Origin of the sequence: Escherichia sp. E2586, from assembly GCF_005781105.1 — a bacterium.
Classification (GTDB): Bacteria; Pseudomonadota; Gammaproteobacteria; order Enterobacterales; family Enterobacteriaceae; genus Escherichia.
Genome location: NZ_VATN01000011.1, coordinates 57,672 through 102,452, shown reverse-complemented (window position 1 = coordinate 102,452; position 44,781 = coordinate 57,672). Strand labels below are relative to the sequence as shown.

Annotated in this window: 43 protein-coding genes (1 of these 43 cut by a window edge); 16 read left to right on the top strand and 27 right to left on the bottom strand. The window is 52.4% G+C overall.

The genetic code is table 11. The annotated features are described in order from the left end of the window. Positions 1-236: 236 nt before the first annotated feature. Genes hemG through pepQ form a run of 4 tightly spaced genes read right to left on the bottom strand, consistent with a single transcriptional unit; the run spans position 237 to position 4,229 of the window. Positions 237-782 carry a menaquinone-dependent protoporphyrinogen IX dehydrogenase gene (gene hemG, locus FEK50_RS13520; RefSeq protein ID WP_130209490.1) on the bottom strand — a complete coding sequence of 182 codons (546 nt, stop codon included), beginning with the start codon at positions 780-782 and terminating at the stop codon, positions 237-239. 11 nt (positions 783-793) lie between these two features. Next, positions 794-2,245, bottom strand: a complete 1,452-nt coding sequence (trkH, locus tag FEK50_RS13515; protein ID WP_000545680.1) for a Trk system potassium transporter TrkH — start codon at positions 2,243-2,245, stop codon at positions 794-796. A 38-nt stretch (positions 2,246-2,283) separates the two neighbouring features. Beyond that, positions 2,284-2,898 carry an IMPACT family protein gene (locus FEK50_RS13510; protein ID WP_001296979.1) on the bottom strand — a complete coding sequence of 205 codons (615 nt, stop codon included), beginning with the start codon at positions 2,896-2,898 and terminating at the stop codon, positions 2,284-2,286. Further along, positions 2,898-4,229 carry a Xaa-Pro dipeptidase gene (gene pepQ / locus FEK50_RS13505; RefSeq protein WP_130261222.1) on the bottom strand — a complete coding sequence of 444 codons (1,332 nt, stop codon included), beginning with the start codon at positions 4,227-4,229 and terminating at the stop codon, positions 2,898-2,900. The genes FEK50_RS13510 and pepQ overlap by 1 nt, the downstream gene beginning before the upstream one ends. 189 nt (positions 4,230-4,418) lie before the next feature. Between pepQ and fadB the strand changes: the two genes are divergently transcribed. Together fadB and fadA are read left to right on the top strand one after the other, a co-directional pair. Then, complete coding sequence (fadB, locus tag FEK50_RS13500; RefSeq protein WP_131162261.1) at positions 4,419-6,608, top strand: fatty acid oxidation complex subunit alpha FadB; 2,190 nt, start codon at positions 4,419-4,421, stop codon at positions 6,606-6,608. A 9-nt stretch (positions 6,609-6,617) separates the two neighbouring features. Then, positions 6,618-7,781, top strand: a complete 1,164-nt coding sequence (gene fadA / locus FEK50_RS13495; protein ID WP_130209482.1) for an acetyl-CoA C-acyltransferase FadA — start codon at positions 6,618-6,620, stop codon at positions 7,779-7,781. A gap of 275 nt (positions 7,782-8,056) precedes the next feature. Here fadA and fre read toward each other — a convergent pair whose 3' ends face one another. Next, complete coding sequence (gene fre, locus FEK50_RS13490) at positions 8,057-8,758, bottom strand: NAD(P)H-flavin reductase (RefSeq protein ID WP_130209480.1); 702 nt, start codon at positions 8,756-8,758, stop codon at positions 8,057-8,059. 45 nt (positions 8,759-8,803) lie between these two features. Continuing rightward, positions 8,804-10,297, bottom strand: a complete 1,494-nt coding sequence (gene ubiD, locus FEK50_RS13485; protein WP_000339804.1) for a 4-hydroxy-3-polyprenylbenzoate decarboxylase — start codon at positions 10,295-10,297, stop codon at positions 8,804-8,806. Between the two features lie 166 nt (positions 10,298-10,463). On the opposite strand from ubiD, the gene rfaH reads away from it, so the two are divergent. Continuing rightward, positions 10,464-10,952, top strand: a complete 489-nt coding sequence (rfaH, locus tag FEK50_RS13480) for a transcription/translation regulatory transformer protein RfaH (RefSeq protein ID WP_130209478.1) — start codon at positions 10,464-10,466, stop codon at positions 10,950-10,952. On the opposite strand, the gene tatD is transcribed toward rfaH, so the two are convergent. The 8 genes from tatD to rmuC form a co-directional block, all read right to left on the bottom strand. Further along, complete coding sequence (gene tatD, locus FEK50_RS13475) at positions 10,949-11,731, bottom strand: 3'-5' ssDNA/RNA exonuclease TatD (protein WP_131162262.1); 783 nt, start codon at positions 11,729-11,731, stop codon at positions 10,949-10,951. The two genes, rfaH and tatD, sit on opposite strands and share 4 nt — an antisense overlap. A gap of 41 nt (positions 11,732-11,772) precedes the next feature. Beyond that, a complete protein-coding gene (gene tatC, locus FEK50_RS13470) occupies positions 11,773-12,549 on the bottom strand; it encodes a Sec-independent protein translocase subunit TatC (RefSeq protein WP_000109937.1) in 777 nt (258 codons plus the stop codon). A 2-nt stretch (positions 12,550-12,551) separates the two neighbouring features. Beyond that, positions 12,552-13,067 carry a Sec-independent protein translocase protein TatB gene (tatB, locus tag FEK50_RS13465; RefSeq protein ID WP_130209474.1) on the bottom strand — a complete coding sequence of 172 codons (516 nt, stop codon included), beginning with the start codon at positions 13,065-13,067 and terminating at the stop codon, positions 12,552-12,554. 3 nt (positions 13,068-13,070) lie between these two features. Further along, positions 13,071-13,340 carry a Sec-independent protein translocase subunit TatA gene (gene tatA / locus FEK50_RS13460; protein ID WP_130209472.1) on the bottom strand — a complete coding sequence of 90 codons (270 nt, stop codon included), beginning with the start codon at positions 13,338-13,340 and terminating at the stop codon, positions 13,071-13,073. 78 nt (positions 13,341-13,418) lie between these two features. Next, a complete protein-coding gene (gene ubiB, locus FEK50_RS13455; RefSeq protein ID WP_130209470.1) occupies positions 13,419-15,059 on the bottom strand; it encodes a ubiquinone biosynthesis regulatory protein kinase UbiB in 1,641 nt (546 codons plus the stop codon). Beyond that, the gene (ubiJ, locus tag FEK50_RS13450) at positions 15,059-15,664 is read right to left on the bottom strand and encodes a ubiquinone biosynthesis protein UbiJ (RefSeq protein WP_130261219.1); all 606 of its coding nucleotides are present in this window, start codon (positions 15,662-15,664) and stop codon (positions 15,059-15,061) included. The genes ubiB and ubiJ overlap by 1 nt, the downstream gene beginning before the upstream one ends. A 13-nt stretch (positions 15,665-15,677) precedes the next feature. Further along, positions 15,678-16,433 carry a bifunctional demethylmenaquinone methyltransferase/2-methoxy-6-polyprenyl-1,4-benzoquinol methylase UbiE gene (gene ubiE / locus FEK50_RS13445; RefSeq protein ID WP_000227958.1) on the bottom strand — a complete coding sequence of 252 codons (756 nt, stop codon included), beginning with the start codon at positions 16,431-16,433 and terminating at the stop codon, positions 15,678-15,680. Between the two features lie 94 nt (positions 16,434-16,527). Continuing rightward, a complete protein-coding gene (gene rmuC / locus FEK50_RS13440; RefSeq protein ID WP_130219483.1) occupies positions 16,528-17,955 on the bottom strand; it encodes a DNA recombination protein RmuC in 1,428 nt (475 codons plus the stop codon). A 215-nt stretch (positions 17,956-18,170) separates the two neighbouring features. On the opposite strand from rmuC, the gene FEK50_RS13435 reads away from it, so the two are divergent. Genes FEK50_RS13435 through FEK50_RS13410 form a run of 6 tightly spaced genes read left to right on the top strand, consistent with a single transcriptional unit; the run spans position 18,171 to position 23,610 of the window. After that, the gene (locus FEK50_RS13435) at positions 18,171-18,938 is read left to right on the top strand and encodes an IclR family transcriptional regulator (RefSeq protein ID WP_131162263.1); all 768 of its coding nucleotides are present in this window, start codon (positions 18,171-18,173) and stop codon (positions 18,936-18,938) included. 23 nt (positions 18,939-18,961) lie between these two features. Next, complete coding sequence (locus FEK50_RS13430) at positions 18,962-19,966, top strand: 2-dehydro-3-deoxygalactonokinase (RefSeq protein ID WP_130209462.1); 1,005 nt, start codon at positions 18,962-18,964, stop codon at positions 19,964-19,966. Beyond that, complete coding sequence (locus FEK50_RS13425; RefSeq protein ID WP_130261216.1) at positions 19,956-20,585, top strand: 2-dehydro-3-deoxy-6-phosphogalactonate aldolase; 630 nt, start codon at positions 19,956-19,958, stop codon at positions 20,583-20,585. The genes FEK50_RS13430 and FEK50_RS13425 overlap by 11 nt, the downstream gene beginning before the upstream one ends. A gap of 24 nt (positions 20,586-20,609) precedes the next feature. After that, on the top strand, positions 20,610-21,584 hold the full coding sequence (locus FEK50_RS13420; RefSeq protein ID WP_131162264.1) for a tripartite tricarboxylate transporter substrate binding protein: 975 nt from the start codon (positions 20,610-20,612) through the stop codon (positions 21,582-21,584). Between the two features lie 16 nt (positions 21,585-21,600). Next, positions 21,601-22,107, top strand: coding sequence for a tripartite tricarboxylate transporter TctB family protein (locus FEK50_RS13415; protein WP_131162265.1), 507 nt, complete (start codon positions 21,601-21,603; stop codon positions 22,105-22,107). Between the two features lie 12 nt (positions 22,108-22,119). Beyond that, entirely contained in the window at positions 22,120-23,610 is a 1,491-nt protein-coding gene (locus FEK50_RS13410; RefSeq protein WP_130209454.1) for a tripartite tricarboxylate transporter permease, read from the top strand. 212 nt (positions 23,611-23,822) lie between these two features. Here FEK50_RS13410 and udp read toward each other — a convergent pair whose 3' ends face one another. Next, positions 23,823-24,587 (bottom strand): uridine phosphorylase, encoded by a 765-nt coding sequence (udp, locus tag FEK50_RS13405; protein ID WP_000045178.1) that lies wholly within the window; start codon positions 24,585-24,587, stop codon positions 23,823-23,825. Positions 24,588-24,848: 261 nt separating this feature from the next. On the opposite strand from udp, the gene FEK50_RS13400 reads away from it, so the two are divergent. Then, positions 24,849-25,664, top strand: a complete 816-nt coding sequence (locus tag FEK50_RS13400) for a dienelactone hydrolase family protein (RefSeq protein WP_131162266.1) — start codon at positions 24,849-24,851, stop codon at positions 25,662-25,664. Between the two features lie 38 nt (positions 25,665-25,702). Here the strand turns inward: FEK50_RS13400 and metE are convergent, their stop codons facing one another. Then, complete coding sequence (gene metE, locus FEK50_RS13395; RefSeq protein ID WP_131162267.1) at positions 25,703-27,964, bottom strand: 5-methyltetrahydropteroyltriglutamate--homocysteine S-methyltransferase; 2,262 nt, start codon at positions 27,962-27,964, stop codon at positions 25,703-25,705. A 117-nt stretch (positions 27,965-28,081) separates the two neighbouring features. On the opposite strand from metE, the gene metR reads away from it, so the two are divergent. After that, positions 28,082-29,035, top strand: a complete 954-nt coding sequence (gene metR / locus FEK50_RS13390) for an HTH-type transcriptional regulator MetR (RefSeq protein WP_000573618.1) — start codon at positions 28,082-28,084, stop codon at positions 29,033-29,035. Here metR and bioP read toward each other — a convergent pair. The 3 genes from bioP to pldB form a co-directional block, all read right to left on the bottom strand. Continuing rightward, positions 28,923-29,822 carry a biotin transporter gene (gene bioP / locus FEK50_RS13385; protein ID WP_001196237.1) on the bottom strand — a complete coding sequence of 300 codons (900 nt, stop codon included), beginning with the start codon at positions 29,820-29,822 and terminating at the stop codon, positions 28,923-28,925. The genes metR and bioP overlap by 113 nt on opposite strands. 75 nt (positions 29,823-29,897) lie before the next feature. Next, entirely contained in the window at positions 29,898-30,698 is an 801-nt protein-coding gene (yigL, locus tag FEK50_RS13380) for a sugar/pyridoxal phosphate phosphatase YigL (protein WP_130209446.1), read from the bottom strand. A 7-nt stretch (positions 30,699-30,705) separates the two neighbouring features. After that, positions 30,706-31,728, bottom strand: coding sequence for a lysophospholipase L2 (pldB, locus tag FEK50_RS13375; RefSeq protein WP_130209444.1), 1,023 nt, complete (start codon positions 31,726-31,728; stop codon positions 30,706-30,708). Positions 31,729-31,838: 110 nt separating this feature from the next. Here pldB and rhtB point away from each other — a divergent pair, with 110 nt between their 5' ends. Next, positions 31,839-32,459, top strand: a complete 621-nt coding sequence (gene rhtB, locus FEK50_RS13370) for a homoserine/homoserine lactone efflux protein (protein ID WP_131162268.1) — start codon at positions 31,839-31,841, stop codon at positions 32,457-32,459. Positions 32,460-32,520: 61 nt separating this feature from the next. On the opposite strand, the gene rhtC is transcribed toward rhtB, so the two are convergent. From rhtC to pldA, 3 genes are all read right to left on the bottom strand, one after another. Next, positions 32,521-33,141, bottom strand: a complete 621-nt coding sequence (gene rhtC, locus FEK50_RS13365) for a threonine export protein RhtC (protein WP_000928845.1) — start codon at positions 33,139-33,141, stop codon at positions 32,521-32,523. 63 nt (positions 33,142-33,204) lie between these two features. After that, complete coding sequence (gene recQ, locus FEK50_RS13360; RefSeq protein WP_130209494.1) at positions 33,205-35,034, bottom strand: ATP-dependent DNA helicase RecQ; 1,830 nt, start codon at positions 35,032-35,034, stop codon at positions 33,205-33,207. Between the two features lie 131 nt (positions 35,035-35,165). Further along, on the bottom strand, positions 35,166-36,035 hold the full coding sequence (pldA, locus tag FEK50_RS13355; protein ID WP_130209440.1) for a phospholipase A: 870 nt from the start codon (positions 36,033-36,035) through the stop codon (positions 35,166-35,168). A 165-nt stretch (positions 36,036-36,200) separates the two neighbouring features. Here pldA and yigI point away from each other — a divergent pair, with 165 nt between their 5' ends. Next, positions 36,201-36,668, top strand: coding sequence for an acyl-CoA thioesterase YigI (gene yigI, locus FEK50_RS13350; protein WP_044705443.1), 468 nt, complete (start codon positions 36,201-36,203; stop codon positions 36,666-36,668). A 217-nt stretch (positions 36,669-36,885) separates the two neighbouring features. Beyond that, on the top strand, positions 36,886-37,773 hold the full coding sequence (gene rarD, locus FEK50_RS13345; protein ID WP_000339103.1) for an EamA family transporter RarD: 888 nt from the start codon (positions 36,886-36,888) through the stop codon (positions 37,771-37,773). Positions 37,774-37,819: 46 nt separating this feature from the next. Here rarD and FEK50_RS13340 read toward each other — a convergent pair whose 3' ends face one another. From FEK50_RS13340 to ysgD, 3 genes are all read right to left on the bottom strand, one after another. Beyond that, the gene (locus FEK50_RS13340; protein ID WP_131162269.1) at positions 37,820-38,119 is read right to left on the bottom strand and encodes a hypothetical protein; all 300 of its coding nucleotides are present in this window, start codon (positions 38,117-38,119) and stop codon (positions 37,820-37,822) included. 626 nt (positions 38,120-38,745) lie between these two features. Continuing rightward, complete coding sequence (gene corA, locus FEK50_RS13330; RefSeq protein WP_130209436.1) at positions 38,746-39,696, bottom strand: magnesium/cobalt transporter CorA; 951 nt, start codon at positions 39,694-39,696, stop codon at positions 38,746-38,748. Between the two features lie 150 nt (positions 39,697-39,846). Further along, the gene (ysgD, locus tag FEK50_RS24525; RefSeq protein ID WP_212723238.1) at positions 39,847-39,903 is read right to left on the bottom strand and encodes a YsgD/CorL family protein; all 57 of its coding nucleotides are present in this window, start codon (positions 39,901-39,903) and stop codon (positions 39,847-39,849) included. A 161-nt stretch (positions 39,904-40,064) separates the two neighbouring features. On the opposite strand from ysgD, the gene FEK50_RS13325 reads away from it, so the two are divergent. After that, positions 40,065-40,829: a phosphodiester glycosidase family protein gene (locus FEK50_RS13325; RefSeq protein ID WP_131162270.1), complete on the top strand. Its 765-nt coding sequence runs from the start codon at positions 40,065-40,067 to the stop codon at positions 40,827-40,829. 82 nt (positions 40,830-40,911) lie between these two features. After that, complete coding sequence (locus tag FEK50_RS13320; protein ID WP_131162271.1) at positions 40,912-41,814, top strand: S-adenosyl-l-methionine hydroxide adenosyltransferase family protein; 903 nt, start codon at positions 40,912-40,914, stop codon at positions 41,812-41,814. Between the two features lie 106 nt (positions 41,815-41,920). Here the strand turns inward: FEK50_RS13320 and uvrD are convergent, their stop codons facing one another. Next, positions 41,921-44,083, bottom strand: coding sequence for a DNA helicase II (uvrD, locus tag FEK50_RS13315; RefSeq protein ID WP_000383407.1), 2,163 nt, complete (start codon positions 44,081-44,083; stop codon positions 41,921-41,923). 83 nt (positions 44,084-44,166) lie between these two features. After that, a protein-coding gene (gene yigB, locus FEK50_RS13310) for a 5-amino-6-(5-phospho-D-ribitylamino)uracil phosphatase YigB (protein ID WP_130209430.1) crosses the window boundary here: on the bottom strand, positions 44,167-44,781 show its 3' portion. 102 nt of this gene lie beyond the right edge of the window; 615 of the gene's 717 nt are visible here — the last part of the coding sequence; the start codon falls outside the window, past its right edge — the gene reads right to left on this strand; it ends in the stop codon at positions 44,167-44,169.

Genomic DNA, 44,781 nt, shown 5'->3' with positions numbered 1-44,781 from the left:
AGCAGTGCCGCTTCGCTTTTTCTCAGCGGCGCGGGGTGTGCATAATACGCTTTCCCGCTACAGAGTCAAGCATTTTTTTGCTTTTCTCTGCCGGAATTCTCAGGAGAATCCCGCTGACCCGGCGGCGTGTTTGCCGTTGTTCCGTGTCAGTGGTGGCGCATTATAGGGAGTTATTCTGAGCTGACAAGAGGAAATTTAAAATAATTTTCCGAATGCGCGTTTTTTATTCTTTATGCTTATTTCGACGCCGATCTGTTGGTTAATTGAGCGATTTCTCGGGCAAAATTCGCGACCTGCTCCCAATCGGTATAGACAACCTCTTTGCGCGTATCTGTTTCTCCGCCTGACATCTTCATAATCAGCTTGATCATAAAGCGGTCGTACCAACGATAGCGTGGATAACGCAGTGCCCCGGCAATAACGGCACAGCGATCGGGGCGCCATTGTGAACTCATCAGAAACTTTCGTGCGTAGCTGTTGGTCTGCACAGTCCGCTTCTCCGGCTTGCGTGCCACCAGGTTGACGGAGTAAAAGGCGCTCGGCATTGAGTTCAGCCGGGTGGCATGCTTTTTGACAAATGCCTGGAACGCAGAATGGTAATGACCGTAGCGAATAGAAGCGCCAATCACCACGCGATCGTAGTTTTCCCATTGTGGTTCTTCAATGCGGTGCACATTAGCGACATCCGCCTGGATCCCCAGTTCTTTCAGTTCCGAAGCCAGGTAGGAGGCAATCTCGCGCGTTTGTCCGTCCCTTGTTGAGAAAAGAATTAATGTTTTCACGTATTACTCCATCATTCACGCCAGAAAGTCGGGGTAAAGAGCACCAGCAATGTAAAGACCTCAAGACGACCAAACAGCATGTTGGCAATCAGGATCCATTTAGCCACCGGGTTCATGCTGGTAAAGTTATCAGCAACCACGCCAAGCCCTGGCCCCAGGTTATTCAATGTCGCAACAACCGAGGCAAAGGCAGAAAAGTCATCCACGCCCGTGGCGATTATCGCCAGCATACTGACAATAAACACCAATGCATAGGCGGAGAAAAATCCCCAAACGGCTTCGAGGATACGTTCCGGCAGTGCGCGATTCCCCAGCTTAATGCTATAGACGGCGTTCGGATGCACCAGTCGTTTCAGCTCACGGTTCCCCTGTTTGAACAGCAGCAGGATGCGGATCACTTTCAGGCCACCGCCCGTTGACCCGGCGCAACCGCCGATAAAAGCTGAACATAAAAGCAGTACCGGCAAAAAGAGCGGCCAGCGGGCAATGCTATCAGTCGTAAACCCGGCGGTTGTCGCCATCGACACCACCTGGAAAAATGCCTGGTTAATTGTCATCAGCGCCGAACTGTAGACATTATGAAACCACAGCACGAGGGTACAAATAACCACCAGCGTAAACTGTACGCCGATAAACATGCGAAATTCCGGATCGCGCCAGTAGACCTTCAGACTACGCCCACTTAACAGTGAAAAGTGCAGACCGTAGTTACAGCCGGAGATCAGCAGGAAGATAGCAATGATAGTGTTAATAGTCGGGCTATCGAAATATCCGACGCTGGCATCATGAGTCGAGAAGCCGCCAATAGCGATTGTCGCAAAGCTATGACCGATGGCATCAAAGGCATCCATTCCAGCAAACCACAGCGCCAGTGCACAGGCGACGGTCAGCAAGACATAAATCAACCACAGGGTTTTCGCCGTTTCCGCAATTCGCGGACGCATTTTGTTATCTTTCAGCGGGCCGGGCATTTCCGCGCGATAGAGCTGCATACCACCAACGCCGAGGATAGGCAGTATCGCAACCGCCAACACGATGATCCCCATCCCGCCAAACCATTGCAGCATCTGGCGATAAAAGAGGATTGCGTGAGGGAGCGAATCCAGCCCCACCAGCGTAGTGGCCCCCGTGGTGGTCAGGCCGGAGAAAGATTCAAAAAACGCATCGGTAATCGTGAGGTTCGGGCTTTCCGAGAAGATAAAAGGGAGCGCACCGACGCTACCCAGCACGGTCCAGAACAGCACCACGATCAGAAACCCTTCACGGGATTTCAGTTCGCCCTTCTCTTTACGGTTAGGCCACCACAACATGGAGCCAATAGCGAGGGCGACAAAAAAGGTCTGGGTAAATGCGCGGCCCGCCCCATCCCGGTAGATGAGTGCTACCAGCCCAGGGATAATCATTGTCCCTGAGAATAAGATGACCAGTAGTCCAACGATTCGGGTAATGGCGCGAAAATGCATCTCTGCCGCTTCCTTAGTTCTGCAAAACGAAGTGGGGATTATTCTTCAATCGCTAACAATTGCAATGAACCACGGCTAAAATCCGCCAGCTTTGCGGAAAATTCAGCCACTTTCGCCGCTGGAAGCGCCACCCGCAGCAGAACGAATGCCTGATAATCACTGTTGATAATTTTGCCGTCACACTGCCCCAGCAACGCTTCAATGCCGGTTAACTGACTATATTCACATTGCAAAGTATATTCGGTTAATGGCGTCTTGCGTTGGGTCGTTAGCTGGCGCAACGCCTGATTCACGCCGCCGCCATACGCTTTCACTAACCCACCGGTGCCAAGCAATATGCCGCCGTAGTAGCGCACCACCACAGCGGTAATTTCCCCGACGCCGCTGCCCATTAGTTGGGCGAGCATCGGTTTACCTGCCGTGCCCGCCGGTTCCCCGTCGTCAGAGAAACCCAGCTGTTGAGAATCATCCGGCGCACCCGCCACCCACGCCACACAATGGTGGCGGGCATCGGGGTGTTCTGCCCGCACCGATTCAACAAACGCTTTCGCCGCCTCAACGCCATCGGTATGCGCCAACATCGTTATGAAGCGGCTTTTTTTGATCTCTTCAACGACCGTGACCGGTGCCGCAGGAATTAACCAGCTTTCCATCACGCCAGTTTCAGATCCCGGGTCATGTTTTCCACGTTGTTTTCGTGGATCACCACGTTGTCTTCGATACGAATGCCGCCGAACGGTTTCAGTGCTTCAATTTTCTGCCAGTTGAAGTGTTTGCTGAACTGCCCTTCACGCCACGGTGCCAGCAACGATTCGATGAAGTAGATACCCGGCTCAATGGTTAACACCATGCCCGGCTGGAGAATACGGGTGCAGCGCAGGTACGGATATTTTGCCGGTGCCGCGAGGTGCGTACCGCTATCATCCTGCATAAAACCTGCTACGTCATGCACCTGCAGGCCCAGCGGATGGCCGATACCGTGCGGCATAAACGGTCCGGTGAGATCGTTTTCGACCATCGCTTCTTCACTCATATCGGTGATGATTTGATGTTTACGCAGCAGTTTGGCAATGCGCTGATGGAACTGGATGTGGTAATCCACATAGCTGACGCCTGCTTTCATGGTGGCGATCAGCGCCAGTTGTTCATCATTAACGTCTTTCACCAGCTGTGCGTAGTCGTTGTCGCTTTTTGCCGACCAGGTTCGGGTCAGGTCAGCCGCATAGCCGTTATATTCTGCCCCGGCATCCAGCAGGAAGCTACGCATCTCTTCCGGTGCCTGATGGTCCAGTTTGGTGTAATGCAGCACCGAAGCGTGTTCGTTGAGCGCCACAATGTTGCTGTAAGGTACGTCGGTATCACGATGACCGGTCGCGGTCAGATAGGCAATGTTGATATCGAACTCGCTCATGCCAGAACGGAACGCTTCTTCTGCCGCGCGATGACCGTTGACCGCCATTTTCTGCGCTTCACGCATACAGGCCAGTTCGTACTCGGTTTTGAAGGAGCGGTAGTAATGCAGGTAGTCGATCACCCCTTTCGGGTTGATATTGCTGGCCTCAATGCCCAGTTGCAGCGCACGTTCCGGCACCGGACCGATATAACCAATATTGCCGCGCGCAGCAGGCAGCAGGCTACCAATGCCATCGGCTTTCGGCAGCGCGATCACGTCCACATCTTCAGTCCAGAAGGCGGTCGGCAGCGGTTCGACGTTGTGCCAGTAATCAACTGGCAGATAGAACCACAGTTTCGGCTTGTTCACGCCATCCACCAGCAACCAGCAGTTTGGCACCTGAGTTACCGGCACCCACGCTTTGAATTGCGGGTTCACTTTAAACGGATAGGGATGATCGTCGAGAAAAACGTTGAACAGTTCGCCGGAGTGAATAAGTAACGCATCCAGCTTGAAGCGCGCCAGCGCATCGCGAGTCCGTTCTTGTAAGGTAGCTATATGATTTTTATAGAGCGAGGCCAGTGATTCCATTTTTTACCCTTCTGTTTTTTTGACCTTAAGTCTCCGCATCTTAGCACATCGTTCATCCAGAGCGTGATTTCTGCCGAGCGTGATCAGATCGGCATTTCTTTAATCTTTTGTTTGCATATTTTTAACACAAAATACACACTTCAATGCATCTGGTACGACCAGATCACCTTGCGGATTCAGGAGACTGACATGCTTTACAAAGGCGACACCCTGTACCTTGACTGGCTGGAAGATGGCATTGCCGAACTGGTATTTGATGCCCCAGGTTCAGTTAATAAACTCAACACTGCGACCGTCGCCAGCCTCGGCGAGGCCATCGGTGTACTGGAACAGCAATCAGATCTAAAAGGGCTGCTGCTGCGTTCGAACAAAGCAGCCTTTATCGTCGGTGCTGATATCACCGAATTTTTGTCCCTGTTCCTCGTTCCTGAAGAACAGTTAAGTCAGTGGCTGCATTTTGCCAATAGCGTGTTTAATCGCCTGGAAGATCTGCCGGTGCCGACCATTGCCGCGGTCAACGGCTATGCGCTGGGCGGTGGCTGCGAATGCGTGCTGGCGACCGATTATCGTCTGGCGACGCCGGATTTGCGCATCGGTCTGCCGGAAACCAAACTGGGCATCATGCCGGGCTTTGGCGGTTCTGTACGTATGCCACGTATGCTGGGCGCTGACAGTGCGCTGGAAATCATTGCCGCCGGTAAAGATGTCGGCGCGGATCAGGCGCTGAAAATCGGTCTGGTGGATGGCGTAGTCAAAGCAGAAAAACTGATTGAAGGGGCGATGGCGATTTTACGCCAGGCCATTAACGGCGACCTCGACTGGAAAGCGAAACGTCAGCCGAAGCTAGAACCGCTAAAACTGAGCAAGATTGAAGCCACCATGAGCTTCACCATCGCTAAAGGGATGGTCGCGCAAACGGCGGGGAAACATTATCCGGCACCCATCACCGCAGTAAAAACTATTGAAGCTGCGGCCCGTTTTGGTCGTGAAGAAGCATTAAATCTGGAAAACAAAAGTTTTGTCCCGCTGGCGCATACCAACGAAGCCCGCGCACTGGTCGGCATTTTCCTTAACGATCAATATGTAAAAGGCAAAGCGAAGAAACTCACCAAAGACGTTGAAACACCGAAACAGGCCGCTGTGCTGGGCGCAGGCATTATGGGCGGCGGTATCGCTTACCAGTCTGCGTGGAAAGGCGTGCCGGTTGTCATGAAAGATATCAACGACAAGTCGTTAGCCCTCGGCATGACTGAAGCCGCGAAACTACTGAACAAGCAGCTTGAGCGCGGCAAGATCGATGGTCTGAAACTGGCTGGCGTGATCTCCACGATCCACCCAACGCTCGACTACGCCGGATTTGACCGCGTGGATGTTGTGGTAGAAGCGGTTGTCGAAAACCCGAAAGTGAAAAAAGCCGTACTGGCAGAAACCGAGCAGAAAGTACGCCCGGATACCGTGCTGGCGTCTAACACTTCAACCATTCCTATCAGCGAACTGGCCAACGCGCTGGAACGTCCGGAAAACTTCTGCGGGATGCACTTCTTTAACCCGGTCCACCGAATGCCGTTGGTGGAAATTATTCGCGGCGAGAAAAGCTCCGACGAAACCATTGCGAAAGTCGTCGCCTGGGCGAGCAAGATGGGTAAAACGCCGATTGTGGTTAACGACTGCCCCGGCTTCTTCGTCAACCGCGTGCTGTTCCCGTATTTCGCCGGTTTCAGCCAGTTGCTGCGCGACGGCGCGGATTTCCGCAAGATCGACAAAGTGATGGAAAAACAGTTTGGCTGGCCGATGGGTCCGGCATATCTGCTGGATGTCGTGGGCATTGACACCGCGCATCACGCTCAGGCTGTCATGGCAGCAGGCTTCCCGCAGCGGATGCAGAAAGATTATCGCGATGCCATCGACGCGCTGTTTGATGCCAACCGCTTTGGTCAGAAGAACGGCCTCGGTTTCTGGCGTTATAAAGAAGACAGCAAAGGTAAGCCGAAGAAAGAAGAAGACGCCGCTGTTGACGACCTGCTGGCAGAAGTGAGCCAGCCGAAGCACGATTTTAGCGAGGAAGAGATTATCGCCCGCATGATGATCCCGATGGTCAACGAAGTGGTGCGCTGTCTGGAAGAGGGCATTATCGCCACTCCGGCAGAAGCGGATATGGCGCTGGTCTACGGCCTGGGCTTCCCTCCGTTCCACGGCGGTGCGTTCCGCTGGCTGGACACCCTCGGCAGCGCAAAATACCTCGATATGGCACAGCAATATCAGCACCTCGGCCCGCTGTACGAAGTGCCGGAAGGTCTGCGTAATAAAGCGCGTCATAACGAACCGTACTATCCCTCGGTTGAGCCAGCCCGTCCGGTTGGCGACCTGAAAACGGCTTAAGGAGTCACAATGGAACAGGTTGTCATTGTCGATGCAATTCGCACCCCGATGGGCCGTTCGAAGGGCGGTGCTTTTCGTAACGTACGTGCGGAAGATCTCTCCGCTCATTTAATGCGTAGCTTGCTGGCGCGTAATCCGGCGCTGGAAGCGGCGGCCCTCGACGATATTTACTGGGGCTGTGTGCAGCAGACGCTGGAGCAGGGTTTTAATATCGCCCGTAACGCGGCGCTGTTGGCTGAAGTACCACACTCTGTCCCGGCGGTTACCGTCAACCGTCTGTGTGGTTCATCCATGCAGGCACTGCATGATGCAGCACGAATGATCATGACTGGCGATGCACAGGCATGTCTGGTTGGCGGCGTGGAGCATATGGGCCATGTGCCGATGAGTCACGGCGTCGATTTTCACCCCGGCCTGAGCCGCAATGTCGCCAAAGCGGCGGGCATGATGGGCTTAACGGCAGAAATGCTGGCGCGTATGCACGGTATCAGCCGTGAAATGCAGGATGCCTTTGCCGCGCGGTCACACGCCCGCGCCTGGGCCGCCACGCAGTCGGGCGCATTTAAAAATGAAATCATCCCGACCGGTGGTCACGATGCCGACGGCGTATTGAAGCAGTTTAATTACGACGAAGTGATTCGCCCGGAAACCACCGTGGAAGCCCTCGCCACGCTGCGTCCGGCGTTTGATCCCGTCAGCGGTACGGTAACGGCGGGTACATCTTCTGCGCTTTCCGATGGTGCAGCTGCCATGTTGGTGATGAGTGAAAGCCGCGCCCGTGAATTAGGTCTTAAGCCGCGCGCCCGCGTACGTTCGATGGCGGTCGTCGGTTGTGACCCGTCGATTATGGGTTACGGCCCGGTCCCGGCCTCAAAACTGGCGCTGAAAAAAGCGGGGCTGTCTGCCAGTGATATCGGTGTGTTTGAGATGAACGAAGCCTTTGCCGCGCAGATCCTACCGTGCATTAAAGATCTGGGGCTGATGGAGCAGATCGACGAGAAGATCAACCTCAACGGTGGCGCGATCGCGCTGGGTCATCCGCTGGGCTGTTCAGGTGCTCGTATCAGTACCACGCTGCTGAATCTGATGGAGCGTAAAGATGCCCAGTTTGGTCTGGCGACGATGTGTATCGGTCTGGGTCAGGGTATTGCGACGGTGTTTGAGCGGGTTTAAACACTTGCCGGATGCGGCGTAAACGCCTTATCCGGCCTACGGTTCAGGACTATTTGTAGGCACGATAAGACGCGCCAGCGTCGCATCGGGCATTGTTTGCCGGATGCGGCATAAACGCCTTATCCGGCCTACGGTTCAGGACTATTTGTAGGCACGATAAGACGCACCAGCGTCGCATCAGGAATTGTTTGCCGGATGCGACATAGATCAAAATGCCACTGTATAAAGTTTTAGTTGCCGTTCTTCCCGCCTGTCAGGGGCGGGTTTTTTATGGCTTAGATAAACGCAAACGCATCGCCAAACAGGCGATCTTCCCGCGCATTACGCTCATTGCAGAACAGGTCACGGGCGATTTTCGCCATCTCAAAGCGGCCAGCGATATAGATATCATGCTCCGCCAGCGTACCGTGATCCTGCAATACCGCCGTTAATACCGTTCCAGTACGTCCACGCCAGCCCGCTTCCGGTTGTTCAACTACCGGCACCACACGCAAACCAGGATGCTTCAGAGAAAGCGCCTCAAGCTCGGACAGATCATAAAGATGTTGCTCTTCACGCCCGCCCCAGTAAATGGTGATATCGCGATTGGGATTACGTGCCAGCGCTGTCAGCAAAATCGAGCGCGCATAAGAGAACCCCGTGCCGCCCGCAATCAGAATCATCGGACGTTCTTCATCATCGCGCAGCCACGCTTCACCGTGGGGAATATCCACCACGATTTGATGATCTTTAAGGATGCGATCCATAACGGCTTTGGCGTAGAGATTGATCTCCGAAGCGCCAATGTGCAGCTCAATGAAACCTTGTTCATTCGGCGTCGAAGCCATTGAAAACGGGCGTTTGTCGCGCTCGTCCATCACCACCATCAAATACTGACCAGCACGAAAAGAAAAGGCCGCGTCTGGCACAATGCGGACACGATATACGGTATCCGTGATAGCTTCTACCGAGGTCACTTTACAGCTTAAGGTTGTCATGCGCTTTCTCTGTCGGATCGATAAATAGGGCAAAACAAACGCGCATCAGGCGCTTTTACCGTTGTTAAAAATAGCCAGTTCATCCCAGATGGCGTCAATATGCGCGACAACATCTGGATCTTTTTTGATGGGACGCCCCCATTCACGCTGGGTTTCCCCTGGCCATTTATTCGTGGCATCCAGCCCCATTTTTGAACCCAGCCCGGAGACGGGCGAGGCAAAATCCAGATAATCAATGGGCGTATTTTCTACCAACACCGTATCCCGCGCAGGGTCCATACGGGTGGTAATTGCCCAAATCACATCGTTCCAGTCGCGTGCGTTAACATCATCATCGCAGACGATCACGAACTTAGTGTACATAAACTGGCGTAAGAATGACCAGACCCCCATCATGACGCGCTTCGCATGTCCGGCGTACTGTTTTTTGATTGTCACTACCGCCAGGCGATAAGAACAGCCTTCCGGCGGCAGGTAAAAATCGACAATTTCCGGGAACTGTTTTTGCAGAATCGGCACGAACACTTCGTTCAACGCCACGCCCAGTACCGCGGGTTCATCTGGCGGACGCCCGGTATAGGTGGAATGGTAAATCGCATCTTCACGCTGGGTAATATGCGTCACGGTAAATACCGGGAAACTATCGACTTCGTTATAGTAACCGGTGTGGTCGCCATACGGCCCTTCCGGCGCCGTTTCGCCTTGCTCGATATACCCTTCCAGCACAATCTCCGCACTGGCGGGCACTTCAAGGTCATTGGAGATACACTTCACCACTTCGGTCTTGGTGCCGCGCAGCAATCCGGCAAAGGCGTATTCCGACAATGTATCCGGGACTGGCGTCACTGCACCGAGAATCGTAGCGGGATCGGCACCCAGCGCCACAGAAACCGGGAAACGTTCGCCCGGATGCGCCGCGCACCACTCCTGATAATCCAGTGCGCCGCCACGATGCGACAGCCAGCGCATAATCAGTTTGTTTTTACCAATCAGCTGCTGGCGATAAATACCCAGATTCTGCCGCTCTTTATGCGGGCCGCGCGTTACGGTCAGCCCCCAGGTAATTAGCGGCGCGGCGTCTTCCGGCCAGCAGGTCATAATGGGAATGCGGTTAAGATCGACGTCATCACCAGAGACGATTTTTTGTTGGCAAGGCGCACCACGCAATCGCTTTGTCGGCATGTTTAACACCTGCTTAAACTGCGGCAGTTTATCAAACAGGTCGCGGAAACCTTTTGGCGGCTCCGGCTCTTTCAGAAACGCCAATAATTTACCGACTTCACGCAGCGCCGAAACATCTTCCTGGCCCATGCCCATCGCCACGCGCTTTGGCGTACCAAACAGGTTGCACAGCACCGGCATCGAATAACCTTTGGGGTTTTCAAACAACAACGCAGGTCCACCGGCACGCAGAGTGCGGTCAGCAATTTCAGTGATTTCCAGATGCGGATCCACTGGGAGCGTGATACGTTTTAGCTCACCCTGCTGTTCAAGCAGCGTCAGGAAGTCGCGTAAATCGTTATATTTCATGGCGTCCATTGTAGCCTCTTAATCTTCGCCCATTATACGGCGTTCATCTTCGCGATGCTGTAAATTTGTTAAATTAGCGTGAACTCTGACGGCATAACGCAAACCGGGGAATATAATTAACTTAGCGTAAAGCTTTTGCTATCCTTGCGCCCCGATTAAACGGATAAGAGTCATTATGCAATCCTGGTATTTACTGTACTGCAAGCGCGGGCAACTTCAACGTGCCCAGGAACACCTCGAAAGACAGGCGGTGAATTGCCTGGCGCCGATGATCACCCTGGAAAAAATCGTGCGAGGCAAACGTACCGCAGTCAGTGAACCATTGTTCCCCAACTACCTGTTTGTGGAATTTGACCCGGAAGTGATTCATACCACAACCATCAGTGCTACCCGCGGCGTCAGCCACTTTGTGCGCTTTGGCGCATCGCCGGCGATAGTCCCATCTGCGGTTATTCATCAACTGTCGGTGTATAAACCGGAAGACATTGTTGATCCGGCGACGCCATATCCTGGTGATAAGGTGATTATCACCGAAGGCGCTTTCGAAGGTTTTCAGGCTATTTTCACCGAACCCGACGGCGAGGCTCGCTCTATGCTATTGCTTAATCTTATCAATAAAGAGATTAAGCACAGTGTGAAGAACACCGAGTTCCGCAAACTCTAGAACGCAATCCCAAATAACTTTTTGACATTGGCATCCGTGGTGGCAGCCAGCCATGCGGCATCTTCCCCACGCCAGTGTGCAATACGTTGCAAAATATGGGGCAGATAGGCTGGCTCATTACGCCGTGACGATGGCTTCGGCGTGAGATCGCGCGGAAGCAAATACGGTGCGTCTGTCTCAACCAGCAATTGCTCCGCCGGAATAAATGGCAACAGTTCTCGCAGCTCCAGTCCGCGTCGTTCATCGCAAACCCAACCGGTAATGCCGATATAAATTCCGCGCGCCACGCACGCCTGCATCTCTTCGCGTGTGCCGGTAAAACAGTGCAACACCGCACCAGGTAGCTTATCCAGCCACGGTTCCAGCAACGTCATAAACCGCTCGTGGGCATCACGGCAGTGCATAAATACCGGCATGTTTAACTCTGCGGCAATACGTAGCTGGGCAACAAAAGCGCGTTCCTGCTCTTCTGGTGTGGAAAAGTTGCGGTTAAAGTCGAGGCCACACTCACCAATCGCCACCACTTCTTGCTGCGAGGCCAGCGCCACAATCATTTCTTCTGTTGCGTCTTGCCACTGGCTACTGTCATGAGGATGCACGCCCGCCGTTGACCAACAGGACGAATACTGACGCGCCAGCTTTTGCGCCTGCTGGCTTTCGCGCAGGTTAGTGCCGGTGATGAGTAGCCCATTAACTCCCGCAGCAAAAGCGCGCGCTACGACATCATCACGGTCTTTCGCAAATTGCGAACTGGTCAGATTAACGCCGATATCAAACATCCTGCACTCCATATGACAACCGCCCTGACGGGCGGTTGAGTTTATTCTTCAGTTTTTTCGCTTTCTGCTTCAGCGTCGTTTTCTTCTTCCCGGTTTCGGCCTTTACCAACGTAAAAGCGCGAGAAGAAGACGCCAATTTCAAACAGGCAGTACATCGGGATCGCCAGCAGCGTTTGCGAGAAGACATCCGGCGGCGTCAGCAGCATCCCGACGACGAATGCGCCAACCAGCACATACGGACGTTTTTTGCGTAAGTCTTCTGGTGAGGTAATCCCCATCCAGCACAGCAGCACAATCGCCACAGGTACTTCAAAGGAGATACCAAACGCCATAAACAGCGCCATCACAAAGCTCAAATAGCTGGCAATGTCGGTGGATACCTGCACCCCTTCAGGCGCGGTATTGGCAAGGAAACCAAACGCCAGCGGGAAGACCACGAAATAAGCGAACGCCATGCCGATATAAAACAGCAGAGAGCTGGAAACCAGCAGCGGCACCACCAGGCGACGTTCGTGCTTATAGAGTGCAGGAGCGATAAATGCCCACACCTGATAGAGAATCACCGGCGCTGACAGAATCAGCGACACCATAAAGGTCAGCTTGATTGGCGTAAAGAACGGAGAGGCCACATCGGTGGCGATCATCGTTGAACCTTGCGGCAACTGCTTGATCAATGGCGCGGATACCAGGTGATAAATGTCATTGGCGAAATAGACCAGACACAGAAATATCACGATCACCGCGATAATGCAGTTCAGCAGACGCTTACGCAGCTCAATCAGATGCGTGATAAGCGGTTGAGTATCTTCTACAGACATGTTTACGGTTTATCACTCGACGAAGGGGAATGTGCAGCGGTTTTCGGTTCAGCGTCCGCAGCAGGTTTTACCACCGGCTCTGGCGTGGTTTCTGGCTTCTGTTCCGGCGAACTGGCCTGCGTTTGTGCAGCGGCAGGCGTGACGCCTTCATGCGCAGCCTCATTGTCTTTCACCACCGGGTTATGAATGGTGTGCGCTTCATCGCTCGCCTTTTCAGGGTCATTCGCAACGTAGGAACGCTTCATCGACTCCGCAGCCTGGCGCAGCTCATCCATTGACGCTTTCAGTTCAGGCGTCAGGTTGGTGAGACTCGCCTTTTCAACCTTTTTCAGGCTGTCCTGAAACTCCTGGAGTTTTAACTCCTGGGTCAGTTCGTTCTGCACCGTTGTTGCCAGTGAACGCAACGCACGAATCCAGCCCGCTACCGTTTTTACCGCCACAGGCAGTCGTTGCGGCCCCAGAACTACGAGGCCGATGATGAACACCAATAGCAGTTCGCTAAAACCGATATCAAACACGGATTACACCTGCTCTTTATCGTGGCGCTTTGCGTCTTCTGTTTTAGCCTGTTCCTGATTCGCATCCGCCTGCTTATCGGCGATGGTTTTCGCAGTAAAATCAGCATCCTGACTGGTTTTATCCTGCTTTGGTTCATCATCGCTCATTGCTTTTTTAAAGCCTTTGATCGACGCACCAAGATCGGAACCGATGGAGCCGAGCTTTTTGGTGCCAAAAAGCAGTACAACGATGACGGCAATAATCAATAACTGCCAAATACTGATACCACCCATACATGTTCCTCTGTGGTAGATGATGATTAAACAAGGCCGCATTATACGTTACACGGCCCGCCTTGAGCGATGAAAAAATCAGCGTGTTTTGCACCAACCGACAAACCAGGCGATCAGACCGGCCGCCATTAACCAGCCGGGCATCAGCCCCCATTCCGGTCGGCTGACCAACAAGAATGTGCCGCTTAATACTAACGTCGCACCAATCCCCAATAAGTAACGAGATTGTCCCTGACGCACATGATTCGACTGTAACTCGCGCGCAATCTTATCAACACTATGCTGTAAATACTTGCCCTGGCGCAAACTGTCATAAACCAATTCAGGCAGTTCTGGCATTTTTTCGATCCAGAACGGCGCTTTTTCCTTAAATGCTCTCACCAGCGCGGGAATACCGACCTGATCTTTAATCCACGATTCAAGGAAAGGTTTTGCAGTTTTCCATAAATCGAGCTGCGGATAAAGCTGCCGTCCTACTCCTTCGATATAGAGCAAGGTTTTCTGAAGTAACACCAGTTGCGGCTGCACTTCCATATTGAAGCGACGCGCCGTATTAAACAGATTTAACAGCACATGTCCAAACGAAATTTCCGCCAGCGGTTTCTCAAAGATAGGTTCGCAAACGGTACGAATGGCAAATTCGAACTCTTCAACGTTGGTATCTGGCGGTACCCAGCCTGAATCGACATGCAGCTCTGCCACTTTGCGATAGTCGCGGTTAAAGAAGGCGATAAAGTTTTCCGCCAGATAGCGTTTATCTTCCTTGTTTAGCGAACCGACTATCCCGCAATCAATGCCGATATATTTCGGGTTTTCCGGGTGTTCATAGCTTACGAAGATGTTGCCTGGATGCATATCGGCATGGAAAAAGCTGTCACGGAAAACCTGGGTGAAGAACACCTGCACACCGCGTTCTGCCAGCAATTTCATGTTAGTGCCGTTTTTCTCCAGCGCCGCGACATCAGAAACGGGAATGCCGTAAATGCGCTCCATCACCATCATCCCTTCGCTGCAATAGTCAGGGTAAACTTCCGGGATGTAGAGCATCGGGCTGTCTTCAAAATTGCGTCGTAACTGAATGGCGTTGGCAGATTCCCGCAGCAAATTCAATTCATCAATCAAGGTCTTTTCGTACTCGCGCACCACTTCAGTTGGGCGCAGACGGCGACCATCCGGCAGCAAACGCGGCACCCAGCGAGCCAAGCGGTAGATAAGTTTCAGATCCGCTTTAATCACCGGCAAAATGTCCGGACGGATGACTTTAATTACCACATCTTTGCCATTCGATTTCAATCGCGCGGTATGAACCTGGGCGATAGAGGCCGACGCCAGCGGCTCGATTTCAAAATCGTCAAACCACGCTTCCACCGGCAAACCGCCCATTGCAGCTTCAATCTGTTGCTTCGCCAGTCTGCCATCAAACGGTGCGACTTTGTCCTGCAAGAGTGCCAGTTGGTCAGCAATATGCGGCGGAAAAAGGTCGCGACGGGTAGACAACATCTGCCCGAACTTGATCCATACCGGCCCCAGCTCTTGCAGCGCCAGTCGTAGTCGCTCACCTAATGGTTTGTCTTTGTGCCGATTCGGCATCCAGAATAATGAGTATCGCCATAACCGCAGCGGCAAGGTGATACGCATTTTAGGGATCAGTTCATCAAGTCCGTAGCTTAAAAAAGTGCGAATGATGAAATACAGGCGCCGTACTTCACCTGGCGTCATTAAACTGCCTCCAGTTTTTCCAGCCGTTTGATTAACGCATCAACGGCACGTTCAACAGCGGCTGTCTCTTCCGCAAACCAGGCCACTTCAAGCGGACCAGGCGCCATACGCCACTCTTCGGTAATGGCTTCTGCCACATAACGTTGCTGGCGTTTAATACCATGATGCAGGAATTTCGCACCGCCGCGCAGGGCTTTGCTGATGCCTTCAGCGGCGATATCACCGGTATAAGGGGCCAGCAGTTCCGCAGGGTCGAACTCTGCCAGATCTGCCAGCGCAACGAAATTCTGTACCACCTGAATATCGCCCTGCACTTCCAGCTCACCGCTACGAATTAGTGCGGCAAGCTGCTGGCGGTCACGAAGTTTCGGCAACACGCTGGCGTAGGCGATAACGGTGCAATCAGCATCGCCAGACCATTCGCCCAGCACATCGACCTGCCGTTCACTAAACACCAGAATTAGCGACGTCGAAAAGCCTTTTACCTCCACGCGCAATACTTTACCCAGCAGACGCGAGCGGGCTGTTTTCAGCGCGGGTGAGCGATACAGGAAAGTGTTGAGCAGACTTTCAATTCCTGCCGTCACTAAAGGTTTAAAAGGCATAGTCGTACTCCTGTCAGAACTTATAACCACGATGCAGCGCCACAACGCCAGCCGTCAGGTTGTAATAATCGACACTTTCGAATCCGGCATCCTGCATCATGGCTTTCAGCGTATCCTGATCGGGATGCATACGGATGGATTCGGCCAGATAGCGGTAGCTGTCGGCATCGTTCGCCACCAGCGAACCAATACGTGGCAGCACATGGAAGGAGTAAGCGTCATAGGCTTTGCTTAACGGTTCGATAATCGGCTTCGAGAACTCAAGCACCAGCAGGCGACCGCCCGGTTTCAGCACGCGATACATCGAACGCAGTGCTTTATCTTTGTCGGTAACGTTACGCAGACCAAACGAAATGGTGATGCAATCAAAGGTGTTATCCGGGAACGGCAGCGCCTCTGCGTTCGCCTGAACATACTCAACGTTGCCAATCACACCGATATTGCGCAGTTTCTCACGGCCCATCTTGAGCATGGATTCATTGATATCGGCGAGAACCACTTTGCCCGTTTCACCAACCAGGCGGGAGAATTTCGCCGTCAGATCGCCGGTACCGCCAGCCAGATCCAGTACGGTCTGCCCACGACGCACACCGCTGCAATCGATCGTGAATCGCTTCCACAAACGATGAATACCAAATGACATCAAATCATTCATGACATCATATTTCGATGCCACGGAATGGAAAACGTGGGCGACCATATCCGCTTTTTGTTCCTTCGCGACGGTCTGAAAACCAAAGTGCGTCGTTTCTTGTGACTTATCCACCATCTCAATGCCTGCTCATCAAAAAATTGTTCCAGAAGTGTAACAGATTGGGCGTCGATGCCCTAGATTTCTACCCGGCTTAACTACCCCTAATGGGCTAGCGCGACTGCTGATTATATTCATCATCGCGTTGATAAGCTTCATCATTCGGCTGCCCCGGAACCGACCGCAGTCGATACTCTTCATCCTGGCTCACCGCCTGTTCAGCCAAGTCCGGATTAATCTCGCGTTTAATTTCTACCCCTAAACCGCGAAACGCTTCTGCCTGCGCCAGCACATTTCCGCGACCTGAAGAGAGTTTTTTCATCGCCTGCCGATAATTATCCTGCGCTTTGTCCAGACTTTGACCAATCGCGGACATATCATCAATAAACAGACGCATCTTGTCGTACAGCTTGCTGGCACGATCGGCGATTTGCTGGGCGTTACGGCTTTGATGCTCATAACGCCACAGGTTGGCGATAGTACGCAACGCCACCAGCAGCGTGGTGGGGCTAACCAGCATGATGTTGTTCTTTAACGCTTCGGTGATCAGCTCTGGCTGGCGATCAAGCGCCAGTAAAAACGCTGGTTCAACGGGAATAAACATCAGCACGTAATCCAGCGTTCGTAGCCCCGGCAGCTGTTGATAATCTTTGCGCCCAAGTAAGCGGATGTGATTACGTACCGAAGCAATATGCTCCTGCAATGCGCTTTCGCGTGTGTAGTCGTCTTCCGCGTTGAAGTAGCGTTCATAGGCGACCAACGTCATTTTGGCATCGATCACCACATCTTTCCCCTGCGGCAGCCGCACGATGACATCCGGCTGCATCCGCGAGCGAGCATCATTTTCGATGCTTACCTGGGTTTCGTATTCATACCCTTCACGCAGTCCGGAAGCTTCCAGCACCCGCGTCAGTACCACTTCGCCCCAGTTCCCCTGGGTTTTGTTATCGCCTTTCAGCGCGCGCGTCAGGTTGATCGCTTCCTGGGCCATTTGCGCGTTGAGTTGCTGTAGATTACGAATTTCGTGGGTCAGGGTATGGCGTTCTTGTGCTTCTTTACCAAAGCTGTCCTGTACCTGTCGGCGAAAACCATCCAGTTGTTCACGCAGCGGCGATAACAAGTTGTTCAGACTCTGACGATTTTGTTCATCTACCCGGCGATTACTGTGCTCAAAAATACGGTTGGCGAGATTTTCAAATTGCTCGCTCAAACGCTGCTCGCTGTTGATCATCTGGCGGATTTTATCGTCAGCGTGTTGCTGTGCGGCTTCCATCCGCGTGGTTACTTCACGCAGATCCGCCTCCAGCGAAGTATTGATACTTTGCAGACTACGCACTTCGTTATTGAGCAATTCACACTCTGCACGCCAGTGCTCACTTTGGGTAATTTGTTGTTTTGCCGCACTTAACTCCGCGACCATCTCTTCACGTTCAGCTAATTGCTCGGCTTTTTGCTGCGCATGTTGATAACTGGCAAACAGCCAACCGATGGCCACACTGACCAGCGCAATAATGGCATAAACAATGATTGAGAAATCCACAAAGCCTCCTGACGCAACAACTTACCCGCACAAAATAGAATTGTGCTGTACAAACGTCCAGTTTGAAAGAAGTTTCCTGCGAGGCGCTACGCAAAACGATCGTTTATTTTGCTTATTTTATCCCACAATATGAGACTAAGTTTATATTGTGGGACACATCACCTTTTCCCCACTTTATTCTGTGAAACACTCGGCAATATCATCAGGAGACATCTATGGCAGAAACCTCTTCAACCACCGCTGGCGCACAAACGTTATTACGCGGACTGGCGGTTATTAATGCTGTTTATAACGGTTGCCATGACCTGAAAAGCATCGGCGAGTTCACCGGCACGACGCGGAGTACAACCCATCGTTTAGTCTCTGTTTTGGTGGAGCAACGCTATCTGCGCCATGTCCCAACTCAGGGCTACCAACTGGGCGCCAAACTGATCGAACTCGGCGCCAGAGCGCTGGAAAGCACTTCATTGTATGAAGTTGCACAGCCCGTTTTGCAACGTCTGGCCCGTTACACCCTGGACACCGTGCATCTGGGGATCGTTGAAGGCGACGAAGTGCTGTATCTGGAGAAGATCAACAGTCAGCGCGGGCTGGAAATGCGCTCACGCCCAGGCCATCGCATGCCACTGGCAATCACCGGCATCGGCAAGGCGTTGATCCTCAACCGAACAGAAGAAGAGTGGCGCACACTATTTTTGACTTGTGGTGATGAAACAAAACTGGGCGCATTTATACAAAACATGCGCCGTTATGCCGCCAGTGGTTTTGCTTTTGATCTGGAAGAGAACGAGCCCACTATCCGTTGCGTTGCAGCGCCGATTTACAACGCCCGGAATGAAATTGTGGCGGCCATTTCTGTCGCCAGTACCACCACGTATATGTCGCTGGCGCGCCTGGAAGAACTGGCACCTTACGTCAAATCCTGTGCAGAAGAGATCTCCGCTGAACTGGGCTGGGGTAAGCACGTCCGCAAAGATAATTAAACCATGATTAAAGGAAACGGCTAATGTCGGGAAATACCTCATTTATTGCCCTGGACTGGGGAACGTCATCGCTTCGGGCATGGCGTTTTGGTGACTCACCAGATCCACAAGAAAAACGTGAATTCCCCTGGGGAATCATGAAATTACCCTCCCAGGCGGCAACACGTGAGGACGCTTTCCACGATACATTTTTGCGTGTCTGTGGCGACTGGCTGGCACAATCCCCCTGCCCGGTTCTGGCTTGTGGCATGATCGGCAGTGCGCAAGGGTGGCAACCAGCAGCTTATTTACCTTGCCCGGTCACTCTCGATGGACTGGCGAAGCAACTGACGCCGGTTATCCACCAGCAGCAGACAATGCTGCACATCATTCCCGGCGTGATTAAAGAAGGTGAAATGCCCGAAGTGATGCGTGGCGAAGAGACACAAATCTTCGGTGCCATCACAATGGAACCTGCTCTGCAAGACGCAATCCGTAAGGGTGTGCCGGTGCTGATTGGCTTACCTGGCACTCATGCGAAATGGGCGGTGGTTGAAAATAACACCATTACCGATTTCCGAACCTTTATGACGGGCGAATTATTTGATGTTTTATCCCGCCATTCGATTCTTGGCGCCACCATGCATTCGGGAGATGAGCCGCACTGGGATGCCTTTGCCCAAGGACTGACAGCGGCACTGGAGCATCATCAGACCGGATTATTATCGACGCTGTTTTCGACCCGTTCGCGCTTGCTGACCGATAATCTTACGCCGTCCTCACAGGGCGATTATCTTTCCGGATTACTGATAGGCCATGAATTATGTGGTCTGGCATCCAGCTTGCTGCGTGATTTACCCGCCACAACGCCGATCGCCTTAATCGGTAGCGCCACCCTGAACAGCCGCTATTCACGAGCGTTCAGCCACGTTTTTCCCGACAGACAGCTTCACGCCATTCCTAATGCCACTGAACAGGGATTATGGCGAATCGCCCACGCTGCCGGGTTACTCTCCACCAACGCCAGGGAATGTACTCATGCCATTTAATACGCTTTTGCAAAAAACCGGGTTAGTCGCCATTTTACGCGGCGTGAAACCGGATGAGATTGTCGCCATCGGTGAAAAGCTGTACGCCGCCGGATTCCGCCTGATTGAGATTCCCATGAACTCGCCGGAGCCGTTGCAAAGTATCAGTCTACTGCGCGACGCCCTGCCTAAGGACTGCCTGGTCGGAGCCGGAACTGTGCTTTCAGTAGAGCAGGTGGTTGCGGTTAAAGAGGCTGGAGGCCAGATTATCGTGATGCCGCATTGCGATACTGCGGTGATCCGTCGCGCCCGTGCGCTGGGTATGTATTGCGCGCCTGGCGTCGCTACGCCCACCGAAGCCTTTGCTGCCATTGAACATGGCGCCAATGCCATCAAGCTGTTCCCGGCCGAACAAATTACGCCAGAAGTCACCAAAGCCTGGCGTGCGGTTATTCCGCAATCCGTTCCGATGTTACCGGTTGGCGGTATCACACCGGAAACCATGGCGCGTTATCTGAGTCACGGCGCAAACGGCTTCGGCCTCGGTTCTGCGCTATATCGCCCCGGCATGACGCCAGAGCAGGTCTATGAAAATGCAGTACTGTTTATGAACGCATGGAACAATTTAAATAATAACTAACTGATAAATAAGGATATAAAACCAATGATAAAACATCTTATCTTACCGAAAAAAATGGCTGCGATGGTACTTCTTGCAGGCGCTGCCCTCAGCACTGCACCCGTACAGGCGGCTTCCTACCCAACCAAACAGATCGAGTTAGTCGTACCCTACGCTGCCGGAGGCGGTACGGATCTGGTTGCCCGAGCCTTTGCTGATGCCGCCAAAAACCATTTACCCGTCAGCATCGGGGTTATCAATAAACCTGGCGGTGGCGGCGCTATTGGCCTGAGCGAAATCGCCGCTGCCCGCCCTAACGGTTACAAAATCGGTTTAGGCACGGTTGAGCTGACCACCCTTCCCAGCCTCGGCATGGTGCGTTTTAAAACCAGCGACTTCAAACCCATCGCCCGTCTGAATGCGGATCCGGCGGCTATCACCGTCCGTGCCGATGCGCCGTGGAATAGCTATGAAGAATTTATGATTTACGCCAAAGCGAATCCCGGAAAAGTACGCATTGGTAACTCAGGCACCGGGGCTATCTGGCATCTGGCGGCGGCTGCACTGGAAGATAAGACGGGCGCGAAGTTCTCTCATGTCCCTTATGACGGCGCAGCCCCTGCCATTACAGGTCTGTTAGGCGGGCACATTGAAGCGGTTTCTGTAAGCCCAGGTGAAGTTATCAACCATGTGAAAGGTGGCAAGCTGAAGACACTGGTGGTGATGGCGGATGAGCGTGTGAAAGCCATGCCTGACGTACCGACGTTAAAAGAGAAAGGCGTTGATCTCTCTATCGGCACCTGGCGCGGTCTGATTGTGTCGCAAAAAACGCCGCAGGATGTGGTGGATGTTCTGGCGAAGGCAGCAAAAGAGACGGCTGAAGAGCCTGTATTTCAGGATGCTCTGCAAAAGTTGAATCTCAACTATGCATGGCTTGATGGCGCCAGCTTCCAGACACAAATCAGCGAGCAGGAACAGTATTTTGACGAGCTGCTAACTCGCCTGGGCCTGAAAAAATAATCCCGAGGTACGGTCGATGAACACAAAACAGTCTGTTGCTCAACTCGCCGTACCGCACCGCAAGCGCCTTTCATCCACCGTGGTGGTGGCGCTGTTACTTTGCGTAGTTGCTGGCACAGTGATGATTAATGCCGCTGATTTTCCAGCAACTGCCATTGAAACGGATCCCGGTGCAAGTGCCTTCCCTACCTTCTATGCCTGCGCCCTGATTGTGCTCGCTGTCTTGCTGGTGATACGTGATCTTTTGCTGGCAAAACCAGAATCTTGCGCCGACGCACAGGAAAAACCGGCATTCAGGAAAACGGCAACGGGAATTGCGGCAACCGCGTTTTATATTGTGGCGATGAGCTACTGCGGTTATCTCATTACTACTCCTGTTTTCCTCATCGTCATTATGACGTTGATGGGCTACAGGCGATGGGTACTCACACCGGGTATTGCGCTGTTGTTAACGGCAATCCTCTGGTTGCTGTTCGTCGAAGCGTTACAGGTGCCATTGCCTGTCGGCACATTTTTCGAATAACAGGGGCCAGCAATGTTTGAAAGTGAACTTTTAACTCAGGGTTTTTCGACATTACTCAGTAATCCTCAGGCGCTGCTGTTTGCCACGTTTGGGGTGATGCTGGGTATTGTGATTGGCGCCCTGCCCGGTTTAACAGCGACCATGGGGGTGGCGATTTTACTGCCTTTCACCTACGGCATGGAGCCTGTTTCTGGCTTGTTGATGATTTGCGGCGTCTTTTTTGGCGGCGTCTATGGCGGTTCTATCACCGCAATTTTGCTCAAAATTCCAGGCACACCCGCAGCCGCAGCCACCGCAATTGACGGTTATGAGCTGACGAAGCAGGGAAAAGCCGGGCTGGCGTTGAGTGCCGCCACGTTCTCTTCCTTTAGCGGCGGAACAATCAGCATTATTGTGCTGATGTTTCTCTCTCCGGTACTTGCCAGTTGGGCGTTGAAGTTTAGTGCTTCAGAGTCCTTCGCCCTGGCAACCTTCGGGCTGAGTATTATTGCCAGTATTTCCGGCGAGTCGTTGATTAAAGGACTGATTGCCGGAGTTGGCGGATTGCTGATCGCAACGATAGGCCTTGATCCAATGGGCGGTTTTCCACGGTTTACAGGTGGATTTGTGGAGCTGATGAATGTGCCATTTATCCCGGTGATGATTGGTTTATTTGCTGCTTCAGAGGCATTCCGCTCTATGGAGCAAAACCAGCAAATTCGTCAGGGGGCGAAGGTGGCTATCGGCAGTCTGTTACTGCCCTGGCAAACGCTACGTCGCATCGCATTAACCATTTTGCGCTCATCAGGATTAGGGGTTTTTATCGGCATGATCCCCGGTGCGGGGGCGGATATTGCAGCTTTTGTTGCCTATAACGAAACTCGTCGTTTCAGTAAGACACCAGAAAACTTTGGTAAGGGTGAAATTAAAGCTGTGGCGTCCAGTGAGGCAGGCGCGAATGGCTGCACCGGTGGCGCCTTGTTACCTATGCTGACGCTGGGGATCCCTGGCGATGCGGTAACCGCCATCATGCTGGGCGCGTTAACGTTACAAGGGATGCAGCCAGGCCCACTGATGTTTACCGACCACGGCGATATGGTTTATACGCTGTTTGTCGGCATGATCTTCTGTTACTTCATGCTGCTAGTGCTTGGGCTGCTCTCTTTGAAAGTCATCGGCAACGTGGTGAAAATCCCCGGCAATATTCTCACGCCGATGATCCTCGCGCTTTGTGTTGTTGGGACTTATGCGCTGAACAATAGCCTGTTTGATGTCGGCATTATGCTGATTGCGGGCGTAGTGGGCTATTTCATGCAGAAAGGGGGATATCCGGCGTCGCCAGTGGTCCTGGCATTGATTATGGGGCCAATGGCAGAAAGTAATTTTCGCCGGGCGCTGTCGCTTTCGGGTGGGTCACTCGACTTTCTGTATACCCGACCGATCACCCTGGCATTGCTGACTCTGGCAGCCTTTACGCTGCTGACGCCAATAATCCGCAAAATTATGCGCTTACGGCGTCAGTAACAGATATCGCTCTCCGAAGTTGGGGAGTATGAGACTGATGACAAACGCTAAATTGCCTGATGCGCTGCGCTTATCAGGCCTACCACAGAAATGCAATATATTGAATTTGAATGCTTTTGTAGGCCCGGATAAGGCGTTCACGCCGCATCCGGCATGAACAAAGCACACGTTAACAACAATCGGAATGCTCCCCGAAGTTGGGGAGCATTTTTTTATTTCAGCAGACGACGCGCCGCTTCCACTACGATTTTCACCGCATGGCTTTCGGTTTGTTTCATCGTCTCGGCGTTCGGGATCTCTTGCTGGGTACGGTTAACGATAACGCCCGCCACCATACCGGCGCGCAGGCCCTGGCTTGCACACATGGTCAGCAGAGTTGCAGATTCCATTTCATAGTTCATCACGCCCATCGCCTGCCACTCTTCCATAGAACCTTTAAAGTGACGGACTACGCGACCAGAGTAAGTATCGTAACGCTCCTGGCCCGGGTAGAAGGTGTCAGAAGAAGCCGTCACGCCTACGTGAGTGGTGGCACCAATTGATTTCGCGGCTTCTACCAGTGCAGTCGTACATTCGAAATCAGCGACAGCCGGGAACTCCAGCGGAGCGAAGTGCAGGCTCGCGCCATCCAGACGAACAGACGCCGTGGTAACCAGGACATCACCAACATTAATATGCGGCTGAATAGCCCCCGTCGTACCGATACGCAGGAAAGTGCGAATGCCCAGCTGTGCCAGCTCTTCAACAGCAATAGAAGTAGACGGACCGCCGATACCGGTAGAGCAGACAATAACAGGTTTACCATCCAGCTCTGCGCGCCAGGTGGTGAATTCGCGGTGAGATGCCAGCTTAACCGGCTTATCCATCAGCGCGGCGATCTTTTCCACACGATCCGGGTCGCCAGGGACGATGGCAAGCGTAGCCCCTTGTAAATCGTTTTTAGTGAGGCCGAGATGAAAAACATCAGACTTGGACATATACAACTCCTCTGTGAATCGGTTTAGTCAGAAGAAGCAAAAAGACACTTTACCGAAGGATTTAACATTTTTTCGTGACACCCATCACCATGACGCAAATGTGTTGCATGCATTTACCTGATAAAAGTGATTTAAATCACATAAATAACTCTTTACCGTGTGTTGTTGCATAAAAGATGAGCCGATTCAGGCAATGTGATTTGTTGCATGCTGACTATAGTTAACATTGCGCAAAATTTTTATAAGGGTACGGAGAATACCATGGCAACAACACAACAATCTGGATTTGCACCTGCTGCATCGCCCCTCGCCTCGACCATCGTTCAGACCCCGGAAGATGCGATTGTGGCAGGGTTCACCTCTATCCCTTCACAAGGGGATAACATGCCTGCTTACCATGCTCGCCCAAAGCAGAGCGATGGCCCACTGCCAGTGGTCATTGTAGTGCAAGAAATTTTTGGCGTGCATGAACATATCCGCGATATTTGTCGCCGTCTGGCGCTGGAGGGGTATCTGGCTATCGCACCAGAACTCTATTTCCGCGAAGGCGATCCGAATGATTTCGCCGATATCCCAACGCTGCTAAGTGGTCTGGTGGCAAAAGTACCTGACTCACAGGTATTGGCCGATCTCGATCATGTCGCCAGTTGGGCGTCACGCAACGGCGGCGATGTCCATCGTTTAATGATCACCGGATTTTGCTGGGGCGGACGCATCACCTGGCTGTATGCCGCGCATAATCCACAGTTAAAAGCCGCAGTGGCGTGGTACGGCAAACTGACGGGCGATAAGTCACTGAAATCACCGAAACAACCTGTTGATATCGCAACCGATCTTAACGCTCCTGTTCTCGGCTTATATGGCGGCCAGGATAACAGCATTCCGCAGGAGAGCGTGGAAACGATGCGCCAGGCGCTGCGGGCAGCAAACGCGAAAGCAGAGATTATCGTTTACCCGGATGCCGGGCATGCGTTCAACGCCGATTATCGTCCGAGCTATCATGCAGAATCTGCAAAAGACGGCTGGCAGCGTATGCTGGAATGGTTCAGGCAGTATGGTGGCAAGAAGTCGCTGTAATGAGAAAAGACCGGGTGGTATTACCACCCGGTTTGGATTTACCCCCGACGCAAATTCTGCGCCGCCTGCACCATGTTCGCCAGCGCGGCGCGGGTTTCTGGCCAGCCACGCGTTTTCAGGCCGCAGTCCGGGTTGACCCACAGACGCTCTGCCGGAATGCGTTTTGCCGCTTTCTTCAGCAAGGCTTCAATCCATTCCACACTCGGTACGTTTGGCGAGTGAATGTCATAGACGCCTGGGCCAATTTCATTCGGATAATCAAACTCTTCAAATGACTCCAGCAACTCCATGTCGGAACGCGAGGTTTCGATGGTGATGACGTCTGCATCCAGTGCCGCAATCGAATCCATGATGTCGTTGAACTCGCAATAACACATGTGAGTGTGGATTTGCGTTTCATCTTTCGCTACGGCGGCGTTGATACGGAAGGCCTCTACGCCCCACTGGAGATAAGCATCCCAGTCGCTGCGGCGCAGCGGTAAACCTTCGCGCAGTGCCGGTTCGTCAATCTGAATAATGCCGATACCTGCCGCTTCCAGGTCCGCCACTTCATCACGCAGCGCCAGCGCAATTTGTTTGGCGATGGTTTCACGGCTGACATCTTCACGCGGGAACGACCAGCAGAGAATCGTCACCGGGCCAGTCAGCATCCCTTTCACCGGTTTGTCGGTCAGCGATTGTGCATACTTCGCCCACTCTACGGTGATCGGTGCCGGGCGGCTAACGTCACCAATAACAATCGGTGGCTTCACGCAGCGGGAACCGTAGCTCTGTACCCAACCGTTTTGCGTAAAGACAAAACCGTCGAGATGCTCACCAAAGTATTCCACCATGTCGTTACGCTCGGCCTCGCCATGTACCAGCACATCCAGTCCCAAACGTTCCTGCTCAACAATGGCCTGCTTGATATGTTCCGCAATGCCCGTGCGGTAGTTATTGGCGTCAAGATTGCCCTTTTTGAAATCCAGACGCAAAGTACGAATTTCCGTGGTTTGCGGGAAGGAACCAATCGTGGTGGTCGGCCACGCGGGCAGTTTAAAACGCGCACGCTGGGCTTCGGCACGCACTTCATAGACATTCGCACGCTGACTGTCCTGGGCGGTGATCGCCGCCAGACGTTTTTCTACCGCCGGATTATGTACACGGGTAGAGTGGCGGCGCGCCTGAATCGGGGCGCTCCACTCTGCCAGAGCTGCCGTGTCACTACTGTTCAGCGCATCGCGCAGCAGCGCCAGTTCATGGCATTTTTGCAGGGCGAAGGCAAACCAGCTTTTCACTTCTGCATCAAGACGCGTTTCCACGCTCAGGTCGATGGGGCTGTGCAGCAGTGAGCAGGAAGATGCCACCCACAAAGCACGTTTGCCGACAATGTCCTTAATTTGCGCATATTTCTCGGTAAGATCGGCGCGCCAGACGTTACGACCATTGATCAGACCAGCAGACAGCAGCCAGTCAGAAGGCAAACGCTTGTGCAGTTCAACAACGTCATCTTTGCCATGCACGAGGTCAACATGCAGCCCCTGAACAGGCAGCGCAGTAATCGTGTTGAGGTTTGGTGTGACGCCTTCAAAATAGGTAGTCAGCAGCAGTTTCACCTGCCCCTGGAGCGCGTCGTAAGCGGGTTTGTATGCATCCAGCCACGCCTGCGGCAGTTCCAGTACCAGCGCGGGTTCGTCGATCTGTACCCACTCAATGCCGCGTTTTGCCAGTTCTGCCAGCACTTGCTGATAAACCGGCAGAATGTCGTTCAGCAGGCTCAGGCGGTCAAATTGCTCACCTTTCACTTTACCCAGCCACAGGTAGGTAATCGGCCCCAGCAGCACAGGTTTCACCTTGTGGCCCAGCGCCAGCGCCTCGTCCACTTCCTCCAGCAGCTGCGTCCAGGTCAGTTTGAACTGTTGGCCTTTTACGAACTCCGGCACCATGTAGTGATAGTTGGTGTTAAACCATTTGGTCATTTCCGCTGCCGCCGCAGGTTCGCCAGTCGGCGCACGTCCACGACCAATACGGAACAGGGTGTCGATATCTACCGAACCCTCTTTGTTCTGGTGACGCGCCGGAACGTTACCCAGCAGCAGGCTGGTGGTCAGAACATGATCGTACCAGGCAAAATCGCCCACCGGCAGCAGGTCGATACCCGCTTGCTTTTGTTGATCCCAGTGACGAGCACGCAATTCACGCCCTACTGCCAGCAGTTCTTCACGCGTGGAGTTCCCCGCCCAATAACTTTCTTGCGCTTTTTTCAGCTCGCGACGCAGGCCAACGCGAGGAAAACCGAGGGTGTGATTAAGAATTGTCATTATATGCCCCTTGTGGAATTTTTAGTATTTAGACGTCCAGATGTTTACACATCCATATTTGCCAGTTACTGTATATTCCTCAAGCGCAAATTATTCATGCCGAAGTGAAGGACTTTCATGATCGAAGTAAAACACCTGAAAACGCTACAAGCGTTGCGGAACTGCGGCTCGCTCGCAGCCGCTGCGGCGACGTTGCATCAGACGCAATCCGCCCTGTCTCACCAGTTTAGCGATCTGGAACAACGCCTCGGCTTCCGGCTATTTGTGCGTAAAAGCCAGCCGCTTCGCTTTACACCGCAAGGAGAAATCCTGCTACAACTGGCAAATCAGGTGCTGCCGCAAATTAGCCAGGCACTGCAAGCCTGCAATGAACCGCAGCAGACGCGCCTGCGCATTGCCATAGAGTGCCATAGCTGTATTCAGTGGCTGACGCCCGCATTAGAAAATTTCCATAAGAACTGGCCGCAGGTGGAGATGGATTTTAAATCGGGCGTAACGTTTGATCCGCAGCCTGCGTTGCAACAGGGCGAGCTGGATCTGGTGATGACGTCCGATATTCTGCCGCGCAGTGGCCTGCATTATTCGCCGATGTTCGACTATGAAGTGCGTCTGGTGTTAGCACCTGACCATCCACTGGCGGCAAAAACGCGTATTACACCGGAAGATCTCGCCAGCGAAACGCTGTTGATTTATCCGGTGCAGCGTAGCCGACTGGATGTCTGGCGGCATTTTCTTCAGCCAGCAGGCGTCAGCCCGTCACTGAAAAGCGTCGATAACACCTTATTGTTGATTCAGATGGTTGCCGCACGGATGGGTATTGCCGCACTACCGCATTGGGTAGTGGAGAGTTTTGAACGCCAGGGTCTGGTGGTCACCAAAACCCTGGGCGAAGGCTTGTGGAGCCGACTGTACGCCGCCGTGCGCGATGGCGAGCAGCGTCAGCCGATTACAGAAGCGTTTATTCGTTCAGCGCGCAATCACGCCTGCGATCATCTGCCGTTTGTGAAGAGCGCGGAGCGACCCACTTACGATGCACCCACAGTGAGGCCAGGATCACCAGCGCGCCTGTAATAAACGTTGGCCAGTGCGGCTGTTGGTGCCAGATAGCCAGGTTTACCAGCAGCCCTGCCGGAACGTGCATATTATTCATAATGCCCAGCGTTCCGGCGTCCACCTGCGTCGCGCCGTAGTTCCACATAAAGTAGCCAATCCCGGAAGCCACCACGCCAAGAAACACCAGAATGCCCCATTGCAGCGTGGTTTGCGGCATTTTCTGCGCATTTCCCAGCAAGAACCATGCAATCACCGCCACCAGGAACGCGCCGAGATAGAACCACGCAAAAGCGTTATGCTGCGGCATCGGACGAGTTTCCATCAGGCGTTTGTAACCCACCATGCCGATGGCAAAAGTGATATTGGAGAGTTGCACCAGCAGCAGGCCGGTCCAGAAATGGTCGGTGACCTGATCGTAGCGAATAATTCCGGCGCCAATCACCGCCAGCAAGGCGCTAAAGGCATAGCCCCAGCGCAGGCGGCGCTTGCTCATGATGTCATAAATCAGCGTGATGTAGAGCGGCGTCAGCACGGTGAACAGCAACAGTTCGGAGACCGTCAGGTAGAGATAAGCACGGAAACTCAGCATATACATCACGCCAAGCTGCATCGCGCCCACCAGCATATACAGGCCGACCGTTTTCAGGCTATTGCCACGGGTACGCAGAAACGGCAGAAAAACGAGTGCCGCCAGGCCAACGCGCACCAGCACCGCAAAATAGCTATCGACGTGGCCCGCAAGGTACTCGCCATAAAAGCTAAAGGAGAAGGCCCACAGAATCGTGGTGATGATAAGTAGCGCCACAATGGAAAACTCTTTGATTAACGAGTATCCATTGTAGCGAAGTATCAGGTTGACAACTGACCAAATAAAGAACGATTACGATAAATAGAGCTTACGCAGATAATGCGGCACTGCGTCTTCGGCGTTAGTACCAATCACTTCCAGCTCTGGATGCAGATCTTTCAGCCGTTGATGTGCGCTGCCCATAATGCAGCCTTTACCCGCCATCGACAGCATTTCGGCATCGTTCATTCCATCGCCAAAGGCAATACAATCTTGCAGGCTGTAGCCCAGTTTCTTCGCTACCGCTTCCAGGGCATGGCCTTTTGAAACGCCGCCAGCCATGACTTCCAGGCAGGTTAAGGTAGAGAAACTGACATTGACGCGATCGCCCCAGCGAGCGTTAATCGCTTGCTCCAGTGGCAGAAGTTTTTCATGGGAATCACTGGTGAAGAACACTTTGCTGACACCTTCTGGTTCCAGCAACCCCGGCTCATATAGCGCATATTTGAATACCGCTTCTTTAAAAAAGCGCATCTCTTCCGGGCGGTGGCGATTCATAAACCATTCGTCGTCGCGATAAACGTTAGTAATGATGTCCGGATTGTCGTTGACTACGCCAAACAGGTCACTGGCAATGTCGCGATCCAGGTTATGAGCAAAAACCAGATTGCCATCCAGATCGTGAACGCGCGCGCCATTGGAGGTAATCATGTAAGACTTAATCTCCAGATTATCGCGAATTTGCCCCACATCAACGTGGTGGCGACCAGTCGCAAACACAAAGTTGATGCCGCGCGCGGTGAGCAGCTTCAGAGTTTCTTTGGCGTAAGGGGATAACGTATGGTCGGGAGAAAGTAACGTGCCATCTAAATCAGACGCAACAACCTGGTACATAAGAAATTTAAACCTCTGTAGAGCGGTTTCCGCTGGGTGAGTTATGCCTGTTGAAAAAATCAACGATGGCGTGGAGCGCGACTGAGCGCATTGCGTCCTTTTCAAAAAGGATCTCGTGGTACGCACCTTTAATTACCAACGGTCGACCTCCTTCTACAGGGTGGCCCGCGGCGGCGCGAAGTTCACAAAAACGGTCGTGCATGCGGTTATCCACCACGCGCTCTTCTTCAGCCTGCAAGAGAAGCGTTGGCGTGGCGTCATCACCTGCTCCGGCTAACACCTGTTCTCCGGCCAGAATACTTTCACGTACCCAATGGTATGTCGGCCCGCCGACACGAATCGTTGGGTCATCAGCATAGAAGCGTAGATTGCGCCGATATCGCTGCCTGCTGTGGGTAAGCACGTTGATGGTAAACGGCAAGGCGCGCCAGCGCCCGGTACCTATCGCATAGCCATCGCGAAAACGTGGGTGCGCTTCGGCCCAGTTTAGAATCTGCCGCGCCATAAATGACGGCATGCGAATCACAATGCCGAACATTGGCGCGGTCAGTGCAATGGCATCGCACACGCCAGGATGGCGTTGCAGGAACAGAGTGGAGATTGCGCCGCCCATCGAGTGGGCCAGTATATAGCGTTTACGCCACGGACCTGGCTGGACCTCTTGTTGCCAGAACGCCGCCAAATCATCAACATAATCATCAAAGCGATTAACATGGCCGAGATGTGGATCGGCTAACAGACGACCAGAACGCCCTTGCCCGCGATGGTCGATGATTAATACGTCAAACCCCAGTTGAAACAGGTCATAAGCCAGTTCCGCATATTTTACGTAGCTCTCAATGCGCCCTGGACAGATGACGACCACCCGGTCATGGTGCTGCGCGCGAAAACGGACAAAGCGCACCGGAATGTCATCCACACCAGTAAACTCTGCTTCATCACGCTGACGCCAGAAATCAGTCAGCGGTCCCATGGTAAAAGCAGCAAACGCTTTTTCTCTTGTTTCCCAGTCTTTTTGCTGCTGAAACATCGGGTAATCAGCCTCTTAAACCACGTAAAATCGTTTTTTTAAGCGTGCCTGACACAACGCTGCGACAGTAGCGTATTGTGGCACAAAAATAGACACACCGGGAGTTCATCATGACTTTAGAATGGTGGTTTGCCTACCTGCTGACATCGATCATTTTAAGCCTGTCGCCAGGCTCTGGCGCAATCAATACCATGACCACTTCCCTTAACCACGGTTATCGTGGTGCAGTGGCGTCTATTGCTGGTTTACAAACCGGGCTGGCGATTCATATCGTGCTGGTTGGCGTGGGATTGGGGACGCTATTTTCCCGCTCATTGATTGCGTTTGAAGTGTTGAAGTGGGCGGGAGCGGCTTACCTGATTTGGCTGGGGATCCAGCAGTGGCGCACCGCTGGTGCAATTGACCTTAAATCGCTGACCCCGACCCAATCACGGCGTCATCTGTACCAACGGGCCGTGTTTGTGAATCTCACCAATCCCAAAAGTATTGTGTTTCTGGCAGCGCTATTTCCGCAATTCATCATGCCGCAGCAGCCGCAAGTTATGCAGTATATCGTGCTCGGCGTCACCACCATTGTGGTCGATATTATTGTGATGATCGGTTACGCCACCCTCGCCCAACGGATCGCGTTATGGATAAAAGGGCCGAAACAAATGAAGGCATTGAATAAGATTTTCGGCTCGCTGTTTATGCTGGTGGGAGCGCTGTTGGCATCGGCGAGACACGCTTGAAAAATAATGTCGGATGCGGCGTAAACGCCTTATCCGACTTACTCTGATGACGCGTCTGGCATCAACGCGAAATAATCAAATGAATGCCAAATCCGGCAAATAATGCCCCGGCAAAACCATCAATCCACTTCGCCAGACGTTGATAACCACGGCGCATTTGCGGCAGGGCAAACAGGCTGGCAACGACGGTAAACCATGCCAGCGTTTCGACAATAATCAGCGCGAAAATGCCCCAGCGTTCGGTGGTGCCGACGTTATCGCCGACAAACAGCGAGAACACCGAGCCAAAGTAGATAATCGCTTTCGGATTGGCGAGATTGGTCAGTAAACCTTTCAGGAAACTGCGCCCACTTTTCGCCAGTTCTACCTGTGGCGCAGGTGCAGAAACAACCTCTTTTTTCAGTGCACTACGCAGCATCTGATAACCCATCCAGCAGAGATACAGGCCACCACCTACCATAATCAGCGTATGCAGCCAGGCCATTTTTTCGATAATCAGATGCAGGCCAAGCAGCGCAATCCCGGCCCAAACCATTACGCCGCAGGTAATGCCCAGCACACCCATCATCGCTTCTTTACGGGAACGACTAACGGCGGTCTGAGAGACAAAAAAGAAATCGGGACCGGGGCTCATAAGCGCCACGATGTGCACCATGGCAACGGTGAGGAATAACATCAACATACAATTGACTCGCGGGGAAAACGTTTACGGAATCTTCATCCTGGCACTTTTTTATGCCGCTGACTACTCTTCGTCGTCGCCGTCAACATGCGCGCGGATAAGCGTCATAAACGGTTTACCAAAGCGTTCCAGCTTGCGCATCCCAACGCCGTTAACGCTGAGCATTTCGCTGGCGGTGATCGGCATCTGTTCCGCCATCTCAATTAAGGTTGCGTCGTTAAACACCACGTACGGCGGGACATTGCTTTCATCGGCAATCGATTTACGCAGTTTGCGTAATTTAGCGAACAGTTTACGGTCATAGTTGCCGCCGAACGATTTCTGCATCGCTTTCGGTTTGAGCGCCACAATACGCGGCACGGCAAGTTGCAAAGAGGATTCGCCACGCAGTACCGGGCGCGCGGCTTCCGTCAGCTGCAACGCGGAGTGCTGGGCAATATTTTGCGTCACCAGGCCGAGGTGAATCAGCTGGCGGATCACGCTCACCCAGTGCTCATGACTTTTATCACGGCCCATACCATAGACTTTCAGTTTGTCATGACCATAGTCGCGGATACGCTGGTTATTAGCACCACGAATCACTTCCACCACATAACCCATCCCAAACCGCTGATTTACGCGACCGATAGTGGAAAGGGCAATCTGCGCATCGGTCGAACCATCGTACTGTTTCGGCGGATCGAGACAGATATCGCAGTTACCACATGGTTCCTGACGACCTTCGCCAAAATAGTTCAGCAACACCAGACGGCGGCAAGTTTGCGCTTCGGCAAATGCGCCCATCGCATTGAGTTTATGGCGCTCGATATCCTGCAATTGCCCTTGCGGCTTCTCTTCCAGACAACGGCGCAGCCACGCCATATCAGCCGGATCGTAAAACAGCATCGCTTCCGCGGGCAGGCCATCACGCCCGGCGCGACCGGTTTCCTGATAATAGGATTCGATATTGCGCGGAATATCAAAATGCACCACGAAGCGGACGTTCGGCTTGTTGATGCCCATGCCGAACGCCACGGTCGCCACCACAATTTGCAGGTCATCGCGCTGGAATTTCTCCTGCACATCGGCGCGAACATCGTTTTCCAGGCCGGCATGATACGCCGCCGCGCTAATTCCTTTACTTTGCAGACGCGCGGCTGTGTCTTCTACTTTCGCCCGACTGTTGCAGTAGATAATGCCCGACTTTCCCCGCTGTTCCTGCACGTAACGCATCAACTGATCGAGAGGTTTGAACTTCTCCATCAGCATGTAGCGAATATTCGGACGGTCAAAACTACTGATTTGAATTAGCGGATCGTTCAGCCCCAGCAGGCGCACAATATCCTGGCGCGTGGTATCGTCGGCGGTGGCGGTTAGCGCCATAAACGGCAGCGTCGGAAAACGCTGACGCAGCTGACCGAGCGCGGCATATTCCGGGCGGAAATCGTGGCCCCACTGGGAGATACAGTGCGCTTCATCAACGGCTAATAACACCGGATTCCAGTGCGCCAGATGCTCAAGGAAGTTATCCAGCATCAGGCGTTCCGGCGCGATATAGAGCAGACGAATTTGCCCGGTACGGCAGCCTGTCATCACTTCAAGTTGCTGCTCTCGGGTTTGCGTCGAGTTAAGGCACGCCGCCGCCACGCCGTTGGCTTGCAGTTGATCCACCTGATCTTTCATCAACGAAATCAGCGGTGAAACAACCACGGTAAGGCCGTTTAGCAATAAGGCAGGAATTTGATAGCAAAGGGATTTTCCGCCACCAGTGGGCATGACGACCAGGCAATCGCGACCAGAAAGTACGGTATCGATGATCTCTTCCTGACCAGGGCGAAACTGTTGGTAGCCAAAGGTTTCTTGTAAAACCTGCTTAGCTCCTGACTCCAGATTCAACACTTCCGCCTGCGCCACATTCACCCCGATTGCCTGAAATAAAAACAGGCGCTATTTTCAGCGCCTGCGCGAGAAACTGCAATGCTTTTAGTCTCTGAGAGGATAATCCTGGATGCTGGATTCCAGATTTGCCTTTCAATCAACTCGCATTAGAACAGGTCGTTTAGCATAACTCCCACACCGACGCGGGTCTGGTTAAAGTTATAGTCGATGAGCGATTCGCCATAGCCGCTGTAGACTTGGGTATAAAGACGCACATGTTTGGTGATCGGGTAGCTTAAGCCTAACTCCGCACCACCATAACCGGTGTTCCAGTTGTACTGCCCTTTCGCGCTCAGCACAGCATCACCGAGGTGATAACCAATTTTAAGCTGGTAGTAACCCATATATTTGGTGATGTCCGGGTTATCGTCCGTATTACCGACGACATACCACGGCTTCACTTCTACCAGCCAGTTACCGTTCTCTGCCATCAGGCGGGTGTAGATACGGTTCCAACTACGGGAAGTTGGGTCAGAACGTCCGTTAGAGTCGTGATTATAACCCATCTCTACATCGCGCAGCGTCCAGCCTGCAAAGCTGTAATCGGTGGCGAACCCGAGGAACAATTGCGGTTCATAGTTGGTTTCACGAAACGGTGATGACTCATCGCTATTAGAAAGCTGCCACCAGGATTTCTGGGTGTAGGAAGCGCCCAGTACAGAGTTTGGCCCCAAAATCCCCCGCCACAGCGGAAACGCCAGGCTCAACTGGAACTTTACTTCATCCTTACGCGCGTTCTCTGCCCAGTCGTAACTGGCAATAGCTTCTTTATTGAGATCGCTGGTTTGGGTGTAGATGATGTAGTTGGTGTCGTAAGGATAAAGGGTGAAAGGATTGTCATGCTCCTGCAACATATTGCCGATAATGCTGCCACGTACTGCTGGCGCGTCATGCACATCTTTCACCGTTGCCTCTTGCGCATTTGCCACTATCGGCAGCATACACATCGGCAACAAGCAGCCCAGTAGAGTCCGCATCGATCGTGTTCTCCGTAACGAATTATTGATTAGATGAATATTTTTTCTGCGGGCTATTTTACATACTTAACTCAATTGCCGTTAGTTATCCCTTCCTAAAGTAGAAACCAACAACAAAGAAGCATAAAATCAACATTTCATTAACCAATGAAGTGTAAGGATGATATGTCTGCCGTACTGACCGCCGAACAAGCCCTGAAATTAGTGGGTGAAATGTTTGTTTATCACATGCCATTTAACCGCGCATTGGGGATGGAGCTGGAGCGTTACGAAAAAGAATTTGCACAGCTGGTCTTTAAAAATCAGCCGATGATGGTTGGTAACTGGGCGCAAAGCATTTTGCACGGTGGGGTCATTGCGTCGGCGCTGGACGTCGCCGCGGGTCTGGTGTGTGTAGGTAGCACCTTAACCCGCCACGAAACCATCAGTGAGGATGAACTGCGCCAGCGGCTATCGCGGATGGGGACAATTGATCTTCGCGTCGATTATCTACGTCCAGGCAGAGGCGAGCGTTTTACAGCTACCAGTAGCCTGCTGCGTGCGGGTAATAAAGTCGCCGTCGCCCGCGTTGAACTGCACAATGAAGAACAGCTTTATATTGCCAGTGCTACCGCCACCTATATGGTAGGTTGAATACATAAAAGCAGGTAAACTGCTGAGACTTATGACAAACGCAAAATTGCCTGATGCGCTACGCTTATCAGGCCTACCAGAGAAATGCAATATATTGAATTTGCATGGTTTTGTAGGCTGAATAAGGCGTTAACGCCGCATCCGGCATGAACAAAGCACACTTTGTCAGCAAACTGAGCAGGTCAACTGCTATCAACAACAAAAAATGAGTTTTCCAATGGATGCAAAACAAACGCGGCAGGGCGTATTACTCGCTCTTGCCGCTTATTTTATTTGGGGTATCGCCCCAGCGTACTTCAAGCTGATTTACTACGTGCCCGCCGATGAGATCCTGACGCATCGCGTGATCTGGTCGTTTTTCTTTATGGTGGTGCTGATGAGCATCTGCCGCCAGTGGTCCTATTTAAAAACGCTGATTCAGACGCCACAGAAAATTTTTATGCTGGCAGTCTCTGCCGTGCTGATTGGCGGCAACTGGCTACTGTTTATCTGGGCGGTGAACAATCACCATATGCTAGAAGCGAGCCTCGGGTACTTTATTAACCCGCTGGTGAACATTGTGCTGGGGATGATTTTCCTCGGCGAGCGATTCCGCCGGATGCAATGGTTGGCGGTGATTCTGGCGATATGTGGCGTGTTGGTCCAGCTGTGGACTTTTGGTTCGCTACCTATTATCGCGCTGGGGCTGGCGTTTAGTTTTGCCTTCTACGGCCTGGTACGCAAGAAAATTGCCGTTGAAGCGCAAACCGGCATGTTAATCGAAACCATGTGGCTGCTGCCCGTGGCGGCGATTTACCTGTTTGCTATTGCCGACAGCTCAACCAGCCATATGGGGCAAAATCCTATGTCGCTGAATTTACTGCTGATCGCCGCCGGTATTGTCACTACCGTACCGCTGTTGTGTTTTACCGCCGCTGCGACACGCCTGCGTCTCTCAACGTTAGGCTTTTTCCAGTACATTGGCCCGACGCTGATGTTCCTGCTGGCTGTGACGTTTTATGGTGAAAAACCGGGTGCCGATAAGATGGTGACTTTCGCCTTTATTTGGGTGGCGCTGGCAATTTTTGTGATGGATGCGATTTATACGCAGCGTAGAAAAAGTTAAGCATTAACATGGGTAGGCCATTTAAAAAGCCTACCCACTGACTTATCTATCTTTTTTTGAAAAAAATTAAGATAAGAAAAAGTACGATATTTGTTACAGGAAATATACCCAAAACTCCCCAGAACTTACTCCATCCTAGAGACATTGTATATCTACCAAGGATTTGACAAAACCCAAAACTTAACCCTATACCTAAACTTCTTAAATTTAATGTCGTAGTCAGGCTTAAAATAAATAGAACAAGGATGGTAATAGCCCACCACAATAACCACGCCTTAACAAAATCAGATTTTTTGCTGTAAGGTTCTTTACCCAAGAATAACTGCCAAAAGTTACCATTTCCCATATAGAATCCATTCACCCCAGATATTATTTATAGAATAAAAATACATTTCAATTATATTTAATTAAAATATACCCCATCAATAAAAACTTACACACTCTAAATTACTAATGTATAGTTATCAATACAAAGACTGCCATATTGCATAGATATAGCAACTTATATGAGCTAAATAATATATAAACTTCAATCCATCATATATATATAACAATGTAAAAATGTTTAAATCATCCATCAGAAATATATTCTACCCATCCAGGCTTGAGCGCTTATCACGCTTGCAGTTCATAATCTATACATTAACATCATGGTCAATATTAATAACTTTGAATGATATCAACCTGGCTTTGAGTTTTATTCTGATCAACACTAATACATATGTGAATATCAACATCGGAGCTAAAAGAATAAGAGATACTGGATGTAAGGCAATCTACTTTGTATTGACTTCATTGGGTTTGACACTTTTTTCTATCATCTCTGCAGCAATTGAAGGGATGAGATGTGATTCATTAAGCGTCCAACTCAACGTGGCATGGATATTATTCACAACAATTATGTTATCTGTGATTCCCTCGGCTAAAATGTCGCTGTCAGCACACTAACTTACTCACAGCGACATCGTAAAGTTACAGCCAGTTCTTGCGCTTAAAGTACAGATACGGTGCCAGGCCCGCGAGGATCATAAAGATAATCGCTGCCGGGTAGCCGAAGCTCCACTTCAACTCTGGCATAAACTCAAAGTTCATCCCGTAGCTGGAAGCGACCAGCGTTGGCGGCAGGAACACGACGGACACCACCGAGAAGATTTTGATGATGCGGTTCTGCTCGATGTTGATAAAGCCCATCGCTGCCTGCATCAAGAAGTTCACCTTCTGGAACAAGGATTCGTTATGCGGCAGCAGGGACTCGATATCTCGCAGAATTTCACGCGCCTGCTCCAGTTGCCCACCCGGTAAGCGTGCTTTACGTACCAGGAAGTTGAGCGCGCGCTGGGTATCCATCAGACACAGGCGAACTTTCCAGCCGATATCTTCCAGTTCTGCCAATGTGGAGAGTGCCTCGTCGTACTCATCGCCCTGACGCCCTTCCATAATCACCCGGCTCAGTTGCTCCAGATCGCTGTAGATGTTTTCAATTTCATCCGCTAACTGTTCGATTTTGGTTTCGAACAGATCCAGCAGCAGCTCGTAAGCGTTACCGTCTACCATCGACTGGCTGCGGGCGCGCATACGATACAGACGAAATGCAGGCAGCTCGCGTTCACGCAGTGTAAACAGACGACCATCGCGGATGGTAAATGCTACAGTAGAGTTACCGGCGTGATCTTCCGCATCTTCAAAGAAGAAGAAGGAGTGAATATGCAGGCCGTCATCGTCTTCAAAGAAACGCGCCGATGCTTCGATGTCTTCCAGTTCCGGGCGAGTTGCCAGGCTCTGGCCAAGTTCAGATTGTACGCGCAGTCGCTCGTCGTCATCCGGTTCGACAAGATCAATCCATACTGCATTTACAAGGGGTTGTGACTCTTCGACTTCCAGCCGGGTCAGTCGGTTATTTTCCAGTTGAAATGCGCTCAGCATGACCGGGACTCCCAATGCTTAAAATATCGGACAGTTCGGTGGGCACACAGAAACAAATTGGGTTTCAGACCATTAAACAGCCTGACTCAGCGCGACGGGAAAATTGAGGTCGCTGACAACCGCTAAGGCTATCAGCAAAAGGGGATAGCCTTAGGAGTTGATCCTGGATGACAGGATAATGAGCCAGTATCTACTGGGTGTGTCCAAGGCGAATGTCCTCTTAGAGTGATCGTGCGCGCATGTTACGCCAGCAAAATTTTGCCGTCAACACGCAACAGAACACCACAGAACAATAGTTGAACTTCGCGCTTTTTGGTACTCGTCAAGGTCATTAACAGGATAAAAAAATCCCACATCCAGGACCTATAATGGCGCATCGGCTACTCATTGGTAAAGGAATGATCACCTTGAATCTCAAACGGATTTTTCTCGCTCTCACCTTGCTCCCCTTGTTTGCTGTTGCTGCTGATGACTGCGCGCTCTCTGACCCAACGCTGACTGTGCAGGCGTATACCGTTAATCCTCAAACCGAACGGGTGAAAATGTACTGGCAAAAAGCCAATAGCGAAGCGTGGGGAACGTTACATGCGCTGCTGGCTGATGTTAATAATCAGGATCAGGTTCAGATGGTGATGAACGGCGGCATCTATGATGAAAGCTATGCGCCGCTCGGTTTGTACATCGAAAACGGTCAGCAGAAGGTGGCGTTAAATCTCGCTTCAGGTGAAGGGAATTTCTTTATCCGTCCTGGCGGCGTGTTTTATGTCGCGGGAGATAAAGTCGGCATCGTTCGTTTGGATGCCTTTAAAGCCAGTAAAGAGATTCAGTTTGCTGTGCAGTCAGGGCCAATGTTGATGGAAAACGGTGTAATTAATCCGCGTATTCATCCCAACGTCGCCTCACGCAAAATTCGTAACGGTGTTGGGATTAATAAACAAGGGAACGCAGTGTTTTTGTTGAGCCAGCAGGCGACAAATTTTTATGATTTTGCCTGTTATGCCAAAGCGAAACTGGACGTCGAGCAGCTGCTTTATCTTGATGGCACGATTTCACATATGTATGTGAAAGACGGGGCAATCCCGTGGCAACGCTATCCTTTTGTTACCATGATTTCCGTCGAGCGGAAAAGTTAAGCATTGTACACTCGAGGAGGCCAGACAAACTGGGGCTGGCTACACAGCTGGAAAATCATCAGATAAATGAAGGGAAACAAAAATGAAAAAAACGCTCGCAACGTTATTTTTATTAACGTGTCTGGGATCATCGTCCGCTTATGCGGATAACGCTTTGATTTTACAAACGGATTTTAGCCTGAAAGATGGGGCCGTCTCGGCGATGAAAGGCGTCGCTTTCGGCGTTGACCATAATCTTAAAATCTTTGATTTAACCCACGAAATTCCACCGTATAACATCTGGGAAGGTGCTTATCGCCTGTATCAGACTGCCAGTTACTGGCCGCAAGGTTCGGTGTTTGTCAGTGTGGTCGATCCGGGCGTAGGCACTGACCGTAAATCGGTGGTGCTGAAAACCAAAAACGGTCAGTACTTCGTTTCACCAGACAACGGTACGCTCACTTTGGTGGCGGAATCGCTGGGTATTGAGAGCGTCCGGCAAATCGATGAAAAAACCAACCGCCTGAAAGGTTCTGAAAAGTCATATACCTTCCACGGTCGCGATGTATATGCCTACACCGGTGCGCGTCTGGCTTCCGGAGCGATCACGTTCGAGCAGGTGGGGCCAGAGCTTCCTGCAAAAGTTGTCGAACTGCCTTATCAGAAAGCGAAAGCGACAAAAGGTGAAGTGAAGGGCAATATCCCGATTCTTGATATTCAGTACGGTAACGTCTGGAGCAATATCAGCGACGAGTTGTTGAATCAGGCGGGGATCAAACTCAACGATACGTTATGTGTGACCATTTCCGAAGGTTCCCAGCAAAAATACGCAGGGAAAATGCCGTATGTCGCCAGCTTCGGCGATGTGCCGGAAGGCCAGCCGATGGTGTATCTGAACAGCTTGTTGAATGTTTCCGTGGCGCTGAATATGGATAATTTCGCGCAGAAACATCAGGTTGCGTCTGGTGCTGACTGGAATATTGATGTGAAGAAGTGCGCTAAGTAAGGTGCTGATGCCGGATGCGGCGTAAACGCCTTATCCGGCCTACCGGGTGCCATTTCTGTAGGCCGAATAAGGTGCGCAGCACCTCATCCCGCAACGGAATCGTAAATTACACCGTCTCCAGCCGGGCGTAAGCTGCCACCAGCCATTTAATTCCCTGGCCCTGGAATGCCACCTGCAAACGGCTATGCTCGCCGCTGCCTTCCATATTGACGATAGTGCCCTCACCAAACTTGGCGTGGCGCACGCGCTGGCCGAGTTTGTAGCCGCTGTCATTCTCGACCATTGGCGTACCCATCCGCTGATGGCTGACCGGGCGGCTTACCGTGGCGCGCAGGCGCACCTCTTCCACACACTCTTCCGGCAGCTCGCCAATAAAGCGCGACGGGCGATGGTAAACCTCTTTGCCATACAGACGGCGAGTTTCCGCGTAGGTCAGCGTCAGTTTCTGCATCGCGCGGGTTACGCCAACGTAGGCCAGACGCCGTTCTTCTTCCAGACGCCCGCCTTCATCCAGCGACATTTGGCTTGGGAACATGCCCTCTTCCATACCAACGATAAACACCTGCGGAAACTCCAGACCTTTCGCCGAGTGTAGCGTCATCAACTGCACCGCATCCTGCCAGGTATCCGCCTGCCCTTCACCTGCTTCCAGTGCCGCATGGGAGAGGAACGCCTGCAGCGGCATTAAATCTTCGTCTTCTTCGTTGTAGCTGAACTGGCGCGTTGCCGTAACCAGTTCCTCTAAGTTTTCGATACGCGTCTGGCCTTTTTCGCCCTTCTCCTGCTCGTACATGGTGCGCAGGCCGGAGTCTTTAATTACCCGGTCAGTCTGTACATGTAGAGGCATATCGGCAGTTTCCTGTGCTAAGGCGTCGATTAATTCCATAAACCGTTGCAAGGCGCTGGCTGCACGTCCGGCGAGGGCTTTTTCCTGCAACAGTTCACGGCACGCCTGCCAGAGTGTTAACTGGCGATCGCGCGATGTCTGACGTACCACGTCCAGCGTCCGGTCACCAATACCCCGTGTTGGTGTATTCACCACACGCTCAAAGGCCGCGTCGTCGTTGCGGTTGGCAATCAGGCGCAGATACGAGAGCGCATCTTTGATTTCCTGACGTTCGAAGAAGCGCATCCCGCCGTAAATACGGTACGGCATACTCGCCTGCAACAGTGCTTCTTCCAGCACACGCGACTGGGCGTTGCTGCGGTAGAGAATGGCGCACTCGGCAAGCGCCCCGCCGTTGTCCTGCCAGGTTTTGATGCGGTTAACCACAAAACGCGCTTCATCGAGTTCGTTAAAGGCACAATAGAGGGAAATCGGCTCGCCGTCCGCGCCATCGGTCCACAGTTTTTTACCCAGACGCCCGTTGTTGTTTTCAATCAGGGCGTTAGCGGCGCTCAGAATATTGCTGGTAGAGCGGTAGTTCTGCTCCAGACGGATAGTTTCAGCACCGGGGAAATCATTGAGGAAACGCTGAATGTTCTCGACCTGCGCCCCGCGCCAGCCGTAGATTGACTGGTCGTCATCACCGACGATCATCACCTTGCCAGTGTCGCCCGCCAGCAGGCGGATCCACGCGTACTGAATGTTGTTGGTATCCTGGAATTCGTCCACCAGGATGTTGGTAAAACGTTCGCGGTAGTGTTGCAGAATATGCGGCTTGTTAAGCCACAACTCATGAGCGCGCAGCAATAGTTCGGCGAAGTCCACCAGACCCGCGCGGTCACACGCTTCCTGATACGCCTGATACACCTTCTGCCAGGTCTGCTCCACCGGGTTACCATAGCTCTGAATGTGATGCGGGCGCAGCCCTTCATCTTTCTGGCTGTTGATGTACCACATTGCCTGGCGCGGTGGCCACTGCTTCTCGTCGAGGTTCATCGCCTTGATCAGACGCTTAAGCAGGCGCAGCTGGTCTTCACTATCGAGGATCTGGAAATCCTGCGGCAGGTTGGCGTCCATGTGGTGCGCACGCAGCAGGCGGTGCGCCAGCCCGTGGAAGGTGCCGACCCACATGCCGCCCTGGCTGGTGCCCATCAGTTGCCCGATACGATGACGCATCTCCGCCGCCGCTTTGTTGGTAAACGTCACCGCCATAATCGAGTATGGCGAGCAGTTTTCCACGCTCATCAGCCAGGCGATACGATGCACCAGTACGCGCGTCTTACCACTGCCCGCGCCCGCCAGCACCAGAAGGTTGCTGCGTGGCGCGGCCACCGCTTCGCGCTGTTTGTCATTAAGGCTATCGAGCAGGTAAGAAACGTCCATTGGCACCGCCGCGTAAAAATAGGTTGGGCGGAGAAGCGCAACGCCCTCCGCCAAAAAGCTGGGTATATATACAGATTTGCTGATTATATCAGCGAGGTCAGAGATGCCAACCGGGAAATTTCCAGATGCGGGAGTAAACGGCTGTCCCAGGTTTGCATCAGATCGCCATTTTCCGGTCTGATCCAACAGGCCTGCATTCCGCTGCGAATTGCCCCGCCCACGTCAGTGGTTAGATCGTCCCCGACATGTAAGATCTCGCCGATCGGCACGTTGAGTTTTTCCGCCGCCAGGAAGTACATATCGCTGAACGGTTTTGAGCGCCCGTGTGGGCCAGCACGCAGCACAAACTCAAAGTAGTCGCCCAGGCCAAACAGCTCCGGCTGGGCGTTACCGTTGGTGATCGCCACCAGCGGCCATTTCTTCGCCAGCTGTTTTAAGGTGTCGTGGGTTTGCTGCGGAACATCGATCCGGCTACGCCATTTGGCAAAGTTGATCATTGCCGCGTGTGCGCCGGCACTGGCTTCTTCCGCACTCAGCCCAGCGTCGAGCATCGCTTGTTCAATCGAACGAAAACGCCAGCGCGTTACGTCGTGATAAATCTCGGGTTCCGCTTCCCGTACCGTCTGACGCAGACGTTGCAGATCTTCATTCTGGAAGCTGCGCAGCGCCGGATGATAATTTTGCACAAAGATAAGAGC

Coding starts and splice junctions, on each gene's coding strand:
- tatC (WP_000109937.1), bottom strand. CDS start 12,549: ATGTCTGTAGAAGATACTCAACCGCTTATCACGCATCTGATTGAGCTG.
- FEK50_RS13410 (WP_130209454.1), top strand. CDS start 22,120: ATGTTTGAAAGTGAACTTTTAACTCAGGGTTTTTCGACATTACTCAGT.
- pldA (WP_130209440.1), bottom strand. CDS start 36,035: ATGCGGACTCTACTGGGCTGCTTGTTGCCGATGTGTATGCTGCCGATA.
- FEK50_RS13340 (WP_131162269.1), bottom strand. CDS start 38,119: ATGGGAAATGGTAACTTTTGGCAGTTATTCTTGGGTAAAGAACCTTAC.
- FEK50_RS13430 (WP_130209462.1), top strand. CDS start 18,962: ATGTCGGGAAATACCTCATTTATTGCCCTGGACTGGGGAACGTCATCG.
- FEK50_RS13325 (WP_131162270.1), top strand. CDS start 40,065: ATGGCGCATCGGCTACTCATTGGTAAAGGAATGATCACCTTGAATCTC.
- uvrD (WP_000383407.1), bottom strand. CDS start 44,083: ATGGACGTTTCTTACCTGCTCGATAGCCTTAATGACAAACAGCGCGAA.
- corA (WP_130209436.1), bottom strand. CDS start 39,696: ATGCTGAGCGCATTTCAACTGGAAAATAACCGACTGACCCGGCTGGAA.
- ubiJ (WP_130261219.1), bottom strand. CDS start 15,664: ATGCCTTTTAAACCTTTAGTGACGGCAGGAATTGAAAGTCTGCTCAAC.
- fadB (WP_131162261.1), top strand. CDS start 4,419: ATGCTTTACAAAGGCGACACCCTGTACCTTGACTGGCTGGAAGATGGC.
- pldB (WP_130209444.1), bottom strand. CDS start 31,728: ATGTTTCAGCAGCAAAAAGACTGGGAAACAAGAGAAAAAGCGTTTGCT.
- yigL (WP_130209446.1), bottom strand. CDS start 30,698: ATGTACCAGGTTGTTGCGTCTGATTTAGATGGCACGTTACTTTCTCCC.
- rhtB (WP_131162268.1), top strand. CDS start 31,839: ATGACTTTAGAATGGTGGTTTGCCTACCTGCTGACATCGATCATTTTA.
- fre (WP_130209480.1), bottom strand. CDS start 8,758: ATGACAACCTTAAGCTGTAAAGTGACCTCGGTAGAAGCTATCACGGAT.
- metR (WP_000573618.1), top strand. CDS start 28,082: ATGATCGAAGTAAAACACCTGAAAACGCTACAAGCGTTGCGGAACTGC.
- FEK50_RS13320 (WP_131162271.1), top strand. CDS start 40,912: ATGAAAAAAACGCTCGCAACGTTATTTTTATTAACGTGTCTGGGATCA.
- FEK50_RS13420 (WP_131162264.1), top strand. CDS start 20,610: ATGATAAAACATCTTATCTTACCGAAAAAAATGGCTGCGATGGTACTT.
- ubiB (WP_130209470.1), bottom strand. CDS start 15,059: ATGACGCCAGGTGAAGTACGGCGCCTGTATTTCATCATTCGCACTTTT.
- FEK50_RS13415 (WP_131162265.1), top strand. CDS start 21,601: ATGAACACAAAACAGTCTGTTGCTCAACTCGCCGTACCGCACCGCAAG.
- FEK50_RS13425 (WP_130261216.1), top strand. CDS start 19,956: ATGCCATTTAATACGCTTTTGCAAAAAACCGGGTTAGTCGCCATTTTA.
- tatA (WP_130209472.1), bottom strand. CDS start 13,340: ATGGGTGGTATCAGTATTTGGCAGTTATTGATTATTGCCGTCATCGTT.
- rhtC (WP_000928845.1), bottom strand. CDS start 33,141: ATGTTGATGTTATTCCTCACCGTTGCCATGGTGCACATCGTGGCGCTT.
- FEK50_RS13510 (WP_001296979.1), bottom strand. CDS start 2,898: ATGGAAAGCTGGTTAATTCCTGCGGCACCGGTCACGGTCGTTGAAGAG.
- trkH (WP_000545680.1), bottom strand. CDS start 2,245: ATGCATTTTCGCGCCATTACCCGAATCGTTGGACTACTGGTCATCTTA.
- ubiE (WP_000227958.1), bottom strand. CDS start 16,433: ATGGTGGATAAGTCACAAGAAACGACGCACTTTGGTTTTCAGACCGTC.
- rfaH (WP_130209478.1), top strand. CDS start 10,464: ATGCAATCCTGGTATTTACTGTACTGCAAGCGCGGGCAACTTCAACGT.
- pepQ (WP_130261222.1), bottom strand. CDS start 4,229: ATGGAATCACTGGCCTCGCTCTATAAAAATCATATAGCTACCTTACAA.
- ubiD (WP_000339804.1), bottom strand. CDS start 10,297: ATGGACGCCATGAAATATAACGATTTACGCGACTTCCTGACGCTGCTT.
- yigI (WP_044705443.1), top strand. CDS start 36,201: ATGTCTGCCGTACTGACCGCCGAACAAGCCCTGAAATTAGTGGGTGAA.
- udp (WP_000045178.1), bottom strand. CDS start 24,587: ATGTCCAAGTCTGATGTTTTTCATCTCGGCCTCACTAAAAACGATTTA.
- metE (WP_131162267.1), bottom strand. CDS start 27,964: ATGACAATTCTTAATCACACCCTCGGTTTTCCTCGCGTTGGCCTGCGT.
- FEK50_RS13400 (WP_131162266.1), top strand. CDS start 24,849: ATGGCAACAACACAACAATCTGGATTTGCACCTGCTGCATCGCCCCTC.
- FEK50_RS13435 (WP_131162263.1), top strand. CDS start 18,171: ATGGCAGAAACCTCTTCAACCACCGCTGGCGCACAAACGTTATTACGC.
- fadA (WP_130209482.1), top strand. CDS start 6,618: ATGGAACAGGTTGTCATTGTCGATGCAATTCGCACCCCGATGGGCCGT.
- tatD (WP_131162262.1), bottom strand. CDS start 11,731: ATGTTTGATATCGGCGTTAATCTGACCAGTTCGCAATTTGCGAAAGAC.
- rarD (WP_000339103.1), top strand. CDS start 36,886: ATGGATGCAAAACAAACGCGGCAGGGCGTATTACTCGCTCTTGCCGCT.